Source organism: Novipirellula caenicola (genome assembly GCF_039545035.1).
GTDB lineage: Bacteria > Planctomycetota > Planctomycetia > Pirellulales > Pirellulaceae > Novipirellula > Novipirellula caenicola.
In genome coordinates this window covers 57672-98666 of the sequence record NZ_BAABRO010000021.1, presented here as the reverse complement: position 1 = coordinate 98666, position 40995 = coordinate 57672, and the positions used below count along the sequence as shown (strand labels likewise).

The following is a 40995-nucleotide window of genomic DNA, read 5'->3' as shown; positions in this document are numbered from 1 at the left end:
ATAATGACACCGCTGTTACGCTCCATCGTGGCGGATTGAAATTGAGACTTCATCCGCTGGAGCGTAACAGTTTTCTCATTTCCCAGCCCTCCCAATCTCCCCAGACTCGTCGCGTTTCACCATCCCACTCGTTGCCTCGTCCACTACGATGATGGTGGCTTCCTCAAGGCCGGAAGCTTGTTATCGGTCCAAAAGTCTTGACGGCTTGTTGAGTTAATATAAATGCAAATCGCAACAGTGAGCCGTGGGCCGTAGGGCACCGGGTAGCGCGGGCCCCGGCCGCTGACGCGTCGCGGCTCAGTAATTCAACAAGCCGTTGACGCCATTCGTTACGAGGATGGCGAAGGGACTCGTTGCCTCGTCCACTACGGTGGTGGTGGCTTCCTCAAGGGCGGAAGCTTGGCATCGGTCCAAAAGTCTTGACGACTTGTTGATGTAATCGAAATCCACATCGCAACAGTGAGCCGTGGGCCGTAAGGCACCGGGTAGCGCGCGGGACCCGGCCGCTGACGCGTCGCGGCTCAGTAATTCAACAAGCCGTTGACGCCATTCGTTACGAGGATGGCGAAGGGTCTCGTTGCCTCGTCCATTACGGCGATGTTCGCTTCCTCAAGGGCGGAAGCCTGTTATCGCGACGAAAGTCTTGACGACTTTCGCTACGACGAGGGGGCGTCCTCAGCCGGCTCTGCGGGTTGCGGTGTTGACTCGAGCATCGTCTCGGTCGCCGGTGCATTCATGAATGGCTGCATTTGAGGGGCCGATGGGTCAAACGCTCCGCTGGTCAGCGGTGCTGGCATGTGCACGTCGCTGGGGTTGCGACGTGGTGTCAAGTGACGTCCAGTTTCGTAAGCGTCTTGGTATGCCCCTGGCGCCCATTGGCCTTCGGAAAGCTGGACTTGGTTGTAAGCCAACAACGATCCCTTTTGCCGGTGAAAATCGCGTATAGCAAGGTTGTAGTTGGTCAACGATGTATAGAACTCGGCCTCACTGGTCACCACTTGCCGTTGGGCTTGCAACAGGAAGTTGATGTTATCGGTTCCGTCGCGGTAACGGCGACGCAGCACATCGACTTGTCGTTGGTCCGCCAGATAGCGGTTGTAGTTGGTTTCCAATAATTGGTGCGTCAACATGATTTGACGAGCCGCATCGGAAAGATCATGGCTGACTCGCAGTTCGGTTTCGGCGAGCAATGCACGTTCACGACGCAAGTTCAAATTAGCATGCGCCACCGCAGCACTGGCCGCTCGCAACCCCACGGGGAAATCCATCTCCAGCCCGGCTTGCCACTCTTGGTAATTGCCGTCAGTGATACTGCCGTACAGGTTATCGAATTGCTCTTTGTCACTGCCGCCAATCAAATGATCACCAAGACCACGGAATCGGTATTGACCAAGAAAATCCAGCCGAGGACGTCGATTCAGACGGGCGGCGGTCAGTTCCATTTCACGCCGTTTCAGATTGAATCGTTGGCGACGCACTTCGACTCGCCGAGTCAGTGCTTGTCCAAGAGCACTTTCCCAATCGAACACAACTCGCACGTCGGTCGGAGTGGTGGTCGGTTTCAGGAGCCGTCCATCGCTGGCGGGCAAACCGATCAAATAGCGCAACTGTTGCTCGCGAGCGTACAATCCATCGGGACCGCCCAGCGCCGCCTCGACTTGAGCACGGAACTGATAGTATTGCGACTGAGCCTGAGCTTCTTCGTCGCTTCGTCCCGCCCCCGCCTCGAGACGGACTTGTTGGTACTGGAACGTTTGCAGCGCCGAGTCACGGCCTTTGACATTGGCTTCGAGTATTCGATAACCGACCGAAAGTTCCCAGTAGGCTTGCTCGACATCGGCAACCAAATTAATCACGGCGGCTTCGAAATCGGCCAATGCCACATCTTCATTGACACGTGCGATCAAGACACCGTTGTAATTGCCGATCGTCGAATTCGGACCCGCAATGCGGTTGAATGTGGTGCCGGCACCCTGCATCAACGGTTGACGATACTCCGCTTCGAGAAAGCCGACAAAGTCGCTGCGGAAAGCACGGTTCGGCCGGTTGCTGTTGTTATAGTTAACGTTGTGACGTAAAGCGAAGCTCGCCCCTTGCGCGGTTTGTTTCGACAACTCGGCGGCGTATGTCGCGTAGTTCTCTTGCAATGCGGACGGGGTGAACTGGGCATTGACCGAACCAGCCAAGATATTCTGAGGCTGATCCGCGTTGCTCCAAAATAGCTGCTGCGAGAATTGTGCGTCAAACGCCGACAACGCCGCTTCGGTCCCAGTCAGCGGATTGGCGTGCGCCAATGCGGGATCAAATGTGGTGGTAGTGCCCTGTGGATTCGGAACCACGGTGCCACCGATCGATCGCAGCACGGGACTTTGTTGAACCGCCAACTGGATCGCTTGCTCCAACGTCAACTCAAGCGTCGGGATCTTGGACGGATCTTCGAGTGCCAAAGGCTCGGTCGCTTGCTTTGCGGCTTCCGACGGCGCCGTTGCACACTGTTGTACTTCGGGGTACTCGATCCGCATCGCATAGTCGTCGTGGTACGATGCTTTGGTATCGTGAGGGCCATCTTTGATTCGATCAAAGACGCTACAGCCGACGTTACTGATCGAGGTGACTCCGACCAACATTGCCAGCAGAGCGGAACGACGGGACCGACGCCACGAGGACTTCAGACGATCACTCGCTCGGCCAATACGTGATGACGGAGCTGGCGTGGCTAATGTTTTGTCTTGGTTGCGTCGCATGACCAGGTTCACTTGAGTACGCCGCACCCTCTTTCGTCACTCGTACAACACAAGCGATCGTGCGAAAGATCATTGGCGGTGCTTGCGTTATCGACCGGATTGTCGAAACAACTGGAATGATCGGGCGACAAATCACGCCTGCAAATCAAGAGAAACCGGCACAGCCCGCAGAGTCGCGGCGGAGTTTAACGGTTGGCGAAGCTGTTGCAGCAACCCCGGAAGAAGGGGATGCGAGGGGTGGACACAAATCCCCATGTTTTCTCGGGGAATTCGGAAATCCGGCCGCAAGCAAAGTGAATCTGCCGATTGCACTGTTTTTGGGGGGCATCGTGAGTTTAGGAGCTCAGCTTTTTTGCGAGCACCGCTCTTATTGCGAGCACCGTTTGCGAGTCATCAATCAAGACTCAAGCAAATCGATTACCGACGTCCGACATTTTGAACCCTCCGCAAGAAAGACGGAAAGCCCCTGTCGCGAGCCAACCGCAAACGAAATCGCCGTTCGTGATCGTCTCGTCTCGCTACGAGCCGAGCGGGCTATCACCCAACCACCACTACTTTGGTAGCGCTCACTCCGCAAGCCGCCCGGTTGCAGCGAAACAAACGTTGAATTTTGACCGGGCGCGGCCCCGCGCCGCTCCGCTATAAAACCTCTCGCTTGCGGCGAAAGTCAATGACGTCTGGCGGTTGCCAGCAACGCGATTAGGCTTTGGCCAGGACCGGCAAGCGGAAACGCGATTGCGAAAGCGCATATGCGGAAAAGATGACCGCCGAGAAGCACAGATCGCCGGCGACAGTGAAGCCGTAGAACGGGATCGCATTGATGTAACAAGCGGTGAAACCGGCTACCGACATCGGATACCAGCCAGCCAAGATCGTACCGAAATTGCTGACGACAAAGAACACGGTCGAAGCCGCCACCGATGCCGCGGGAACCTTCCACAGACGGCTCGTTCCACCTGCGTTACGGAGCATGCGTCCGATTGGCACCGACGCTGCCATCCCCAGGTAAACCATCGCCATCGCCGCCAAGTTGTAGAAACCCAGCCCAGGAATCCCTAACATCTGGCCCATGATGTCACTCAGTGCCATCACTCCGATCGGAACCAAATAGGCTCGGCGTCCCGACATGTAGCTGCCGGCAAACAGCCCCAAAGCGGCGACACAGGCAACATTGGGAGGATGAGGGAGGAAGCGGCTCGCGGCAACGGCCAAAATCATCAGGTAAAACATCGGGCGAGTCCAGGCATTTGGAAAACATGTATTCGTATGCCGCTGTTTTAAACGCTTTGCCGGTAAATCGCCAGAGGGGAAAAGGGAAGGTGGGCAGGAAAGGCAGACTGCCCGTGAGCGACACCGGCACGTCGCAGCGGATCGCTGAATACACAAAAAAAGGCCGGTTTTCAGCGATGCAAATGCAACGCAAAAAACCGGCCTGGTCAGCCATCTGCTAGGGCACCGCCGCCACGGATAACGGCATCCGGTAGCGGGCAATTAGCAACTGGCAGCTTGTCTGGAGAGCCACTGCCGCTGTGCGGCTATGGGAACGCGATGACCGCTCCGGAAACCGCCGCCGCTTCGGCGATCACGGCGCGTCGCTCGTATGGCGGACGCTGGACATACGCGGGAACACAGGAACCGGTGCGGTAGTACCCCATGGTGTAGTCGCATTCACAGGGGTGATCGATCGTCGCGAGGTATGGCAGCATCGGAACGGTGGTAAAGAACCGCATGCCTGCAACCATCGGGGTCAAACATGGGTGTTTCTCGTGACCGTGTCGTTCCAACATACGGTCCTCGAAGTACAACGGATGCGAGAACGTATTGGGGGCGTTCCAAGCTTTGGTGGACCAGCCCCATGATGCATCTCGTTCGATCCCTTGCTCGGGTAGCGGCAGAATCGGCGAGTCCGCACTGCTACGGAATCCTTCAGGAGCCCGACCGTTACCGATGTTTTCGATCGAGGTGCTGGCGGCGGCGATCGGCGGCAATTCCAAGCGGCCGCCGACCACTTCGGGAGTCCGGTAAAAGTCATCGCCATCCAGCAAGCTTGCTGCGTTGGAATCGCGGTTAGGGCGGTTTGCCCCCCCTGCATCCCGGCTCGGACGCTGAGCAATCTGCTCGTATCGATCTTGGCGGTCCGCTTCAACAATGCGGTCAACGTCCAATTCCAGCTGATCCACCTTTTTGATCTGCGTGGGGGCCTTGATTACGGTTGCGGTCATTTGGCGAGCCGGATCGACGTCGCTCGAAACCACGACGCCTTGTGATTTCGGTACCACCTCCGTCGGCTCGCCGAAATAGGACGGCAACGCGCTGTAACGATTCGCCGGCGGGGGTAACGCGACATCGACGTCTTGGTGCTTCTGCGGTTCGGGGGCTGCATCCAAAATGCCGCTGCCAAACACCTCATCGGTCCAGGCGACAAAATCGTCGTTCTCCTGTTGGTCAAAGACGGGGAAACCATCCATTTCCTCGACCTGTTCGGAGACTGGCGAATCAGCCCATGCCGTCGAGCAACTCAACAACATGCCCGACATCAGGCATTTCATAAAAAGGTTTCGCTTTGATTTTTTCGATTTCATCGGCTAGCTCCCTCGGCTGAATCGTGCACGGGCCAGTCCGTTTTGGCCTCGTTCTGAATCCTCCGCGGAAAAAACCGGAGGTCCAGTTGTAAGGATTCGACCTCTGAACCCAAAAAAGCCAGTCGCACCGCGCGCGGTCGGCACAACCGGTACGACTGGCACGAGCCGCAAGACAATGCAACGGCACACGACGAAAGGGGAATTGCTTGTCTCACTCGTTTGAAGCAGCGTCTCGCTGCTAGAAGACGACTGCGTCTGACAAATCGAGTTGCATTCGCCGCAGGCCACAAACGAATCGCGACGATGCAAGCTCGATTCGGTAACCGCCACACGGGACCGCAGCGACTTCAGTGAAATGAGGCTGTTTCTCTACCGGACTTGGTGCCCATCGCACCCCACACCCCATAGGGACTTTCGCCGCTGGTGACTTGGCGTGCATTCAGGTTACCCGTGTCAATCGAATCCGTGACAAAGCGGACCGACCCGTCGAACAACAACGTTTGCACTCCTCCCTGATGCTCGCTCGACGGTGAGAAACTTCCCCAGCTGTCGTTGTTGCCAGCGTAAGCACAGGAATAGGAATTGGGTGGCAGTGTGGTGGTAAAGCGAGTATTGATCACACGACCATCCCCAAACAACAGCCCGCGCCAACAATCCGCGCCTGTCTGGTACTGAAATCGGTTGTTTGGATCTAGCGGTGCGGTCATACACGGCCCCGCCATCGCAGTCGTGCCGTCATACATTCCGTTAAAGCTGGCAACGTCGCCTTTGACGAAGGCTTGATCGCGTGGTGTCCCCGCGACCTCGCTCATTGCCAATGTATTGCTGGTCCCATCAAGTAGGTCGCGAAAGCGTCGCAGATCGTTGCGGTTGCCGTTGGTCATCGGTACGAACATGCTTCGTGAGTTGATGCGGGCAATCGCCATGCCCTCTTCAGAATCACTCTTGGCATTGTGCCACATCGCATCGCCAATGCAGAAGACATACAAGGATTTCGACAGCCCATTGTATTCGGTGCCATCCGCGTTCTGCGCCGAGGGGCACAGGAACGCCGCCTGAGGGCCGGCGTCTAGCAGCGTCTGACTCTGCCAGAACCCCGATCCAGGCGTCGCCACTTTCGCCTCCTGTTCAAACGCTTCATACAAAGCCCCCATTTCGATAAAAGGCAGCAAAAAGATCGAAGCGCCCACGTTTCGTCGAAGGCCGTACGAATAGCCGTAAAAATCAGCGGATCCAGGAGGGAATTGCTCGTAGGCGGAGTGATAGTTTTGCAGCGCCAACCCTAACTGCTTCATGTTGTTGGAACATTGCATCCGTCGCGCGGCTTCGCGTGCCGCCTGTACCGCAGGCAGCAACAGCCCGACCAATACACCAATAATCGCAATCACAACCAACAATTCAACCAAGGTAAACCCTTGATACCTACGTGTCACACTACACTTCATCGCATCACCTTCGATTCAGACCAAGAAACAAGCAAGAATGGATTAAAAGTTGTTTGACCCAATGTATTGACGCCCGACACAACCGCATTTACGGACCTACCTTACCGCGACGGTTCGCCGATTCAGCCAACGCCGTGAAACCTATTCGATCAACAAGGTTTGTTCGTCTTCAGCGCAGCGGAAATCGTGCGTGACTTGCGTGAATCGCTGGACAGGTCGAAACTGTCTCGTACGTTCCGCTACGTTGGTAGCGGTTTCAGCGGTCCTAAAACAAGCAAGTGTGACGCGGAGTTAAGCGATGATGTCCATGATGGGGTGGCCGTGGTCGATTTCCAAACGCTTGCGTCCTGGAAGCTCGAGTTGGCGGGAATCGAGGCCTAGTTGATGCATGATCGTGGCATGGATATCGGTGACGTAGTGACGGTTTTCGACGGCATGGAAGCCGATTTCATCGGTCGCACCATGCACCACGCCGCGTTTTAATCCGCCGCCCGCCATCCAAACGGTGAATCCAAAGATGTGATGGTCGCGTCCGTCGGCACCCTGCGATCCAGGAGTGCGTCCAAACTCGGTGGCAAACACGACAAGCGTCTCATCGAGCAATCCGCGCCGCTGCAAATCTTCCAACAGCCCGCCGATTGGCTGATCCACCGCCAATGCGTTCTTGGTGTGGTTCGCCTTTAATTTGCCGTGCGCGTCCCAGGCACCGGCGCCACCGCCACCATGTTGAATTTGGATGAAGCGTACGCCTCGTTCCACCAACCGTCGCGCCGCTAACAATTGCATCGCGAACTGGTTACAGTGCGGCACCCCAATCCCGTACAACGATTTTGTCTCGGCGGTCTCTTGCGAGAAATCAACCACTTCGGGAACCGACGTCTGCATGCGAAAGGCAAGCTCATATGACGCGATCCGAGCCGCCATCTGCGGATCCTCGGGATATTCGTTGGCGCGTATTCCGTTTAGTTCGTCCAGTAGATCCTTGCCAACCTGACGTGCGCGGTCCGGAAATGCAATTTCGGGCTGGCTAAAGTCGAGCGGGTTCTTGGGATCGATTCGCAGCGGCACCGCATCGTGGGCGGGCCCCAGATAGTGACCGTCACGGCTGTTCCAGTACTCGCGTTTGCCGATCGAAATGAACTGTGGCAAATTGTCGTTGAGCGAACCGAGTCCATAGTGCACCCACGCGCCGAGCGTCGGAAAGTCGCCATCGTTGCGATGACGACCGGAGTGGAATTGCGTTTGAGCCCCATGGTTGCTGTCGGTCGTGTACATCGATCGCACGATCGCCAATTTGTCGACTTGGCCGGCGACATGCGGAAACCAATCACTGACTTCGATCCCGGATTCTCCGTGCTTTTTAAAGCCAATCTGCAGCGGATACAACTCGTTGCGTTGATTGCCGTTGCCATCCGGAGCGACCAAACGTTCGAGCGCCAGCTTTGCAGGATCTTGTGCCTCAGCGAACGGAGTCTCTGCGATCGTTTTACCGCCGTATTTATTCAGCATCGGCTTGGGATCAAAACTTTCCATCTGGCTGACGCCGCCATTCATGAACAGCCAGATCACGTTTTTGGCCTTCGCCGGAAAGTGCGGCTGCCCCGTCGGTGGTGCCCAACGCACCGCTTCGCCGCGGATGTCACGTTGCAGCAACGATGCCAAGGCGACTGCGGAGAGTCCTTTGCCCATGTCCGACAAGAAACGGCGACGTGAGGGAACGAGGGGGTTAATCATGCGGTTACCTTTATCCATATCGCTAATCGGTTTGCTCTAGCGGACGGTCACGAAATCGTTGTGATTGATCAAAACCCAAACGAAATGCGCACGTGCGCGTGCCGGCGAACTTTCGGGTTGGCGCTCCCAATCCGACAACGCCTTCAGGCTAGCGGCAATCTCGGCATCGCTTGCATCGATCGCCAGCAGCGTTTTGAAACTGCGGATGACAAAGTCACGCGGTGTTTCGTCCGCGACAAACAAACGCTCGGCGATTTGCCCGGAGGAATGGAGCACCAGTTTGCTGTTGGTTAACGCGAGCGCTTGCTGAGGCACGATGCTCTGCTCGCGGCGGTAGCAATCGGTCACCAACGCCTCGTCAAACATCGTCAAAAACAGATCACGCTCGTTGTTCGAGTGAAAAAAGTACAAGCTACGGCGTTTCGATTCAGGCTGTTTCGCTGGCGGGACCGGAGGGCCGCCCATCGTTGGATCAAGCGTCCCGGCCAACGACAACACGGCGTCACGAACCACTTGGGATTCCAAACGAATTGGAACCCGCCGCCACCAAAATTGATTGTCGGGATCGATCGCTAGATTGGATTCACCACCGGCATTCGAGGAACTCATTCGATAGACCGCCGAGTTCACCATCAAACGATGCAAGTGTTTCATGCTGTAACCACTGTCGATCAGCTCGGCGGCGAGCCAATCCAACAGCTCCGTGTTACTTGGCGCGACTCCGTTTCGCCCAAAGTCGAACACCGATGCAACCAGCGGTTGACCAAAATGACGCGTCCATAGGTGGTTCACTGCGACGCGTGCGGTCAATGGATTATTGCGATCGGTAATCCAGCGAGCCAGTGCGGTGCGGCGGCCGCTGCTTTGTGATGGAAACTCGACCGCGGGATCGTCCTTTCCCGTACTCAGAAATCGTGTCGCCGACCACTGGGCGCCAACCAGTGGTGTAAAGGAATCGTCCGGGAGAATCGCGGCGGCAAGTGTTTTTTCGGCCTTGTCAAAATTCCCCTGAGCCTTCGCCAGTTCTTTTTCAATTGCTTCACGTTTATCCTCATCCGCCTCCGCGAGTCGCTTCTGCACGTCAATCAAAGAACGCTCGGCCTGCAGAAGCGAGACGTTACGTTCCGCCCGAATCGCCTCCGCTTTCGTTTCCAAAACGACAGCTTCGTCCGCAGATTCATTCCACTCTGCTTGCATCGCTGCATAGCGTCGTGACACGCTTTCATGCTCTGCGTCGGCGATTTTGACGTCCATGCGAGCGAGCTTTAGAGCGAATTCCGCAGCAGTGTCGTCCTGCCCCGCCTTTTGCTTCGCAGCTTCTGCCTGCTTCAGCTTCGTTTGGGCGTTCTTTCGTTTTGCCGTGGCGGCTGACAAATGGTTTTCGAGCACCCAATCACGTCGTTCTGGTTGCCAGGCTTCGGCCGGCAATGCGATGGGTTGAATGTCCAGCGGGTTGTCGCCGGCGGACTGAAAATTCAGAAACTCAGGCACGCCGGGCTCGATCACCTTCGACTTGTCCGGATCTCCCTCTTCACCGCGAATCAGCCGGTACGTCGGCGTATCCAACAACGCGTCGAATGCGCGCGGCAGCCCGTCCTTTGTTAGGTTGGCTTCGCCTGGCAACATGTCCATTCGCACTTGATACGGTTCGAAGAACGCCCGCATCTTGTAAAAGTCCGTATGCTCGATCGGATCAAATTTGTGGTCGTGGCATTTTGCACAGTCAAACGTCAATCCCAGGAATGCTTTGCCAACATGCTCGACCGTTTCGTCCATCCACTGGTTGCGATTGAACAAGAAAAAGTTTCTTGCCAGATAGCCCGTCGCCACCACCGCGTCGGTGTCAGTCGGATGCAACTCGTCGCCAGCCAACATCAACCGCACCATCTCGTCATAACCTCGGTCGGCGTTTAACGAATCGACGATCCAATCACGCCAATGCCAGAGGTGACGTTGGCTGTTTCGCAGCTGAGCATTCAGCCCCCACCAATCACTGTATCGCCAAATGTCCATCCAGTGCCGAGCCCAACGCTCGCCGTGACGCGGGTCGTCCAGCAATCGTTCGACAAGTTTCTCGTACCAGTCCATTGCCGAGTCTTGTTCCGCCGCAACCATCTCATCGCTCGACGGTGGAACACCAATCAGATCAAGATACAGTCGACGCACCAAGATTGCTCGCGGCGCATCCGGCTGCGGAGCCAGTCCTTTTTCTTGATGAGCGTTTGCGATAAACGAATCGAGCGGGGTGCGAACCCACGATTTGTTTTCGACCGCTGGAACAACCGGACGTGTGATCGGTTGAAAGGACCAATGGTCTTCCGGATCGGTCTCGGGTTGTTCATCCTCGGGTGCCGGTGCCCCAGCGGCGATCCAAGCAGAGAGCAGCTCGATTTCCGCCTCGGATAACGGTTCGCCCTCGTGCTCGGGAGGCATTCGGTCCTCGAGCGATGTCTCGCTGACACGATCGACCAAGACGCTGTCGGACACGTCGCCGCGAGCCACCACCCCTCCGTCGATCATCAATTCGACCGTGTCTAGACGCAGACCGCCTTCCTGTTTGAGTGCTCCATGACACGAAAAACATCGAGTCTTGAATAGCGGTTTAATTTTTGTTTGGTAGTCGTCCAGTGAACCGGCGGCCGACGACGACACGAATACGAAGAGGCAACCGATGGCGGCAAACAGCGCTGCAATGCGTCTAGAAACACTTGCCCCGAAGTGACGAGGGTGCCCATTTGACCTGGGGAAATGTGACCTGGAGTTGATGCCGCTCCCTATCATGCCTGCTCTCCTGGGATTGCCGATGGCTCGCGATTGGCCTCCATCGCTCGGGCGATCTGGCTGAGCACCGGGTGATGATCGCGGATATGACGAGACAATTCGGTTCTCGCTCGCGACCAATCATGGTCCAACAGTGCGTTTAAAATCTCACGATGCTGGCGAGCGGTTTCAAGTGCGGTCGATCGATCGCGGTCCTCCCACTCGAATAGCAATCGATAGTAACGCCCCTGACGCTCGAAGAACTCTTGTATATAGACGTTTTGCGAGGTTTCAATCAGATACGAGTGCAACGTTTCGTCGATCCGTGGCAAGGCATCCGGTGACGAGGTTTGCGTGTTGGCTTCCAGTAATTGCTGCAACACGTTGTCGTCGAGTCGCGAGCGAGACAATTCGAGCGCCTTCAACTCCAACACCTCGCGAACATCGATAAACGCCTCGAGATCGCTTTGCCGAAACGGTCGCAGTTGCCAGCCGTGACGCGGGATGTGATTGAGCATCCCTTCGCCGGCAAGTCGGTGTAGGATCTGGCGAATGGCGGATCGGCTGACACCATACTTTTCTGCCGTCGCTTCCTCGCGAAGGTAAATCGGTTCCCCTTGCAAGCTCAATTGCACCAAATCGCCCACAATCCCTTCGTACGGATCTTGCGGTGGCTGGGGTAACGCATCGCCCGCATCGGCTAAGTCAACGACATCGACTGTTTCGGCGCGGGGCAACTTAACGGGCGTTAACCGCCGATTGGCCCCTTTTTTAAGCAATCCTTCCTCGACCAATTCGGCGATCGCGTGACGGACCGGCGTGAAGCTGACGTCGTAATGATGCGCAAGCGCGTCGAGCGTCAACGTCGTCGGCAACGCACGCCCCGAGCGAAGCCGCGCGGCTAAATCGTTTTTGATATAGGTCGAAATGCTGCTCATGAACATCAACATACTTGTCTTTGTAGACAAAGACAAGTAACATTGTCGACAAAAGCAAAAGAGGCTTTCTCTCGCGAGCTGGATCGTCATCGACGCCACTCGGGCAACCAACCAGCATGCGACCGAACGAACCCATTACACCAGCCGCGAATTACGCATGAAAATCACTGCCATTGAAGCCATCGTTTGTCATGCGAGGATGCGAAATTGGGTATTTGTGAAGGTGGTCACCGACCAGCCGGGATTGTTTGGTTGGGGCGAAGCGACGCTCGAGTGGCACACGCGAAGCATCGTCGGGGCGATCGAGGATTTGGCTCAATTGATCGTGGGCGAGGATCCCAGTCGGGTCGAATACCTTTGGCAGATGATGTGGCGGCAACATTTTTGGCATGGCAGCGGCGTGGTGCGTTCGACTGCGATCGCCGGAATCGATTTGGCGCTGTGGGATATTGTTGGCAAAATCCACAACGTACCGGTGCACAAGCTATGGGGCGGCCCTGTACGTGATCACGTACGGCTGTATTGTCATCTAGGCGGTGGCAATCTCGATCACTTTTACAACACACCGGTCGACAACGCCAAACAGTTCGCCGACTTGGCCTCGCAAGCGGTTGCCGATGGGTTCACGGCGTTCAAGTCGATGGCGGTCCCGCCAACGATGCCGGTCGAAGGACTACAGTCGATTCACGCGGCCACGGCCTGTGTCGCGGCGATGCGAGAGGCGGTCGGCGACGAAATCGACATCATGGTCGATTGCCATGCACGCCCATCACCCGCGATGGGGATGCAGTTCGCCAAGGCACTCGATCCCTATGGACTCTATTTTCTCGAAGAGCCATGTTGGCCTGAAAACCTTGACAGCCTTGCTGCGATTAACGCCGCCGTGACCACGCCCATTGCGACGGGCGAGCGGTTGACACATCTCGCTGCGTTTCGCGATCTGTTCGCCATTCGCGGTTGCGAGATCTGCCAACTTGACCTGACGCACTGTGGTGGATTTAGCGAAGCACGTCGTATCGCCGCCCTCGCCGAGGCTCACCGCATCGCACTGGCACCGCACAATCCGCAAGGCCCGGTAAGCACGGCGGCATCGATCGAATTTGGATTCTCGCAGCCGTCTTACATCATCTGCGAATCGGTTCACCAGGACGTTCCTTGGCGAAACGACGTGGTCGAAGAAGGATTCACGGTCGATCCCGCGACACGCACGGTGACGCCCAATACTCGGCCAGGACTGGGCATTTCGATCAACGAGGACGAAGTACGCAAGCATCCGTTTGAGCAAGAGGTTGCACAGCGAGTGTTTTACCGAGACGGCGCGGTGGGAGACTGGTAAGCATGAACACGAAACAACCTCGTCCATTTCAGCACGCTTCGTTTCAAGGACGGATGGGAATCGCGCGTGTCGACATCACGCCGCCCGTGGGTGTCTATTCACGCAACTGGGGTGCCGCGAAACACGATGTCGCCGATTCGATCCATCGCCCACTTTTGCTTACTGTTTTAGCATTGGCATCATCCGCGGACGCAGCCCCCGTTGTCCTGATCGATTCCGATCTTGGTTGGTGGAAGACCCCGGCAACCTATGACGAATTCCAGCAGCGTCTGCACACGGAACTTTCGCTCGAACCGGGGCATTTGATCTTCGCACTGACGCATACGCACGCCGGACCGCCGCTGATGCAGCCCGACCGTTCGTTGCCTGGTAGCGAGCTGTTGCAGCAGTGGATGGCATCGCTTGTCCAGCGGACGGTCGATGCGGTACGTCAAGCTTGTCAATCGATGTTTTCGGCAACCTTGGATTGGCACACCGGAACATGCTCATTGGCGACCGTACGTGATCTGCCTGACCCGACTCCTGATCAAGCACGCTATTTGTGTGGTTACGATCCAAGCGGGGATCCCGACAATACGCTGGTACTGGGCCGGATCACCGACGAACACGGCACGCTGCGGGGCACGCTGGTCAACTACGCCTGCCATCCAACGACGTTGGCTGCCGAGAACACCGCGATCTCACCCGACTATGTCGGCGCGATGCGTGAAACAATGGAAAACGCCACCGCGGCTCCGGCCATGTTTTTATTGGGGATGTGTGGCGATCTGGCCCCGCGTTATCAATACGTCGGCGATCCCGCGGTCGCCGATCGACACGGGCGACAACTTGGTTTTGCAGCCTTGGCGACGCTCCATGACATGGAACCCGCCGGCACCTCGCTCGTTTACTCCGGCGCACTCGAATCGGGAGCTCCGCTGGCGGTTTGGAATCATCAAACCGCCGGTGCGTCCAGCGAGTTGACGGCGATGCGCAGTACGGTGGCGTTGCCGCTGAAAGATTGGCCTTCGGCCGACGAGCTCGAACGCCAACGTTTGGCATGTACCGACCGCGCCCTTGAAGAACGACTGAGACGTCGACGCGACATTCGTCTTGGCATCGGCGACGGCCAAACTTTCGAGCTTCCCATCTTTGCCTGGCGAATCGGTGATGCGGTGTTGGTGGGCAGTTGTTGTGAACCCTATTCCATTTTGCAGCTAGAACTTCGCCGACGCTTCAAGGATCACACCTTGATCTGTATGAATCTGATCAACGGATCGATTGGTTATCTTCCGCCCACCGAACTTTATGACCGCGATGTGTATCCGGTTTGGCAAACCCCGTTTGATCGCGGATGCCTTGAAGCGACCCTCGAAGCCATGACGGGAGTGATCAAAGATGTGCTCAGCCGCTAAACCGCTGCACGGGGTGTTGCCGGTGCTGCAAACCCCGTTTACCGACGCCGGCGAAATCGACGAACGGACGCTACAGCGTGAAATCGATTGGGCGTTTGAAACCGGTGCCGACGGCGTCGTCGTCGCGATGGTCAGCGAGGTGCTGCGACTGGGTTATCGCGGTCGATTGCGACTGGCGGAATTGGTATGCGAAACTGCCAAGGACCGAGGTTCAACGGTCATCAGCGTGGGCGCCGAGAGCACCGCCGAGGCGATCGAGTTTGCCAGACATGCCGAAGCGATCGGAGCGAGCGCCGTGATGGCAATCCCACCGGTGGCAACCAATTTAAGTGCAGACGCGACTCGTGATTACTTTTCTGCGATTGCAGGCAGCATCTCGATTCCGTTGGTGGTCCAAGATGCATCGGGTTACGTTGGGGCTGCGATCGACCTCGGCGTCTACCTGGATCTGCTGGAGCAATTCGGCAGCGAGCGAATCTTGTTCAAACCCGAAGCCAGTCCGCTGGGGCCGAATTTATCCAAGCTGCGGGATGCGACGGACGGCCAAGCCCGGATCTTCGAAGGTTCTGGTGGCATCAACTTGGTCGATTGTTATCGTCGCGGGATTGCCGGGACGATGCCTGGCACCGATCTACTGGACGGTGTCGTTGCGCTTTGGCGGGCGTTGAGCGAGGGTGATGAGGATCGAATTTATCAATTATCGCTGCCGCTCTCTGCAATCGTCGCTCTGCAGTTGCAAGCGGGACTCGATGGATTTCTTGCGATTGAAAAATACCTGCTCAAGAAACGCGGGATCTTCACCAACACGATTCAGATCCCACCCACGGCGTGGCAGATCGACGAAGAGACCAGAGCCGAAGTCGATCGTTTGTTCAAACGGCTGCAGGCGGCATTGTAGATGGAAGTGGCCCCCAGCTCGATCCGTTACCGAACATTGACGTGGCTGACGATCGCCGCGGCGCTTGCGTACCTATGTCGCAATGCCGTGAGTGTCGCTGAGAGCACGGTTCGCGAAGACCTCGGGTTCACGCTCGAGCAATCGGGTTGGTTCATGGGAGCGTTCTTTTGGACCTATTCGCTGTTTCAAATCCCAAGCGGCTGGTTCGCGGAGCGGTGGGGAACACGAATCACGCTCAGTCTGTTTGCGTTCGCATGGTCGCTGGCAACGTTTGGAATTGGCGTTGCACCGGGGTTTGGGTTGCTCATCATCGCCCAGCTTGTGATGGGGATGGCCCAGGCAGGAATTTTTCCGGCATCGTGCAATTCCGTCGGTCATTGGATGCCGCTGGGCCAGCGTTCGCTGAGCTGTGGGATCCTGGCGGCCGGCATGCAGGTGGGGGCGATTGTCGCTAGCGGATTGACGGGGGTGTTGATCGCGCCGTGGGGATGGCGATGGGTGTTTGTCGGCTTTGCCGTTCCGGGCATTTTCTGGTCACTCGGTTTCTACTTGCGATTCCGCAACGATCCGAGCCAAGATGATCGCGTCAACGAAGCCGAACTCGCTTTGATTCATGCAGCGCGCTCGCCCGTAGACGCAGCGACCGCGGACGAGCCAGTCAACGAATTCCGCGAGCTGCTCGCGATCGCTCGATCGTCCGTGATGTTTTGGTTGTGTGGGCAGCAAATCTGTCGCGGGTCGGGATACATGTTCTTTGCCAGTTGGTTTCCCACGTTTCTACAAGAGACACGGGGTGTTTCGGTTGCCGAGTCGGGGTATCTGCAGGGTTTGGTGTTGGCCGGAACGTTGACGGGAAGCATTTTTGGCGGCACGTTGGTCGATTGGATCTGGCGTCGCACGGGCAGTTTGCGACTGAGCCGTAGCGGCGTCGGAGCGTCGTTCCTGGCGGCGTGTGCGGTGTTGATTTTGGCAGCATGGTTTGTGCAGAACGCAATGTTGGCGGTCATGTTTTTGTCGCTCGGTTCGTTCTTGGCGGCACTAGCCGGCCCCTGTGCCTTTGCCGCGACGATCGACATCGGCGGCCCTCGCGTCCCGCAAGTCTTTGGGTTGATGAACATGGTGGGTAACCTCGCTGCGGCCGCCTGCCCAATCTTGGTGGGTTACTTGTTCCAGTGGACTTCGAACTGGAATTTGGTGCTGCTGATGTTTGCGGGGGTTTACCTCGTTGGTGCCATTTGCTGGGTGTTCGTCAATCCAGAAAAGCAAATTGACGGCGTCTAAATTTCATCTTCTTAAACGCCATACCCACATGTGCGTTCCCAGAGCATGCTGCGAATACCCAGCAACCGCGGCGATCCTTCTGTGATGCGACAACCCTATTCGCAGTCACCGAGGGGAACGATGATCCCCGGCGGTGGAAGTCTATCGACCTTCAGCGGCCTTATAGCGAAACGGCGGCAGATTACAAACCATTCGCGACTTTCGCAATCGAAACACGTTGTCCTGGGGTCCACCGAGCACCAAAACGCCACGGTTCATGCTAAAACGTAGCGCAGGGAGCGGCGAAAAATCCAACACTTGCGTCCGAAGGGGCTGAACCTCACCAGCCTGCTCCCACGGGTTCAAGTCGTCGCTACTTTCGCGTTGAACGCGATCCACCGTCGGACGGCGGCGGCCACTTTGAAAATCAACAGTGCTTTCGCTCAAATAAACACAGGTGTCTCAAAACTTTCATGGCAACGTTTCATCCTACTGCATCGACCAAGTTTTTTCTGGCAACATTGTTTGTGATGCCACTGATGGCAGCGTCCGCATTGGCGGGCGAATGGTCCGTGCCGCTGGCGGGAAATACCTTTCGCAGTTCGCCGTCGCCGGGCGGCAGGTACTTGGGACGCGATGGAACGCTTCGGATTCGTGAAGCGGATGCAGTCTACAAAGTTTACTTTCACGTCGATCGCGCAGCCAACCTTGCCCTTGGCATCAGCGGCCGCGCGGTGCACGGGGAAGCAAAACTTGAAACCCAGGTCGACGCCACATCATGGACAACCGAGCTGCAAGATGAACCGAGTCGCGTTTACCCGCTTGGTGAGATCAAGGTCGACGGGCCTGGCTATGTCGAGGTCCAACTAACGCGTTCGCACGACAATGGTTCTGCGAGCGTGGAGCTGAGTGAATTGCGAGTCAGCAGCAATGATCAGGACTTAACGCTCGACTTCGTCAAAACCAACGACGGCAACATGTTCTACTGGGGTCGCCGCGGCCCCTCGGTGCACCTGAGTTATCGATTGCCAAAGGAAGTTGATTTGACGTACGCGTACAGTGAGATCACGGTGCCAGAAGGGCAAGACCCGATTGGTACCTATTTCATGGCCAACGGATTTGGTGAAGGCTACTTTGGTTTCCAGGTCAACAGCGAAACGCAGCGCCGCGTCCTGTTCTCGGTTTGGAGTCCATTTCGCACCGACAATCCTAAAGAGATTCCGGAATCCGATCGTGTGCTGACCACGGCGAAGGGCGAAGGGGTCAGCGCACAAGATTTTGGCAATGAAGGTTCCGGCGGGCAAAGCTTTTTGGTTTACCCGTGGACTGCCGGAGTGACGTACCGCTTTTTGACCGAAGTCAAACCCGATGGCAATGGCAACACGCAGTACACGTCATGGTTCGGGGACAAGAGCAAGAACGAGTGGCGACTGATCGCCAGTTTTCGGCGTCCCAAAACCGACAAGCATCTGACGGGCTTCCATTCGTTCTTGGAAAATTTTTCGCCTGAGACGGGCCATATCCAGCGGATGGCAAACTATGCGAATCAATGGGTTCAGGATGTCGATGGGGTGTGGCATGAGATCACGCGAGCGAAATTCACCGGTGACAATACCGCACGAGGCCGTCATCGGCTCGATTTCGCCGGCGGCAGCGAACAGGACCGTTTCTTTCTGCAAAATTGCGGCTTCTTCGATGCGACCGTGAAGTTGGACCAAATCTTTGAGCGAGCTTCGACGGCCAGCGAACAACCGAAGATCGATTTCAGCTCCCTTCCCCGAGGCTAGAAGGACAACGGTTCCTACCCTATTGTGACCTGGGTGGCAGTCTGCTTTTTCGTCGTAGAAAGCGGTGCCATCTGGCAACACGCTCGGTCGCGTGAGTGGGGTGAATCTCTCGACGATGCCGACCTCGTCGCGGTCAAGGTTCGCGTCCAAACGCACGGTTCTCAGCTTTGGTACAATGCTTTTGGTAGTACAAGGCGTTTGGTTGATTGCGTCGATTGACGTCACGCCGTCATTCGGTTGACGGTGGGGGTTTCGTCATCGACGAACCTCGAAAACCACTCGATGCGATTGAGGCGGCGAATGAAATACCGAATTGTCTGGCTGCTGCTTCTGCTGTTACTGGTGTTCGGTATCTACGCCGTGACGCGCTATGCCTTGAATCAACCCGCGGATCAGCGAGGCTATGATGCGATCGACTGCGTCGTCCTGCACGGCAGTGTCCAGCACGACGGCCCCGTTTCGCCGGTTCGTCCAACCGATGTTACCGGTGTGTACTTGTTCGAAGGGCACGCGAATCACACGATGATCCAACTGCTCCGCTACCTGCCTAATCTACGCAGCATCACGGTTGGACCGGACTTCAGTGGTATCGCAGCCGGCACGCCCGCCAATCAGCTTCCCAAGCCATCCGCAGTGGCAGAGGCTGACGTCAAAAAAATTCAAGAAGCGTTCCCTGACCTCAGTGTCCAAGTCGCCCACTTTTCATCCCCGGATGACAAATAATCATCGCACGTCAGGTGCATTGTCTTGTCGTCCTTAAAACAACCCATTGGTGACAAACATGTTCAAAACGTTAATGCCTTGCACTTTGCTGGCCACCCTTCTGCTTTCCGCGTCGCCGCTGTTTGCCGCAGACAAGCTCAGCGACATCCTTCGCAAACACCAATGGGAAGGAATGATTGGCACGTGGGTCGATGCCGAGACAAACGGGGAAACGTCCACAGCCACCTACGCATGGAAGATCAAAGATCGAGTCATCGAGATCACAACCAAGGGAAACGAAATGGAGACCGTTGCTTTGATGGGAGTGAATGCCAAGACCCATGAGGTGTTTCACATGGGAGCCGACAGCACGGGCGGTTCCTCACTTGGCAAATGGGAGGTCGACAAGAATGGCGATGCCGTGCTGGGATTGTTGTTTACGGGCGCCGATGGTGAACAGGGCGGACTGAGTATCCGGCATCACCGCGAGGACGAGGACACGATCATCGTGACGATCGAGCTGCCCGAACCGATGCAGTACAAAATGATCCGGGTAAAGCCAAAGTCATAGCAAACTCAGAGAAGCGTCGCGCATTTCAATCTAAAACTGCCCATTTCGTTCCACCTCGAGACAGCAAGTTTGATGAGTACGCCGAAGATCAAACGAATCACCGTTTGCGTTGCGACTGCAATCCTGATATTTGCGATTACGGGGTTGGCGTATTCACAATGGCAGCGGCCGGTCCCAACGGGACAGAAAGTCCGTTTGACTCATGGTGGACAAGCACGACAGTACCGAATTTACGCTCCCGACAACTACGACGCCGGAACCAAGACACCGCTTGTCGTTTGTTTGCATGGAGGCGGCGGCAGCGACGATCAGATCTCGGCAATGGGGATGACGGAACTCGCCAACGAGAAAGGGTTCATTGTTGTATACCCCAACGCGATCAATCAACATTGGAACGACGGACGTGAATCCGAATTGTATGTCGATCACGATAACACTATCGATGATGTTTCGTTTGTGATGACGGTGATTGATCGAGTCAAAGAGGAATACACCATTGATTCAGACCGCATCTTTTCGATGGGGATATCCAACGGTGGATTTTTGACCCAGCGACTTGCGATCGAGCATTCGGAAACGTTTTCGGCGGTCGCGATCGGCATCGCGACGATGGCTGAACCACTGAAAGAAAACTTCGCGCCGGCCCATCCCGTGTCGGTACTGTATCTAAACGGAACGATGGACCCAATCGTTCCCTACGATGGTGGCGAAGTCATGATCAACCTTTTCCCTAAACTTGCACAATTAAGCTCCAAACCCAAAAAGAGTCGTGGTCATTGTTTGTCGACCGACGACGCGATCGGGCTGTGGTTGAAAAAGAACGGGATCCCAGATCAGCCTGCGGTAACCGAACTTGAGGACAAGGATCCGGCCGACGGTTGCACCGTCGAGAAATCACTTTGGACCGGCGGGAAACGCAAGACGAGCGTCGCTCTCTACCGAGTCGTCGGCGGAGGCCACACGCTGCCCGGGCGTGATATCCGGATGCCAGAGAGGATCGTGGGTAAAACCAATTCGGATATCGATGGTCTCGAAGTGATCTGGGACTTCTTTGCAAACCACGCTCGCACGGCTGGTGCCCCCACGTCCTCTGCCCCTGTTAACGCCCCCGCCGCGGCACCCACCACCGACGATGCCGAACCATCAAACGCGAATGACGCTGACACGTCTCGGAAGTAACCCGGTTCCCTACGACTTCATCGTGACACCAGCAGCAGTGAATTGACAAGTTGGATCACCTCGGTGGCCACGAATCGGCAACCGAGTATGATACCGACATCCAAGCGAAGTCGACGGCAATCCTAGCTGCACACCTCGAAAGCAAACCCGATGGGGGGTGATGCTTTCTGATTTTCTCTCCCCATTGGCAATGCGTCCAAGCAAAGTAATGGCGTTTTTTCAATTCAAACGGAACGAAGCGATTTTCAGTGAGCATCCGTTTCTTGATTCTCCCCTCATCCTCGCCAGTGGGGTTGGCCGCTCGGGGACGACCGTTTTACGGCATTGCCTAGCCGCACATCCCAAGGTGGCAAGCTATAACCACGAGTGCAACTACATTCACCATCTGATGCGTGCCGCGAATCTGCATATGGAGGAGGTCGGCGACTCGGTGCCGGTGGGACGTCGTGAATTCTGGCGTATGCATCGCCGTACCTTACTTGATCTCTACTGGCCAACAGCGAATTGGCGTACTCCCGAAGAATACTCCGCCATCTCAACCTACTCGATGCTTGATCCACGGTCGGCGATTGGATTGAAGGAAGCGTTTCCTCGACTCGCGATCTGTTACATCATCCGCAACGGAATCGAGGTGATTTCGTCCTACCAATCATTTCGCGGATTCAAGGAGATGACGTTCGAGGACGTCTGCAAGCTATGGGCACTTCGCCAGGATATGTTGCAGTACCAATCATCGCGGCCGCACATCTTTCTCTGTCGCTACGAATGGCTGATCCGGGACACGCCGAAGTTCAAACAGACTCTCGAGTCCGCATTTCAATCGATCGGCCTTGAATTCAACCAGGCATGTCTCGCCCCGCTGTCCAAGCGATTTCACCCGACACGATTTGCCGGAGAAAGTCGTCATGCAGCGAAAGATCCCAAGCAACGAAGCCAACGTTGGAAACTCTGGAGCGACGAGCAACGCGAAACGTTTGTAAGAATTTGTGGCGAAGCGATGACGCATCACCAATACGAAATCCCCTGGCTTTAGACGCTGTCGTTGCCTGCCTTGTTCCGTCCTATTGCACCGGAGGGCTTCATCAAGCATCCAACATTCGGCGCCGTAGCGAAAGCCTCGGATGACTTTCGCTACGGCCAAATGTGGAAATCACAACGTTGACGAAACGCGGCGAAACCGACGCCGATAATCCGTGTCAGCGTTAGTTATTGAAATACGCGTGGTTTGGATCGCCACCGCTGATCAGGTAGGCAATCAAGTCAAGGATTTCTTCTTTCGTCATCGGATTGAACAATCCAACGGGCATCGCCGAAACGTCCGACACGACCAGTTCTTCGATTTCGTTACGGTTGACGTTGACTCGTTTGTTGGGGTCGGTCAAATCGGTGTTGATCGTGATCGAGTCACCGTTCAGATTGACCACAACGCCGGTGTGTACGACACCGTCTTCGGTCAACACTTTGATCGACGAGAACTGATCATTGATCACCTTGCTCGGATTGACCACTTGGTCCAACAAGTCGTGTGGCGAGTAACGTCCACCAGCCGAGGTCAAATCGGGACCGGTCATTCCGCCTTGGTCTCCGAAGCGGTGACAAGCGAAACAGCCGCTAGCGGCAAACATTTTACGCCCGTTCGCGAAATCACGATTCTTCAGTCCCGTGCTTGCCGCTTCCGAGAGTTCCTCGAGCGTCCATTCCTTCGGTGTGCGTCCTTTGAAGACTTCGCCCAAATTTTCGAGTGCCGATTTCTTGACCGGCTTTCGTGCCAACAACTCGGCCATCGATTCTTTTTCAGCCTCGGTTAGCGAAGCGACGGCATCATTGCGAATGAACTCGATAAACTTGTCGAAACTCGCTCCGCCTTTGTAGTTGGCCGCTTTCAAGAACCATTCAAAGTAGGCTTCACGCAGTTCCGGGGTCCAGCCGGCCGTCAACATGCGGATCGAACGTGCGTACTGCATTTGTTCTTCTTGCGTCGGTGCCGCGGCAATCAACGCCATCGCCTTTTCGGCAACGGTTGGGGATTGCAGCCACGCCAACGTTTCGCACAACAACCAATTCATCTCAGGCGATTCCGCAGGGAACTGCGGATCAAGACGAGCGATCAACTTATCGACAATGGCTTGGTCGGGACGACCAAAGCGGGTCAAAGTGATCTGGATGGCACGCTGCAGCGTCAATTGATCGAAGGAATCCAGAGCGGACGGGTCAATCGCAATGGCCGCGTTAAGCAACTTGCCTCGCATCGCCGTATCGACTTCGGGGTCCTTGTCGGTGCGGTGCATTGGGTCCACGCCGGCAACCCGAGCGAGTGCCAACAACGCGACGACTTGTTTCGCCGGGTCCGACTCGGTCAACGCCTTGTCGGCCCAGGAATCGAGCGGTTGGTGCTCAATTGCGGTGCGTGCAGCGAAACGAATGAAGCGGTCGTCGTCTGCCAAGTAAGGCCATGCGGTTTCGATCGCCTTTGGATCTTGCTTGCCGTGGAATGATTCGAGCATGTGGCGAGTTTCTCTCGCCTCGTTCTTGACCACCTTGGGCTCGACGAGCTCGGTCGATTCGTTGCCAACGTAGGTCACGCGGTACAGTCCCGATTGAACGCGGCGACCACCGATGGTGAAGTACATCGCACCGTCTTGTGGGTGGATGATGGCGTCGGTGATCGGCAGCGGCGCGCCGGTCACAAACTCTTCCTTCGTGGCCGTATACGAGGATCCGCTTGGTTCGATGTGAACGGCATACAGTTTACCCCAGCTCCAATCCAATGCGTAAAACGCATTCTGATACTTCGCTGGGAATTTCGCACCGTAACCGAACGTGGTTCCGGTCGGCGATCCGGGACCGATATCAAGAATGCCGGGCAGATTGTCGGCATAAAACGGCATCCGTTTTCCGGCACCGTTACGCCATCCGAATTCGGCACCGCTGGTGACGTGACAAATACGCGTCGGACGGTACCAAGGTGTATTGAAATCGTATTCCATGTCCGCGTCGTAGGTGAACAATTCGCCGTCGCGGTTCACCGAAGCGTCAAAGATATTGCGGAAACCAGAGGCGTAGGCTTCGAAGGTCTTGCCATCGGGAGAAACGCGATAGACGATGCCGCCAGGGGCCAGGACCCCACGATTGTGGCCACGTCCGTCGGGCATGCTAGGCAACAAATGGTCTTCGCCCCAAATTTGAGGCACTTGTGAACTATCCGCCAATTCCGGTGCTTTGGCATTGTTACCAGTGATCAGATACAGTGCTTCGCCGTCGGGAGTCGGTACGACCGCGTGGACGCCGTGGTCACCTCGTGCTTCAATCTCGCGTAACAATTCCACTTTGTCGAGTTGATCGTCACCGTCGCTGTCGGTTACCCGGTACAGTCCTGACGGAATTTTGCGTTCGTAGTCGTTGACACCGACGTACAGCGCGTCGAATGCCCACACCATGCCGTTGACGGCGCGGATTTTAGCGGGCACCACTTCGACATCGCTGGGCTTGATCTCTCGGCCGGCTGGCGGAGGCGTGATGCGGTAAAGTCCGCCGAATTGATCGCTGACCAGCAACCGACCTTTGTTGTCGGTGCACAGATTCACCCACGAACCTTGGATCTCAGCAGGAACCGAATAGAGCAACTCGACCTTGAACCCATCGGCCGCGGTGATCCGGTCGATCGGTGTCGCGGTGTTGCCAACGTTGACCTTCTTGGCTTCGCTCGATGGTGCCACGTTCGCAGTTTTTGCGACCGCGGCGGAAGCGTTGGCTCGCTGCTTGATCGCCTCTCGCAACCGGCCAGGCTTTCGCTGGGCCATGGCGTTCGTCGAGATAAACACGGTACAAAGCGCTGCGACGGCAACAACACGCAATGGCATCTTCGTCATAAGACATTTCTGCGGCGAGAGGCTACGAGACGTGGAACAAATCATAAGTGGGTTCTGAGAGGTTATTCGGGGAGGGGAGTTTTCAAGGAGGGGACGAAAGCCACGCGTTGGGTGGCGATTCGAGTCGCCATGCAGCCCGAAATGGCAGCGAAAAGCGACAAACACGCTATCTTTACCGACTCGCGGCCGTTTACGAAGGGGGGCATCCGCTCCATCCACGACTGATGAGGGCAGACCCAGCAGAGGCTTGAGTAGGACGCATTCTAACTCGTTTCCGTATTTTGTGCAGCTTTGTAGCTTCGATTTTTGCTCGACTTTGATACCCGCGCCGGATCAAACGTCCGGTGGTAACGGCACGACAGACCAGGCCCCGTAACTGGAGCAGGCTCAGACGCGGATCGGGCCTCCGCAGGGATGGGGCCGGTGCACTACAATCGGGTGCGTCCCCCCCTCACGTCCCCCCTCGCTTCGACGTCCCGATTGGAACCTGATTCATGAAGGCCTGCATTTCGGAACTCGGCACCTGCCAACCGGTTAGTCCCACGCCCGTTCTCGTTCGCACTTGGATCATTTGCGTCATGCTGACGATGACGGGGGCCGCTTCCCCCGGCGGCGGACATGCGGCCGAGCCGATTTCACGTGACGATGCCATCGACGCACTGCATCGCAGTGTTGAATTCTTTCGCACGCAGGCATCGTCACATGGCGGCTATGTCTTCCGCATCAGCGAAGATTTGTCGCTCCGTGAAGGCGAAGAGAAGGTGGGGCAAACGACTGCGTGGATCGAGCCGCCGGCGACACCAAGTGTTGGGCAAGCTTATCTCGAAGCCTATCAATTGACCTCCGATCCGATGCTGTTGGACGCAGCCCGCCAAACCGCTGCGGCACTGCTGCGAGGCCAACTTGTTTCAGGCGGTTGGGGCGAAAAAATCGAGTTCGCCGACCAAGACCGAAAGCAGTACGCCTATCGAGTCGATTCGGTCGACGTAGGCAAACGGCACAACACGACGACCTTCGATGACGACAAGACTCAGTCGGTGATTCGCTTTTTGATGCGATTGGACGTTGCCACCAAACAAAGCGACGCGGAACTGCACGAGGCCGTCATGGTCGCACTGGACGGCGTGCTGAAGAGCCAATATTCAAACGGTGCTTGGCCGCAACGTTACGATGGAACCTCGACACCGGCATCCAACGCACGTCTGGCGGCGTCTTATCCAACGACTTGGTCAAAGACACACCCGAAACAAAAATACGACCACTACTACACGCTGAACGACGGCACGATCGCGGATTTGATCGCCACGATGCTGGACGCCTTTGATCACTACCAGGACGCTCGCTACTTGGACTCGGCGATGCGTGGAGGTGACTTTTTGGTACTCGCACAGATGCCGTCGCCCCAACCCGGTTGGGCGCAACAATACAACGAACAAATGCAGCCCGCATGGGCACGCAAATTTGAACCGCCCGCAATCAGCGGTGCAGAGTCTCAGCAGGTGATGCGAACGCTGTTGGTGTTGTACCGCCGCTCGGCAGACCCGCGTTATTTACACGCCGTACAAACGGCGCTTCCCTATTACGAGTCATGTTTACGCAATGACGGGCGATTGGCACGATTCTATGAACTACACACCAATCGTCCTTTGTACATGAATCGAAAATACGAATTGTCGTACTCTGATGCCGATGTCCCGGCTCACTATAGTTTTGTCGTCGGTTCATCGCTGTCGCGGATCCGCAATGAATTGGAAAAGGTGTCCGCATTGCCCAAGGATCGGCTGTGGGTACAAAGCGATCCCAAGCCAGCGAAGCAATCGAAATCGTTGACCGAACAAGCGGCGCGAGCGGTCGCGACGCTAGATTCACGCGGCGCCTGGGTCGAACGAGGCCAGCTGAAAACTTATCCCGACGCCGACGTCTCGCGGATCATTTCAAGCAAGACCTTTATCGGCAACCTCAGGACGCTCGCGACCTTTATCGCGGCCGAGAAAAACTAGTTTCTCGGACGTAATCATTCGGTTTCGCGGACGCGAGCGTCCGCGATCGATTTGGGCTGCATTATCAATCGATCTCAGCCCATTGTGTTTGGATCGCGGACTGCGTTTCGATGCGATAGCCTTTGACGGTCCAACGTGGCGGCACGGGCATCGTCAGCGTGTTGCACGCTACCCGAGTGTCACCGTGCTGATGCGCACCGGCGGCGAGTTCCGATTTTCGCTCGCCATTCATGTCGAATAGCACCGCAACGATTTCGCCTGCACCGCTCTCTTTACAACGGATTTGTCCCGTCATGAATGCGGTGTGTTGTTTAGTGTTGGTGTACTCGACCTCCTGTACCAATTCACCGAGAGTGTGAGTGGCCATCGTCGTTACCCCTTGAGTCGAGAAAGGTCTTTGGAAAAGAATTGGCGAGCGAACCAAACGGGGCCGATGCTAATCAACCAATGCATTCCGATTGTCTGCTCACATCTCCCTTCAATTTAACCGGTTTCCAACGTCAGACGGCAAAGGATCGCGAAAGCGGCTGAAAATCAATGAGTTTTGAGTGAATCGATTGTTGGTCAGGTGCGCTAATCCGCTCACATGGCGGTCATGCATTGCACGTCGTAGAATCCGCATCCCAAACTCGCCAAACCATTCTTCGCACAAGGATTGACCGAATGAATAAGAAGTCTCCCCCGTCGACAAGTGAACCCTGGGCGACAAAATCGACGATCGATGAGATTCGCATGCGGTTCGATGGCGACGTACAGCGTTTCAGCGTTTTGGAAACCGGGCAATCAGCGACCATCGACGCTCCACTGGCGATGGAGTTGATCACACAGGCCGCGATCGCGGCGACGCCCAACATCCGGCGTGTTCTGGATATCGGCTGCGGGGCAGGAAACAACACGATCAAATTGCGGCAAGAGTTCGGACGCAATTTCGATGTCGACTTACTCGACCTAAGCCAACCGATGCTGACGCGCGCCGAACTGCGGGTCCGCGAAGCGGGAGCTGACAAAATCCAGGTGTGGCAAGCCGATTTTCGTGACGCCGATCTTCCCGAACAAACATTCGATGTGATCCTGGCGGCCGCAGTGCTGCACCATCTACGCGATGATGCGGATTGGTTAGCGGCTTTTGAAAAAATACATCGCTTACTCGCTCCCGGCGGCAGTGTTTGGATCACTGACTTGGTCACCCACGAAACCGCCGCGGTTCACGAATTGATGTGGCGACGCTACGGCGAGTATCTGCGTGAACTTGGCGGCGATTCGTACCGCGAAAAGGTGTTTGCGTATATCGAAAAAGAAGATTCGCCTCGGCCGGTCACCTTCCAGCTAGACCTGCTTCGCCAAGTTGGGTTTTCCAAAGTCGAACTGCTTCATAAAAATTCGTGCTTTGCCGCGTTCGGCGGTATCAAGACTGCATTTCAATAAAATGAACATCCGTCAACGGCATTCGCTGCATTGACGTTTGCTCGCCGAAACTCTTGACGGGCTGTTGATTTAGTGAAGTTTCCTGCGGCAAGGGGTGTATGATGGACTTCCTAGTCCGTCAATGGTGTATTCGACGGACTAGGAAGTCCATCGTACGACTAAAGCAACAAGCCGCTGACGTGTTTCGCTACAAAATGTTTGACAGGGCCCTCTTTAGACGCACGTCTATTTCGATTCGCCGAGGACCGACAGGTCCCAAATGCGGATGTTGCCGTCTCGACCACTGCTGGCGATGCGGTGATTGACCGAGTCGAGCGAGACATTGTGGACCGACGATTCGTGGCCGCCAAGTTTCGCCACTTCGTGGCCATCGGAGATATCCCAGATTCGGGTGATGCCGTCCTGACCGGACGTGATAAGGTGCGAACCGTAGTTGCAGAACGTGACTCCCCAGATGTCACTCTCGCTTCCCGTCAACTTGGAAACTTCCTGGCCTGTGTCAACATTCCACAGATGAATGACTTTGCCCCATCCCACGCTGGCCAACAACGATCCGTCGGGAATAAACGCAACGTTATAGATCGGGCCCTTGTGCCCGGTGAAGGATTGACGCTCCTCGAGCGATTCCGCATCCCACACACGCACGATTTTGTCGGTTCCGACCGTGGCGATCCACTTGCCATCACTTGAATAATCGACACCGAAAATCGCGCCCGACTGTGTTTTCGAACCGACTTGTTCTCCCGAGTCGATGTCATACAAATGGATCGTGCCTTCGCGATCACCCGCGACGATTCGCGATCCATCAGGCGAAAACGCGATCCCGCGCACCGCGTTAGGAGCCTTCCACTCGCGGATCAATTGATAATTATTGGCATCCCACAGTTTGACAAAACCATCATCGCCGCTGGTGGCAACGATCGGTCGCGTCGGATGGTACTGGATCATCCAAACCAAACCGCGATGCGCATTGAAGCTTTTAATGACCTGCTGAGTTTCGATATCCCAGATTCGCACCGAACCGTCTTCGATCGCGGCCGCCACCTGTTCTTTGCCAGGAACAAAATCAACCGACCAAACCGTGCCTGGATTTCCGCTCAGTAAAACCGACGGAAAGCGGGCATCATCGGTCGACGGAGCACTGGTCGCGGTCACAGGAGCTTTGGTAAAGATCCATCCGCCCAGCACGGCGCCTAGCGTAATCAATCCAATCGCCGCGATGGCGACAGCGATATAAGAAACCCGGCGAGCGATGGCGCGGTGTTTGCCGGATAGCCGTTTGGCATCGTTGGCTTTGATCGCGGGGACTTGCAGCGGCGAAATCGGACCGAACTCGGTGACGATTCCCGCCAACACCGTGGCAACGCTGTGGATTGATTCCGGGCGATCATCGGGTTTCTTTTCCAACAATGCCATGATCACGTCGGACAATTTTCTTGGAATCGAAGAGTTTACTCGGTGCGGCGGTTCTGGATCCTCATCCATCACCTTCTTCATCACCCCGACGATCGAAGGGGCCTGAAACGGTGACTTGCCTGTCGCCATTTCGTACAGCACGACGCCAAACGAAAACAAATCCGACTTCTCGTCGGCATCCGATCCCATCGCTTGCTCGGGTGACATGTACAATGGCGTGCCGGTGACCATCCCGGTCTTGGTCAACTTGACATCATCGGCGGCCCGCGCCAATCCAAAGTCGGTCAACTTGATCCGATCGGATTCCTTTTCGATCAACACGTTGGCTGGCTTGATGTCGCGATGGACCATGCCACGACCATGCGCGGCGGACAACCCGGCGGCAATCTGCATTCCCATCCGCGCCACCTCGGCGGCAGCAAGCGGCGACTGTCGCGTCATTCGACTTTCGAGCGTTTCGCCGTCAATTAATTGCATCACGAGGTAGGCGATCTTGCCATCGCTTTCGCGGGCGACCTGGTACATCGAAACGACATGCTCGTGTGAGATCGCCGCTGCTGCGCGTCCTTCGCGACAGAAGCGTTGTCGAGCCGTATCGTTTTTGGCGAATTCGGGGTTCAGGACCTTGATCGCGACGGGACGCTGCAAGTGTGTATCGAACGCTTCGAGGACAATTCCCATGCCACCACGTCCGATCACTCTCGCGATTTGAAAGTGGTCCAAGCGACCAAGGTAGGCTGGATCGTCCGATGGCTCCAAGAAGCTCAATTCAGGCTTGTTCGGTTTTTGCGTGACTCCCCCACTATCGACCGACGTGGACGCTTCGGCGTTGAAGGGGGTCGAATTATCAGGTGGTAAGGTCACATCGTTGGCGGCCGCGTTGATGTCAGCGACCGAACGGATCGCGGGCCAATACGCCGAGTCATTCGACGGGTTCATCGTCATCCGCTCGGCAACCAATGACTCAATTTCGAGGGTACCGGTTGCCGCCATCTGCAACGCTTCTTGGCAAGCCGAACAGCTGCCGATGTGTTCGGTCCATTGCTGCAGTTCGGTCGGCGGTAACGAACCGCGGATCAGCGATTGAATTTGGTCTCGCGTCAGGCAAGTGGTTGCGACTGGCATTTTATTCGTCCTGTTCCTGCAATCGTTCGATAACCGTCTTCAATCGGGCGATCACCCGGCTCTTGGCGACGTAGACGGCCCCCGTGGTCATCCCAAGTTGTTTTGCTGCATCCGCAGCACTCTTGCCCTCGACCGCGGTTAACTGAAACGCGTTCCAAGTTTGCGGTTCGACCTCGGGTTGGACTTCCCTCATTGCTTGGGCAGCCAATTGACGTTGGTGCTCGCGCTCCCACGCTTCCTGCAGTTCGTTGGCGGTGTCGGGCGTTTGCGAGAGCATCTCGTATTGTGCGGTGTCGTTGGCCGTAGGACCAACACGTTTTCGTTTTTCAAAATAGGTATAAAGTCGATTCCGAGTGATCGTGAACAACCAGGCGCGAAAACCGCCCTTTTCTTTCGCGTAATCCAAACGCGAAATCGCAGCCCCAACCCGTCGGACAACATCTTGCACAATGTCAGCCGCATCGGCGTCCTGCAATCCACGGCTGCGAGCGAAACGATACAGCATCGGACCATAGTCTCGGAGAAACTCGGACCAAGCTTCGTTATCCGCTCCGTCACGCAGTCGCAGCAGCAGCGTTGCTCGGGTGATCGGTGAATCGGTCAAATTAGTATCCTGCGCAGCCTTTTTTCGATCGTAGCACTCTAAACGACCACCTGATTATAGCCGTTGTCGCGAACGTGGGCACTGCGTCGGATCACACCGGTGAATACTCGTTGACAGCGTCTCTCTTACACTCGGTCTTAACAAAAGCCCAAAAACTCGCGAAAAAAACATTGCGAATCGGTGTAAGGAGGCGAAAAAACGAAAGTATTTCCTTCGTCATTAAGAATCAATGCATCGATGGAGTGCCACCCATGTTCGATAAAACCTTCGCGATTTCGCACCGATACGCGGTCTTCTCTGCCGTTGCGGTCACCGTTTCGGCTTCGCTGGCAACGGCGCAGGTACCGGTCCGCGTCGAATCGGTCCAGCGTCAGACGGTTCAGCAGCGACACGCGGTGACTGGATCGCTGCGTCCCGTCGCTCGTGGGAACGTCGCCGCGATCGAGTCGGGGCAATTGCTCGAGCTGAAACCACGCGAGGGCGAACTGATTCGCAAAGGCGACATCGTTGCTCGCGTCGACTCGCGGCGATTGCAAGCCCAGCATGGCGAAGCGGTGGCAGAAAAAGCGATCGCGATCGCGGACTTGGCCAGTGCGAAAGCCCGATTGACGCAGGCCAAAGCGGATCTGACGCGAGCTCAGAAATTGATCCATCAAAACGCCATCGGGCAACAAGAACTCGACGCGTTCCAAGCGGCCTATGACATCGCCAAGGCGACCATCGATTCCACCACCAGCAAAATCGATCGTATCGAACAATCGATTCGCTTGATCCAGGTGCGATTGGATGACACCGTAATCCGAGCTCCCTACGATGCCTCGGTCGTGCAGCGGCAAATTGAACCGGGCGATTGGGTGCAAGCAGGCGACGCGTTACTGACGATTGTCTCGACGGGGCCGATCGAAGCGTGGTTAGAGGTACCCGAACGATTCGTTCAAGCGGTGGACCAGTTTGGAGCATCCGTCAGCGTCCGAGCGCGAGCCACTCAACAAGAAAGCAATGTCTTGTCGACGCGGCGAGTCGCGGACGTGAATCCTCGCGTGCGGACGCTTAGCTTTGTGGTCACGCTGGACAATCCCGATGGCTTGCTGTCCGCCGGCATGTCCGTCGACGGCTGGATCGCCACGACAAACGAAGTGCAAACCGAGACGGTTCATAAAAACGCAGTCAATCGTAGCGGCAATCAACCGTTTGTTTACCGAGTCAGCAAAGCGGCCGCCGAGAGCCAAGCGGAGCGAGTTCCGATCGACATTCTGTTCGAACTGCCCGACCGTGTGGCGATTCGATCCGCTCAGCTGCACGAAGGAGACTGCGTGATCGTCGAAGGCAACGAGCGTCTACTGCCCGGCCAAAACGTGGCGATCATCAACACCCCGGCCGGGAATGACGAACTGGCACGTGCGCAACGCAACTAGCGAACGTCGCCAACGGCTTGTTGATTGAATCCAAATGCAAATCGCAACGGTGAGCCGTAGGCCGGAATGCCAATGCCAATGCCATCTACTTTCGCCCCAACGGGGTGATTTTCGTAGCGGAGCGGCGTGCGCCGCCCGGTCAAAATCGAACGTGTTACTCGCTGCATCCTGACGGTTCGCGCCGCGAGCGCCATTAACATCGAGTCGGTTTCTTATCCAATCCGTGTAAGACATCCGTCTTTACGCGAGTATCTAACGATGTAGACGGCGTTTGTAGCGGCGCCATAACGAAACCCTCCGGCCACGCGAATGGAATCGCGTGGCTTTTTTTAGAACCTTCCTGTTGGAAAATTGATCATGAACTTCGTCAAAGCTTCGGTATCACAACCGATCACGGTTACCGTCGGCGTGATCCTTTCGTTGATCGCCGGGATGGTCGCACTTCGCAATGTTCCCGTTCGAATGGCACCGGAGATCGATTCGGTGGTGATCTCGGTCGCCACGGCTTGGGAGAACGCGTCGGCCGAAGAGATCGAAAGCGACGTGATGGAGCAACAGGAAAAATACCTTGGCGACATCAGCAATCTGGTTTCGATGACCAGCATCGCTCGCAGTGGTCGAGGATTGGTTCGATTGCAATTTCGCACCGGAACCGACATCAACCAAGCGATGTCCGAAGTCGACCAGAAACTGAGCGAAGTACCGCAGTACCCGGTCGGAGTCGACGAGCCCGAGATTGAAGCGATCGATCCCGAAAGTGTTGACTACATCGCCTGGGTCGGCTTCAGCAGCACGGATCCAAACTTTGATTCAACGACGCTGTATGACTTTATGGATCGCCGCATGCGGCCGGTCTTCGAGCGGATTCCAGGGATCTCGCAAGTCGGGATGGTGGGAGCACGAGAATCGGAAATCCAAGTCATCGTCGATCCGTATGCCTTGGCCGCTCGCGGTTTAACGTACTCGGACTTTGTTGCTGCGTTGGAAGTCAACAATGCGAACTTCTCGGCCGGAAAAATCACCGATGGCAAAAACGATCTTCGTGTTCGCACGATCGGTCGGTTTGCCGATGCCGCCTCGGTTTCGGAATTGGTGGTTCGCCGTGATGAGGAAGGCCCGATCTATGTCCGTGATGTTGCTCAGGTGCGAGCCGGGTACAAGGAACTCGACAGCTGGGTGCGCGCTCGTGGGACGCTGATGCCGTTCTTTAATTTTCAATTGGAATCTGGCGGAAACTTGTTGGACACAATGAGCGAGATCCAGGCTGAGATCGCACGGATGAATTCCGCAGATGGACTGCTCAGCCAACAAGCTCAAATCCTGCAAACCGCCGGTGAAATGGCCCCCGGCAGCAAACTAGAACTCGTGCAAACATGGGATTCGTCGAACTATGTCAAGGATGCATTGGCGCTCGTCCAGCAGAACATTTTGTCCGGCGCCGCATTAGCGGTCGTCGCTTTGTTATTGTTTCTTCGCAGCGTCCGTTCGGTGGGCATCATCGCAATCGCGATCCCGCTTTCGACAATCGGCACCGTCGTGATCTTGTTGGCACTCGGCCGTAGCGTGAACATCATCTCATTGGCGGGGATGGCGTTTGCGGTCGGCATGGTCGTCGATAACGCAATTGTCGTGATCGAAAATATCTTTCGCTATTTGCAAAAAGGCCATGCTCCAAAGCAAGCAGCACTTTTGGGAACCCAAGAGGTCGCCGGTGCGGTGTTGGCGTCCACGTTGACGACTTTGGTCGTGTTTTTGCCAGTGTTGTTGATTCAAGAACAAGCCGGTCAACTGTTCCGCGATATCGCGCTAGCGATCATGGCCGCGGTCGGGCTGAGCTTGATTGTATCCCTAACCGTCATCCCCGCCGCGGCTGGCGTTTTACTGAAGCCGCTCGCAGCCCAATCGAACGAATCGATTCCAGCATGGAACGATGCTAAGCCAGTGAAACCACGCTCGAGACTTGCCCGTTGGCTATCGGCAATTTCGCAAGCGTTTGTGCGGCTGACCAATTTGCCGGCAATGATTGGCGCGATCGTTCGCTGGTTGGTGTCAGGTTGGGTTCGCCGGATCGTCACGGCAAGTCTGTTTGCCGCCGCGACCGTGGTGGGGATCGTGATGTTGTTACCGCCGCTAGACTATTTGCCAAAGGGAAACCGCAACCTCGTCTTCAGCGTTTTGGTTCCGCCCCCCGGCTACAGCATCGACCAATTGTTCGAAATCGGCAGTCGTATCGAGCCTCATGTCCGTGCCTCATGGGAAGCCGCGGGGGATCGGTTTGCGATGGAGGAGGTCCGTCGGGGTAGCGAGAATCCGATGATTGATAATCGAGTCGAGCTACCGATCAGTCCGGAATCATCCGAGACGGTGATCAGCCCGCTGCTGGACCACTACTTCCTCGTCGCTCGTGAAGGCCGGATCTTTCAAGGAGCGATCCCCGTGGACGCCGCGACCACCGTCGACGCGATTCCATTAGTCGAGAGTGCGTTGATCGCAGGCGCCGCGCCCGACACCCGATACTTCACGTTTCAATTCCCTCTGTTTCGCACCGGAGGAACCACAGGGGCGGCGATCAAGATCGATGTCGTCGGCGATTCGCTCGAGGAGGTGGTCGATTCGGCTGGCGCGTTGATGGGGCAATTGGTGGCAGACTACGGAAACAAGAGCACCAATCCGACGCCATCGAACTTCTTGCTGCCGACACCGGAGATTCGTGTGGAACCAGACGATGAACGGTTGCAGGACGCCGGTCTAACGCGACAGGACGTGGGGCTGGCAACACAGGCCTCGGGCGATGGCATATTGATCCCTCGTCGTTTTGAGCGTGGCGGTGAACTGAAGGATCTAAAAATCATCACCGAAGCAGCGTTGGGCAATTCGCCCGTCGAAGGTCTTCGCAACGCTCCCGTTGCCACTCGCCGCGATGGGGTGGTCGATCTGCAGAACATCGCCAAAGTTGATCGGGTTCGCGTGCAAGACCAAATTCGTCACGTCGATCGTCAACGCGCCGTCACACTCGAGTTGACTCCACCGGACAACGTGCCGTTGGCTACGGTGATCGATCAATTGAACGAGAAAGTTGCCGCACTTCGCGAATCTAAGGCAATTCCTGGTACCGTCGATGTTCGCTTCGCGGGATCCGCCGGTTCGCTTGCCGAAATCAAAACCGCCTTGATCGGTGATGGATCGTTTGTGGGAACGATTTCTAGTTCCATCTTTCTTGCGTTTGCGATTGTTTACCTGTTGATGGTGGTGCTGTTTCAAAGTTGGTCCTACCCGCTGGTGATCATGATCAGCGTTCCTTTGGCAACGCTCGGCGGTTTCATCGGGCTGGCGTTGGTTCACCAGTGGACGCTGAGCGATCGTTATCTGCCGGTTCAAAACATGGACGTGCTGACGATCCTCGGGTTCGTGATCTTGGCAGGCGTTGTGGTCAACAATGCGATCCTGATCGTCTACCAAGCTTTGAACTTTTTGAAAACGGGGAAAGACGAAGATGGCAACGCCGTCAGCACCGACCCCAATGATGCGATTGTCGAGTCGGTGGTCAGCCGTGTGCGTCCGATTTTGATGAGCACGTTGACCAGTGTCGGCGGAATGTTGCCGCTTGTGTTTTTGACCGGGCCTGGCAGCGAGTTGTATCGCGGCCTCGGGGCGGTGATTACCGGCGGCTTGGTGGTATCGACCGTCTTTACCATGTTTTTGGTGCCCGTCGTTTTGAGCATGGCATTTGCTATCCAGCGGACCGGTGTCGCCAAGACCACCGGCGCGGCCGAATCAGAGCGTGACGCGGCTTCTCCGTCGATCCCGTATGTGCTTGGCGCTCAGTTGACTTGACCAATTGACTTGACCCAGTGTTAGAGTCTTTGTGGAAAGGTTTTGGAAACCAAGTAAGAGTCGGCCTGTGTAGCGAGTAGTCCCTACAGAGCGTTCACGGTGTAGCGGTGAACGAATTACGAAATCAAAAATTCAAATTGGAGAATAAGCCAAATGTCATTTGATGTTAAAAACAAGACCGCGTTGGTGACGGGTGCTAATCGCGGAATCGGCCGAGCGATCGTCGAGGAAGCATTGCGTCGCGGAGCTAAAAAAGTCTACGCAGCGGTGCGAAAATTAGAATCAGCCGAATCGCTGGTTAGCGAATTTGGTGACCGCGTCGTCCCCGTCCAATTCGACTTGGAAGATCCAAGCACGATCCAGGCAGCTGCGAAAACCGCCAGCGACGTCGATCTGGTCGTTAACAATGCAGGCGTTCTAAAGACATCCGGGCCGATCGATGACGATAGCCTCGATTCAATCCAATTCGAAATGAACGTCAACGTTTACGGACTGATTCGCACTGCGAAGGCGTTTGCACCGGTGCTGGCCGCTAATGGCGGCGGGGCATTGGTCCAACTAAACAGCGTCGTCTCGGTCAAGACGTTCGCCAACGTCGCAACCTATTCGGCATCCAAGGCCGCGAGTTACTCGATCACCCAAGCGCTTCGCGACACGCTAGCGGAACAGGGGACTCAGGTGGTCAGCGTCCATCCTGGCCCGATCGCAACGGACATGGCGGATCATGCAGGGTTCACCGAAGGCGCCGCACCGCCTTCGTCCGTCGCCAACGCAATCTTCGACGCGTTGACCGAAGATCGTTTCCATGCCTGGCCCGATCCGATGGCACAACAGATCGGCGGTGCCTACCAAAGTTTTGCCCAGTCGGTCGTCGAAGCAAATATGCAAGAAGAAAGCCCTGCTTGATTCGTTTGCAGCAAAGGCGTTTGGTGGTGAGCCGCTTGCGGCTCACTTGCCCGCCAAGGTGCACACCCTAACACCTGTGAACACGCTAACACGGTTACATTAAGAGACTTACGCTTTTCCGAAGCGTCCCTTTATTTTGCAAGTTTTCACTTGCGATGTACCGTGGGTGCCCCCACAATGCACCATCCGTTGGCAGCCACATGCGGCCATCGGCAACATAGGCGTGGTTCTCCTCCTTGGGTGTTCGTTGTGATGCAATGGCAGGTTCAGTCGGTCGATCAAATTGGTGCCGAACGCTGGTCGCAGTGGTGGGACTTATTGGATGATTCTCCCGAATTCGAAAGCCCCTACTTCACGCCAACTTATGTCCAGTGCGTCGCGCGGGTGCTGCCTAATATCGAGGTTGCCTTTCTTGTCGATGGCTCGCGTTTGAATGCGGTCTTTGCCTTTGAACGAATGAATGGCAACGTGGCTGGCCCCGTCGGCCGGACGCTAGCGGATTATCAGGGAGTCGTTTGTCGGCCGGGCACTTCGATCGATCCATCGGCAATGCTACGGGCAGCCGGTTTGGTGCGTTGGACGTTCAATCATCTGTTTCCCGTTTCGCAACCGCTTGCCTCGCAGTGCTGGACGGTTTGGGCATCGCCGCAGATGGATTTTTCGAAGGGCCGTCAAGCTTTTATTGACGAGGTCTACGATCGCAGTGCCCATTTGAAAAAGACGGTTCGAACGGGACAGAACCGCATGAAAAAGGCGTTGGGGACGCTCACCACTGGCAGCGACCAAGGCGAAAGCGACCTGTTGCAGCGAACGTTGCAGTGGAAGAGCGATCAATATGAATCGCAACATCGCAAACATCCGTTTCGTGAACCGTGGGTCCGTGAACTTTTGAAGCATTGGATGCAGGAGACGGACGATCGCTTTCGTGGTGAAATCGTCTATCTAAAGGCCGGCGGCGAACCCGTCGCCTTGCATTACTGCTTGCGATCTCGCCACGTTTCACACTTCTTGATCAACACCTACGATTTTGATTGCTCACGTTACTCCCCCGGCTTGGTCAGTATGTTGATGGCGGCCGAAGCGGGAGCCTATGGAGACGTGCAGCGAGTGGACTTTGGGAAAGGGCTTGAAAGTTACAAAGGTCGATTGGCGACCACCGAGACGAAGGTTGGCGAAGGCTGCGTTGACCTGAATCACACACGCTATGCGTTGAACCAGACACTTCAACGATCGCGTTATCGATTCCTGCGTTCACATTGGGCCGATCCGGTCCGAACACTTGCTCGACGTGCCGCCGACAGGGTTCCGGCGGTTCGCACCCTGCTGCACATGCGTTAAGCAACGTCGCGGTTAGGACAACACAACCGTTGCATGGGTTGTTAAGCTAAAGCGAGTCATCGCCTCGATGACCTTGGCCGCCTGGGGGCTACAAGCCCAACCGCCTAAGGCCACCCGCCAAACATCCCGCCGCTGTGCCATCCCAACTGCAACATCATGCTAACCACAAAAGCTTGCTCTCGGTTTGTGATCGTGTTCGCGTGTCTATCCGGCATCGCCACGACGTTGATTGCGCAGCAACCCTCCGAGAACGTGACCGTCATCGACGGCATTCAATTCACGTTGGCGGATGGGCTTAGCATCGAAAAAGTCGCAGACAGATCCTTGGTCAAATGGCCCATCGTTGCCGACTGGGACAACCAAGGCCGATTGGTCGTGGCTGAATCGGGCGGAGTCAGCAAGCCAATCATCGAGCACAACGAAAAGAAGCTGCACAAGATCATCCGTCTGGTGGACATTGATCATGACGGCACGTTCGACCAACGCATCGTCGCCGCAGAGGATCTTGAATTCCCTGAAGGCGTGCTGTGTGTCGGCAACGATATCTTGGTCGCCGCGCCGCCCGTGATTTGGAAGCTGACCGACGCGGACCAGGATGGTGTCTGTGAAAAACGCGAGGTTTGGTTCGACGGACAAACGATTACCGGATGTGCCAACGATCTGCATGGTCCCTACCTCGGCCCCGATGGCTGGATCTACTGGTGCAAAGGAGCGTTTGCGAAACAAACCCATTCACTGCTTGATGGCCGCACCATCGAATCATCGGCCGCCCATATCTACCGCCGTAAACTCGCCGGAGGTGACATCGAACAAGTGATCACCGGCGGCATGGACAACCCGGTCGAAGTAGCGTTTACACCGGAAGGCGAAGCGTTTTTCACCAGCACATTCTTGCAGCATCCACACGACGGACTTCGTGATGGAATCGCCCACGCGGTGTACGGAGGCGTTTATGGCAAGGAACACTCCGTGCTCGAGGGGCATCCGCGTACCGGACCGCTGATGCCCATCATGACGCAACTTGGGCCTGCCGCGCCAAGTGGCCTCGCTTGCCTACACGCAAACGATTTGATTCCGAACGCTGATCCCCTCGGCACTCGCTTCCTTGTCGCTGCCCTTTTTAATCTACAAAAGGTGACGGCGCACCAATTGATTCCCCATGGCGGAACTTTTCGAAGCGTCGATCATGATTTGGTCGTAGCCGATCGAGTCGATTTCCACCCGACCGATGTTCTCGAGGACGCCGATGGCAGCTTGATTGTGATTGATACCGGGGGTTGGTATGACCTTTGTTGCCCCACGTCGCGGATTGATCAGACCACCGCCGCCGGTGGCATCTATCGGATCGCTAACGCTGCAACGAAGTCCGTCAACGTTCCATCCCGTTTCGCGGAATCGCCGCGTGGTCGGTCCTACGCCGATCACGTGAATGGATTGTTTGACAAGCGGCCTTGGGTTCGCCGCGATGCGTTGCTGCAAATCGCCGACGCCGGAGACGCCGTGATCCCAGCACTTGATTCGATCCTTAACAACGCGGACCGTTCGCTCGACGATCGGATCGCAGCGTTGTGGGCGCTCAGTCAGCTTGGTACTGCGAAATCAAAAGCCATCGTTCGAAAACAGCTGCGACAAAACCATCCGTCCCTGCTGCAGGCCGCGACGCACGCGGTTTCGATCCATCGCGACCCGGAATCGATCGACGATTTGCAAATGCTGCTCGATCACGCTGATCA

Annotated in this window: 27 protein-coding genes (1 of these 27 cut by a window edge); 16 read left to right on the top strand and 11 right to left on the bottom strand. The window is 56.1% G+C overall.

The annotated features are described in order from the left end of the window. Positions 1 to 656 precede the first annotated feature (656 nt). The 7 genes from ABEA92_RS26965 to ABEA92_RS26935 all read right to left on the bottom strand — a co-directional run bounded on the left by ABEA92_RS26965 (position 657) and on the right by ABEA92_RS26935 (position 12203). Positions 657 to 2744, bottom strand: a complete 2088-nt coding sequence (locus ABEA92_RS26965) for a TolC family protein (RefSeq protein WP_425572511.1) — start codon at positions 2742 to 2744, stop codon at positions 657 to 659. A 699-nt stretch (positions 2745 to 3443) separates the two neighbouring features. Next, positions 3444 to 3974 (bottom strand): DUF6580 family putative transport protein, encoded by a 531-nt coding sequence (locus ABEA92_RS26960; protein ID WP_345688178.1) that lies wholly within the window; start codon positions 3972 to 3974, stop codon positions 3444 to 3446. Positions 3975 to 4279: 305 nt separating this feature from the next. Then, on the bottom strand, positions 4280 to 5326 hold the full coding sequence (locus ABEA92_RS26955; protein ID WP_345688176.1) for a hypothetical protein: 1047 nt from the start codon (positions 5324 to 5326) through the stop codon (positions 4280 to 4282). A gap of 347 nt (positions 5327 to 5673) precedes the next feature. After that, complete coding sequence (locus ABEA92_RS26950; protein ID WP_425572510.1) at positions 5674 to 6771, bottom strand: DUF1559 family PulG-like putative transporter; 1098 nt, start codon at positions 6769 to 6771, stop codon at positions 5674 to 5676. Between the two features lie 291 nt (positions 6772 to 7062). Continuing rightward, positions 7063 to 8505, bottom strand: a complete 1443-nt coding sequence (locus ABEA92_RS26945) for a DUF1501 domain-containing protein (RefSeq protein WP_345688172.1) — start codon at positions 8503 to 8505, stop codon at positions 7063 to 7065. Positions 8506 to 8541: 36 nt separating this feature from the next. Beyond that, a complete protein-coding gene (locus ABEA92_RS26940) occupies positions 8542 to 11157 on the bottom strand; it encodes a DUF1553 domain-containing protein (protein WP_345688170.1) in 2616 nt (871 codons plus the stop codon). A 125-nt stretch (positions 11158 to 11282) separates the two neighbouring features. Next, on the bottom strand, positions 11283 to 12203 hold the full coding sequence (locus tag ABEA92_RS26935) for a GntR family transcriptional regulator (protein ID WP_345688168.1): 921 nt from the start codon (positions 12201 to 12203) through the stop codon (positions 11283 to 11285). A 157-nt stretch (positions 12204 to 12360) separates the two neighbouring features. Here ABEA92_RS26935 and dgoD point away from each other — a divergent pair, with 157 nt between their 5' ends. From dgoD to ABEA92_RS26890, 9 genes are all read left to right on the top strand, one after another. Next, entirely contained in the window at positions 12361 to 13539 is a 1179-nt protein-coding gene (dgoD, locus tag ABEA92_RS26930) for a galactonate dehydratase (protein WP_345688166.1), read from the top strand. 2 nt (positions 13540 to 13541) lie between these two features. After that, positions 13542 to 14933: a neutral/alkaline non-lysosomal ceramidase N-terminal domain-containing protein gene (locus ABEA92_RS26925; RefSeq protein WP_345688164.1), complete on the top strand. Its 1392-nt coding sequence runs from the start codon at positions 13542 to 13544 to the stop codon at positions 14931 to 14933. Continuing rightward, positions 14917 to 15831: a dihydrodipicolinate synthase family protein gene (locus ABEA92_RS26920; protein ID WP_345688162.1), complete on the top strand. Its 915-nt coding sequence runs from the start codon at positions 14917 to 14919 to the stop codon at positions 15829 to 15831. The genes ABEA92_RS26925 and ABEA92_RS26920 overlap by 17 nt, the downstream gene beginning before the upstream one ends. Then, positions 15832 to 17112: an MFS transporter gene (locus ABEA92_RS26915; protein ID WP_345688160.1), complete on the top strand. Its 1281-nt coding sequence runs from the start codon at positions 15832 to 15834 to the stop codon at positions 17110 to 17112. 452 nt (positions 17113 to 17564) lie between these two features. Continuing rightward, on the top strand, positions 17565 to 18878 hold the full coding sequence (locus ABEA92_RS26910; protein ID WP_345688158.1) for a DUF3472 domain-containing protein: 1314 nt from the start codon (positions 17565 to 17567) through the stop codon (positions 18876 to 18878). 300 nt (positions 18879 to 19178) lie between these two features. Then, on the top strand, positions 19179 to 19601 hold the full coding sequence (locus ABEA92_RS26905; protein WP_345688156.1) for a hypothetical protein: 423 nt from the start codon (positions 19179 to 19181) through the stop codon (positions 19599 to 19601). Positions 19602 to 19659: 58 nt separating this feature from the next. Further along, entirely contained in the window at positions 19660 to 20151 is a 492-nt protein-coding gene (locus ABEA92_RS26900; protein WP_345688154.1) for a hypothetical protein, read from the top strand. A gap of 72 nt (positions 20152 to 20223) precedes the next feature. Beyond that, positions 20224 to 21330 (top strand): CE1 family esterase, encoded by a 1107-nt coding sequence (locus ABEA92_RS26895; RefSeq protein ID WP_345688152.1) that lies wholly within the window; start codon positions 20224 to 20226, stop codon positions 21328 to 21330. 190 nt (positions 21331 to 21520) lie between these two features. Continuing rightward, positions 21521 to 22363: a sulfotransferase gene (locus ABEA92_RS26890; protein WP_345688150.1), complete on the top strand. Its 843-nt coding sequence runs from the start codon at positions 21521 to 21523 to the stop codon at positions 22361 to 22363. Between the two features lie 169 nt (positions 22364 to 22532). Here the strand turns inward: ABEA92_RS26890 and ABEA92_RS26885 are convergent, their stop codons facing one another. Next, positions 22533 to 25199 (bottom strand): c-type cytochrome, encoded by a 2667-nt coding sequence (locus ABEA92_RS26885; RefSeq protein ID WP_345688148.1) that lies wholly within the window; start codon positions 25197 to 25199, stop codon positions 22533 to 22535. Positions 25200 to 25693: 494 nt separating this feature from the next. Between ABEA92_RS26885 and ABEA92_RS26880 the strand changes: the two genes are divergently transcribed. Next, entirely contained in the window at positions 25694 to 27199 is a 1506-nt protein-coding gene (locus tag ABEA92_RS26880; protein ID WP_345688146.1) for a pectate lyase, read from the top strand. Between the two features lie 64 nt (positions 27200 to 27263). Here ABEA92_RS26880 and ABEA92_RS26875 read toward each other — a convergent pair whose 3' ends face one another. Next, the gene (locus ABEA92_RS26875; protein ID WP_345688144.1) at positions 27264 to 27566 is read right to left on the bottom strand and encodes a hypothetical protein; all 303 of its coding nucleotides are present in this window, start codon (positions 27564 to 27566) and stop codon (positions 27264 to 27266) included. 296 nt (positions 27567 to 27862) lie between these two features. Here ABEA92_RS26875 and ABEA92_RS26870 point away from each other — a divergent pair, with 296 nt between their 5' ends. Beyond that, positions 27863 to 28624, top strand: coding sequence for a class I SAM-dependent methyltransferase (locus tag ABEA92_RS26870; RefSeq protein ID WP_345688142.1), 762 nt, complete (start codon positions 27863 to 27865; stop codon positions 28622 to 28624). Between the two features lie 225 nt (positions 28625 to 28849). On the opposite strand, the gene ABEA92_RS26865 is transcribed toward ABEA92_RS26870, so the two are convergent. Both ABEA92_RS26865 and ABEA92_RS26860 read right to left on the bottom strand, forming a co-directional pair. Continuing rightward, on the bottom strand, positions 28850 to 31165 hold the full coding sequence (locus ABEA92_RS26865) for a WD40 repeat domain-containing serine/threonine protein kinase (RefSeq protein ID WP_345688140.1): 2316 nt from the start codon (positions 31163 to 31165) through the stop codon (positions 28850 to 28852). A gap of 1 nt (position 31166) precedes the next feature. After that, positions 31167 to 31769, bottom strand: a complete 603-nt coding sequence (locus ABEA92_RS26860; RefSeq protein WP_345688138.1) for an RNA polymerase sigma factor — start codon at positions 31767 to 31769, stop codon at positions 31167 to 31169. A gap of 251 nt (positions 31770 to 32020) precedes the next feature. On the opposite strand from ABEA92_RS26860, the gene ABEA92_RS26855 reads away from it, so the two are divergent. From ABEA92_RS26855 to ABEA92_RS26835, 5 genes are all read left to right on the top strand, one after another. Next, the gene (locus ABEA92_RS26855; RefSeq protein WP_345688136.1) at positions 32021 to 33184 is read left to right on the top strand and encodes an efflux RND transporter periplasmic adaptor subunit; all 1164 of its coding nucleotides are present in this window, start codon (positions 32021 to 32023) and stop codon (positions 33182 to 33184) included. 357 nt (positions 33185 to 33541) lie between these two features. Beyond that, positions 33542 to 37018: an efflux RND transporter permease subunit gene (locus ABEA92_RS26850; protein WP_345688134.1), complete on the top strand. Its 3477-nt coding sequence runs from the start codon at positions 33542 to 33544 to the stop codon at positions 37016 to 37018. A 153-nt stretch (positions 37019 to 37171) separates the two neighbouring features. Continuing rightward, on the top strand, positions 37172 to 37924 hold the full coding sequence (locus ABEA92_RS26845; protein WP_345688132.1) for an SDR family oxidoreductase: 753 nt from the start codon (positions 37172 to 37174) through the stop codon (positions 37922 to 37924). Between the two features lie 252 nt (positions 37925 to 38176). Next, positions 38177 to 39262, top strand: a complete 1086-nt coding sequence (locus ABEA92_RS26840; protein ID WP_345688130.1) for a GNAT family N-acetyltransferase — start codon at positions 38177 to 38179, stop codon at positions 39260 to 39262. A gap of 156 nt (positions 39263 to 39418) precedes the next feature. Further along, positions 39419 to 40995: the 5' portion of a DUF7133 domain-containing protein gene (locus tag ABEA92_RS26835; RefSeq protein WP_345688128.1), read on the top strand. Its footprint extends 1564 nt past the window's final position; 1577 of the gene's 3141 nt are visible here — the first part of the coding sequence; the start codon lies at positions 39419 to 39421; the stop codon falls past the right edge of the window.

Coding starts and splice junctions, on each gene's coding strand:
- ABEA92_RS26965 (WP_425572511.1), bottom strand. CDS start 2,744: ATGCGACGCAACCAAGACAAAACATTAGCCACGCCAGCTCCGTCATCA.
- ABEA92_RS26920 (WP_345688162.1), top strand. CDS start 14,917: ATGTGCTCAGCCGCTAAACCGCTGCACGGGGTGTTGCCGGTGCTGCAA.
- ABEA92_RS26950 (WP_425572510.1), bottom strand. CDS start 6,771: ATGAAGTGTAGTGTGACACGTAGGTATCAAGGGTTTACCTTGGTTGAA.
- ABEA92_RS26870 (WP_345688142.1), top strand. CDS start 27,863: ATGAATAAGAAGTCTCCCCCGTCGACAAGTGAACCCTGGGCGACAAAA.
- ABEA92_RS26865 (WP_345688140.1), bottom strand. CDS start 31,165: ATGCCAGTCGCAACCACTTGCCTGACGCGAGACCAAATTCAATCGCTG.
- ABEA92_RS26945 (WP_345688172.1), bottom strand. CDS start 8,505: ATGATTAACCCCCTCGTTCCCTCACGTCGCCGTTTCTTGTCGGACATG.
- ABEA92_RS26935 (WP_345688168.1), bottom strand. CDS start 12,203: ATGAGCAGCATTTCGACCTATATCAAAAACGATTTAGCCGCGCGGCTT.
- ABEA92_RS26855 (WP_345688136.1), top strand. CDS start 32,021: ATGTTCGATAAAACCTTCGCGATTTCGCACCGATACGCGGTCTTCTCT.
- ABEA92_RS26880 (WP_345688146.1), top strand. CDS start 25,694: ATGAAGGCCTGCATTTCGGAACTCGGCACCTGCCAACCGGTTAGTCCC.
- ABEA92_RS26845 (WP_345688132.1), top strand. CDS start 37,172: ATGTCATTTGATGTTAAAAACAAGACCGCGTTGGTGACGGGTGCTAAT.
- ABEA92_RS26900 (WP_345688154.1), top strand. CDS start 19,660: ATGTTCAAAACGTTAATGCCTTGCACTTTGCTGGCCACCCTTCTGCTT.
- ABEA92_RS26910 (WP_345688158.1), top strand. CDS start 17,565: ATGGCAACGTTTCATCCTACTGCATCGACCAAGTTTTTTCTGGCAACA.
- dgoD (WP_345688166.1), top strand. CDS start 12,361: ATGAAAATCACTGCCATTGAAGCCATCGTTTGTCATGCGAGGATGCGA.
- ABEA92_RS26925 (WP_345688164.1), top strand. CDS start 13,542: ATGAACACGAAACAACCTCGTCCATTTCAGCACGCTTCGTTTCAAGGA.
- ABEA92_RS26890 (WP_345688150.1), top strand. CDS start 21,521: ATGCGTCCAAGCAAAGTAATGGCGTTTTTTCAATTCAAACGGAACGAA.
- ABEA92_RS26915 (WP_345688160.1), top strand. CDS start 15,832: ATGGAAGTGGCCCCCAGCTCGATCCGTTACCGAACATTGACGTGGCTG.
- ABEA92_RS26840 (WP_345688130.1), top strand. CDS start 38,177: ATGCAATGGCAGGTTCAGTCGGTCGATCAAATTGGTGCCGAACGCTGG.
- ABEA92_RS26895 (WP_345688152.1), top strand. CDS start 20,224: ATGAGTACGCCGAAGATCAAACGAATCACCGTTTGCGTTGCGACTGCA.
- ABEA92_RS26850 (WP_345688134.1), top strand. CDS start 33,542: ATGAACTTCGTCAAAGCTTCGGTATCACAACCGATCACGGTTACCGTC.
- ABEA92_RS26885 (WP_345688148.1), bottom strand. CDS start 25,199: ATGACGAAGATGCCATTGCGTGTTGTTGCCGTCGCAGCGCTTTGTACC.
- ABEA92_RS26955 (WP_345688176.1), bottom strand. CDS start 5,326: ATGAAATCGAAAAAATCAAAGCGAAACCTTTTTATGAAATGCCTGATG.
- ABEA92_RS26875 (WP_345688144.1), bottom strand. CDS start 27,566: ATGGCCACTCACACTCTCGGTGAATTGGTACAGGAGGTCGAGTACACC.
- ABEA92_RS26905 (WP_345688156.1), top strand. CDS start 19,179: ATGAAATACCGAATTGTCTGGCTGCTGCTTCTGCTGTTACTGGTGTTC.
- ABEA92_RS26960 (WP_345688178.1), bottom strand. CDS start 3,974: ATGTTTTACCTGATGATTTTGGCCGTTGCCGCGAGCCGCTTCCTCCCT.